Origin of the sequence: Streptomyces sp. SP18BB07 (assembly GCF_036322545.1) — a bacterium.
Lineage (GTDB): Bacteria > Actinomycetota > Actinomycetes > Streptomycetales > Streptomycetaceae > Streptomyces > Streptomyces deccanensis.
In genome coordinates this window covers 1-50995 of sequence record NZ_JAQYWT010000289.1, presented here as the reverse complement: position 1 = coordinate 50995, position 50995 = coordinate 1, and the positions used below count along the sequence as shown (strand labels likewise).

Sequence of the window (50995 nt, the reverse complement as noted above, 5' to 3'; positions counted from 1 at the left end):
GTGGGGGGTGGGGGCCGCTTTCGTCTGCGGGTCCGTTGGGGGTTGTCGGGCAGTTCCCCGCGCCCCTCAAAAAGCGGGGGGGGGGGCCGGGCGTGTTGAGGCTGGGCGCCTGGCCCCGTGATGGGGGCGGGGCACAGCGGAGCGTGCGCCCCCCCACCCCCGCCCCGCCGCGCGGCTCCCCCCCCCCCACCCCCCACGCACCCAGCCCGGCAGCAGTTACGCCGTAGGCCACGCCTCCGCGAGCATCTTCCTCGTGTCGGCCAGGAGCTGCGGCAGGATCCGGGTGTGGCCGACGACCGGCATGAAGTTGGTGTCGCCGCCCCAGCGCGGAACGATGTGCTGGTGGAGGTGGGCGGCGATGCCCGCCCCCGCGACCGAGCCCTGGTTCATGCCGATGTTGAAGCCGTGCGCGCCGGAGGCGGTGCGCAGGGCGGTCATGGACTGCTTGGTCAGCTCGGCCAGCTCGGTGGTCTCCGGCCCGGTGAGGTCCGTGTAGTCCGCGACGTGGCGGTAGGGCACGACCATGAGGTGGCCGCCGTTGTACGGGTAGAGGTTGAGCACCGCGTAGACGTGCTCCCCGCGCCTGATGATCAGGCCGTCCTCATCCGATTTGGCCGGGATCGAGCAGAACGGACAGCCGTCGTCGGCCCCAGGACCGGTCGGCTTGTTCTCGCCCTGGATGTACGCCATCCGATGAGGCGTCCACAGGCGCTGGAACGCGTCCTGCGTCCCCACTCCGATCTGCTGCTCCGGCTCACTCGTCATGCAGTGCAGCATATGGCTTCGCCCGTTCGCGGCGTGTCGCCGGGTGCCGGGGCGGGACGGGCGAGGCCAAGCTGAGGCGATGGACCACGACAGCCTCGCGCTCCGCTGGGAACGCCGTACGGGACGCGTCCTCGCCGGGGCGTCGGCCCTCTTCCTCGCCTCGTACGCGGTGCGGGTACTGGCCCACGATCTCCCCCAGGTCTGGCTCGACCTCTGTCTCGCGGTGACCATGGCGTGCTGGGCGGTCTTCGTCCTCGACTACGGGGTGCGCTGGCGGCTGAGCGGGCTGGGGCCGAGGTTCGTCCGTGTCCACTGGCTGGACACCGTCGTGCTCGTGCTGCCACTGCTGCGGCCCCTGCGCGTGGTGCAGATCCACGACGCGGTGCAGCGCCGCCACGAGCGGCCCCGGCTCTCCCTGCACGCGCGCGTGGCCGTCTACGCGGGTCTGTCCGTCACCCTGCTCGGCTTCACCGGCGCCCTCGCCGTCTACCAGCAGGAACACGCGGCACCGGACGCGACGATCGTGACGTTCGGGGACTCCGTGTGGTGGACCTGCGCGACGCTCGCCACGGTCGGGTACGGGGACGTCACCCCGGTGACCCCGCTGGGCCGGACCATCGCCGTGTTCCTCATGGCCTGCGGTCTCGCCCTGCTCGGCACGGTGACGGGGTCGTTCGGGTCGTGGCTGCTCCAGGTGTTCGCACGGGAGGACGAGCGGAGGCCCCCGGAGAGCTGAACTCTCCGGGGGCCTCGCCCTCACCTCGGTGCGGGTACGCCTCAGATCTGGACGCGGTCCGCCACGACCTGCGCGATCTTCGCGATGGCCTCCTCGACGGGGATGCCGTTCTCCTGCGAGCCGTCGCGGTAGCGGAAGGAGACGGCACCGGCCGCCATGTCCTCGTCGCCCGCGATGACCATGAAGGGCACCTTCGCCTTCTGGGCGTTGCGGATCTTCTTCTGCATACGGTCGGAGGAGGCGTCGACGTCGACGCGGAGGCCCTGCTTCTTCGCCTCGGCCGCGAACTTCTGCAGATACTCCACGTGCGCGTCGCCGATCGGGATGCCGACCGCCTGGACGGGCGCCAGCCACGCCGGGAACGCCCCCGCGTAGTGCTCCAGGAGCACGGCGAAGAAGCGCTCGATCGAGCCGAAGAGCGCGCGGTGGATCATGACCGGGCGCTGCTTGGAGCCGTCGGGGCCGGTGTACTCCAGGTCGAAGCGCTCGGGCAGGTTGAAGTCGAGTTGGACCGTGGACATCTGCCAGGTACGGCCGATCGCGTCCTTGGCCTGGACGGAGATCTTCGGGCCGTAGAACGCGGCGCCGCCCGGGTCCGGCACCAGCGGGAGGCCCTGCTTCTCGGCGACCTGGCGGAGCGTGTCGGTCGCCTCCTCCCACGCCTCGTCGGAGCCGACGAACTTCTCCGGGTCCTTGGTGGACAGCTCCAGGTAGAAGTCGGTGAGGCCGTAGTCACGCAGCAGGTTGAGGACGAAGGTGAGCGTCTTGTCGAGCTCGTCCGCCATCTGCTCGCGGGTGCAGTAGATGTGCGCGTCGTCCTGGGTGAAGCCGCGGGCCCGGGTCAGACCGTGCACGACACCGGACTTCTCGTACCGGTACACCGTCCCGAACTCGAAGAGGCGCAGCGGCAGTTCACGGTACGAGCGGCCGCGCGCGTCGAAGATCAGGTTGTGCATCGGGCAGTTCATGGGCTTGAGGTAGTAGTCCACGCCCTCGTCGAGCTGCATGGGCGGGTACATGCCGTCGGCGTACCAGTCCAGGTGGCCCGAGACCTCGAAGAGCTTCCCCTTCGTGGCGTGCGGGGTGTAGACGAACTCGTAGCCCTCCTCCTCGTGCCGGCGGCGCGAGTAGTCCTCCATGACCCGGCGGATGATGCCGCCCTTGGGGTGGAAGACGGCGAGGCCGGAGCCGATCTCGTCCGGGATGGAGAACAGGTCGAGTTCGTTGCCCAGCTTGCGGTGGTCGCGCTTCTCGGCCTCGGCGAGGAAGTCGAGGTGGGCCTTCAGCTCCTCCTTGGAGGGCCAGGCGGTGCCGTAGATGCGCTGGAGCATCGGGTTCTTCTCGCTGCCGCGCCAGTACGCGGCGGCGTTGCGCATCAGCTTGAACGCGGGGATGTTGCGGGTGGTGGGCAGGTGCGGACCGCGGCAGAGGTCCTTCCAGCACAGGTCACCGGTCTTGGCGTCCAGGTTGTCGTAGATCGTCAGCTCGCCGGCGCCCACCTCGACGTCCGCGCCGTCGTCGGAGGATGCCGCACCCTTGAGGCCGATCAGCTCCAGCTTGTACGGCTCGTTCGCCAGTTCCTCCCGGGCGGCCTCGTCGGTGACGACGCGGCGGGAGAAGCGCTGGCCGCGCTTCTGGATCTCCTGCATCTTCTTCTCGATGGCCTTGAGATCCTCGGGCGTGAACGGCTTCTCCACGTCGAAGTCGTAGTAGAACCCGTCCCGGACCGGCGGGCCGATGCCCAGCTTCGACTCGGGGAACAGTTCCTGTACGGCCTGGGCCATGACGTGCGCGGTGGAGTGGCGCAGGATGTTGAGGCCGTCCTCGGAGGAGATCTCCACGGCCTCGACCGTCTCGCCGTCCTTCACCTCGTACGCGAGGTCCTTCAGCTCGCCGGCCACGCGGGCCGCGACGACGGTCCGCTCGCCGGCGAAGAGGTCGGCGGCCGTAGTGCCCGTCGTCACCACGCGCTCTTCCCGCTCGGAATCGCGTTGGATGATCACACGGACGTCGGACACCGGTCTCTCCTGACTGAAGGGGACCACCTACGGATTTTCGTAGGTGGTCCCCGAATCGTACCGAGCCAGGGGTGCCCTCTGCGAAACGGTTAAGGGCGGACGCGGTCAGTCCCCTCCGCACGCCTCCTCGAAGAAGACCGTGATCTCCGCGGTCTCCTGGAGCGACTTCATCAACCGGTCCCGTTCGGCCTCGTCGACCTGCACGGGTGCGATGCCGTCGGCGTCGGTCAGCCGCCGGAAGCCGCCCCGGCTCTCCAGCCTGCCGTGCACTCGGACCGGCAGGCCGACGAGATGGGCCTGCCCGGCGATCCGGTACGACTCCTCGTCCAGGGTCATCCGGACGTGCGGGACCTCGGCACCGGCGATGACCCGCAGCCGTACCGTGCCCTCGCCGCGCGCCGCCGACCGGCGCATCCGCACCACGGCCCCGGTGATCCGTACGGACATCGGGGGTTCCGCGCGGAGATAGCGGGCCCCGGCCTCGCGCAGCACGGGCAGGTCGCCCGGGGAGAACTCGACGGGGTCGGCCGGTGTCGCACCGCCCTCGGGGACCCCGGCGGCGGGCGCCCAGTCGACGGCGACGCGGGCGCCCTCGGTGCCGCGGACGAGGGTGACGAGGGCCTCGGTCAGCTCGTGGCTGACCCCGGCCTCGACGGCGCCGTCGAAGGCGTCCATGCCGCCGGTGGCGCGCTGGTAGTCGATGGCCTCGCGGGCGGCGTACAGGGCCTGGTGGAGCCGTAAGGCCAAGGGGCGACCGGTGGCGACGGGGACGAAAGCGGTCAGCCGGCGGCCTCCGGGGGCGGCACCGACGAGGACACCGTCGAGCGAGGCGGCGGCGGGCAGGCGGTGGCGGGCGCCGTGGTAGCCGGCCCGTGCCCGGGTGGCCAGGGCTGCCGCGAGGAGCATCTGGCGGGCGGCGGAGCGCAGTTGGTCCTCGACGACCCAGGAGGCGGTGCCGAGCGGGCCGGTGGGGACGTCGCGCCACCAGTGGATCTCGTCGCTGGGCACGGTGAGGGCGATCAGCACGTCCCGTGCGGCGGGCGAACCGCTGCGGGACAGCGCCGTGAGTGCCTCGCCGAGCAGGTCGTCGCTGTCGGGGAAGGCCCGGTTCTCCGGCACCAGCAGACTCATGGCCCGGCCGGCCGGCTCGGGCGGGGTCCAGCGCCCGTACCGTCCGGCGGCTCCGCCGCGCCGCTGCCATCCGTGCCGGCGCAGCAGGGCGCCCAGTACGGCGGGGTCCACCTGCGCGGGGTCGGGCGGCTGGGTCCAGGGGGGTTCGACGGGGTGGGGCCGCGCGGGGCCCGCGGGCTGATTGATGGGGCGGCGCGGGGACACGCCCGCGGTCCGTGGGCGCGAGCCGTCGTCGATGGGGCCCTGGGTCACGGTCTGCCTCCCGTTCCGACCCGCGTCATGATCTCGCAGAGCGCTCGGTCGTCGAAGATGCGCGAGGTCGGTACGCGCACGGTGGTGCGGCGCCGACCGGTGATCGGGTGTCCGGCGAGATTGGTCCAGTAGCAGCAGTGCCGCAGGTCGAGCCGGTCGTGGCCGGCCCGCAGCCACTGCTCCTGCGACCGGGGGACGATCATCACGACCAGGATCTTGTGCACAGAGACGGGAGTACGGGCGAGCTTCGCCAGGTGGTCGTTGTCGAGAGTGAAGGAGAAGGACCGGCCCGGCGGGTTCGGCGCGAGCTGGTAGGTGGCCTTGAGCTGCACCTTGATGGTGACCTCGTCGTCGACGGTGTGACCGGGCGAGCCGTGACTGACGTGCCAGTCGATGCCGTTGTCCGGAAAGGGCTGGGAGAGGGAGCAGCCGGCGGCGGCCGCCACGGCGTGCAGATAGCCCACCTGCAGGGTCTCCATGCAGGCGGTGGTGGCGAGGGAGCCGCGGAACGGTGCCGCGTGCTCGGGCAGCAGCCCGCCCCGCTCGGGCTGCGCTATGGCCATGACCAACAGCCTTCCCCTACAGGTGTTTCCCCGTGCCGAGCCCCTGAACTGCACAGACCCGTACTTCTGTTGTCTCCGTCCGGCGTACGGCGCAAACAGCCCGGGTATCACCAAACTGGCAGAAGACGGGACGTCAGCTGCCGTGGGTGAACGAGGAGTTGTGGACACATGACGTGTTGGTACGAGGGGCCCTTGGCGGCGTTCGACACGGAGACCACGGGCGTGGACGTCGAGACCGACCGGATCGTGTCGGCCGCAGTCGTCGTCCAGGACGCGCCCGGTACCCGTCCCCGGGTGACCCGGTGGCTGGTGAACCCGGGCGTGCCGGTGCCCGCCGCGGCGACGGCGGTGCACGGGCTGACGGACGAGCAGCTGCAGCGCGACGGCCGGTGGCCGGCGCCGGTGATGGAGGAGATAGCCAGGGCGCTGGCCGAGCAGGCGGTGCGGGGCCGTCCGCTGGTGGTCATGAACGCGCCGTTCGATCTGACCCTGCTGGACCGCGAGTTGCGACGGCACCGCGCCTCGTCGCTGGATCGCTATGTCGAGACGACACCGTTGCGGGTCCTCGATCCACGGGTCCTGGACAAGCACCTGGACCGCTACCGCAAGGGCCGGCGCACGCTCACCGATCTATGCGCGCACTACGAGGTGTCCCTGGACGGCGCGCACGACGCGGCGGCCGACGCGCAGGCCGCGATGGACGTCGTACGGGCGGTGGGCCATCGTTTCGCGACCCGGCTGGCCCGCCTCTCCCCCGCCGAACTGCACACGCTGCAGGCCGTGTGGCACGCGGCCCAGGCTCGCGGTCTGCAGGCCTGGTTCGCCCGCAGCGGCACGGAGGAAGCGGTGGACCCGGCGTGGCCGTTGCGCCCGGATCTGCCGGCCGCCGCGGCATGAGAAAGGCCGGTCCGCAGCTGCGGACCGGCCTTTTCCCGGTGGGCGATACTGGGTTCGAACCAGTGACCTCTTCGGTGTGAACGAAGCGCTCTCCCACTGAGCTAATCGCCCGGGAACGGAGTGAACAATACAGGTCCCGGCGGGTCTGGTTCAAACCGCTTCCCCGGCTGCCGTGAGATACGCGAGGAGCCCTCGTCGTCCTGCCCGCATCATCAGCGCGTGGTTGGCGCGGAACACGGGCCGTCCCGGTACGGCGAGCCGTCGCAGCAGGGGCTTGGAGACGTCGACCTCCTGGTCGTAACGGGCGAGTGTGCCGGCCCCGTCGGCGGTGAGCGTCCAGCGGGCCCAGCCGTCCATATCACCGGCCATCTCGATCTCCAGGACGCCGGCCGCCCGGTCGCTGCGTACCTCCCGCGCGGTGAAGACGAGGTCGTACGGGAGGACCGAACGGATCCGGACGGTGCCGGTGGTGTCGTCGATCCGGGTCACCTCGCGGACCTGCGGCCACCAGTGCGGGTAGTCGTCGGCGCGCTGGAGCACGTCGTACACGGCGGTGGGGCGGGCGGGCAGGCTCCAGCGGCTGCGGAAGCGGTAGTGGCACCAGTCCATGGTCGGATTCTGCCTGCACAGGGCCGGTTCACACGGGAAGTGAGTACGTCCTGAGTATCCGCGCTCATGTCGTACGCCGTGACGCGGGCCACACTCCGGTGCATGACGTCCTTTCCGTCCCCTGCCGAGGAGTTGCGGGTCCTCGACGCCGAGCTGCGGCACCTCGACGCCCGCCGCGCCTTCCTGCTGAGCCGCCGTGCATGGCTGGTCAACGCCCTCTACGCCGCCGCGCCCGGGCCCGCGTCCGCCGTGCCGCCCGTACGGCGCCCCGAAGCGACGGCGCCCCGCGTCCAGAACGTGCTGCTGGTCCTCGGGGGCGTTCTGCTGACCGTCGCGGCGATCGCGTTCACGCTGGTCAGCTGGGGGCACCTGGGCATCGCGGGCCGGGCGCTGGTGCTCGGCGCGGTGACGGTGGCCGCGCTCGGCGCCCCCGTGCTTCTCCTCCGGCGCGGCTTGCGTTCGACGGCCGAGGCGGTGGCCGGCCTGGGCCTCGCCCTGACCGTCCTGGACGCCTACGCCCTGCACGAGGTCGCGTTCACCGGCGCGGACGGTACGGGATACGCAGCGGTCGCGGCGGCGGTGCTCGCGACGGTGTGGGCGGCGTACGGGCTGGCCCTCGCCGCGCTGCGGACCGGGGCGGCGGAGTCCGGCGCGACCGTGTCCCGCACCGGCCTTGCCCTGCCGCTCCCCCTGGCCCTGATCGCCGCTCAACTCCCGCTCCTCCTCTGGTCGTTCGCGGTGAACGCGAGCGTGGAGACGGTCACGGCGGTGCTGCTGGTGACAGCGGCCGCCGACACCGCGATCGCGCTCCGGGTGCCCCTCAAGCCGGTACGGATCGTCGCCGTGGTCGGCGCGTCCGGCTGGGGCGCCTGGGGTGTACTGGCGGCCGGGTGGCTCTCGTGGGCCGCCCCCGGCCCGAGCGCCGCCGCCCGTGCGGCGGCGCTCCTCGCCCTCGCGGCGGCGATCGCCCTCACGACCGCCTGGCTCGCCCCGAAGCCCGCCCTGGCCCTCGGCACCGCCCTCACCGGCGGGCTGCTCACGGTGGCCGGCCTCGGCGGTATCGCCCGCGCGGTCCTGCCGGAGGTGTGGACGGTCCCGGCCCATCTCCTCTGCGGGATCGCCCTGTTGACAGCCGTACGGGCACAGGCCCCCGAGCCCGTACGGCGTGGTCTCGTGCACGCCTCCGCCGTCGTCCAGGGCTTCACGCTGGCGACCACGGTGCCGGTGGTGGCGATCGCGCTGCTGGGACCGGTCGGTCTGCTGGAGCGGATCTGGTCCGGCGCACCCGCGGACGCCCGCGCGGCCGTGACGCTCGACGCTCCGTGGCCCCCGAACACGGCGACCGTCCCCCTCGTCCTCGCCGCCGTCGCCGGGGTACTGGCCCTGACCGGACGCACCGCCCCGTGGCGGACCCCGGCCCTGGTCGGCGCCTCGGTCCTCGCCTGGGCGACGGTCCTGGTCCTCCCGGCGGTCCTGGAACTGCCGTACGCGGCGGGGCTGGTGACCCAGGGCCTCCTGATGGTGGCCACAATGACCTTCGCCGGCCTGACACGGTCGGCAGCGCCCGAGCACCCTCAGCCGTCCACGGTCCCCACGGAATCCACGGCATCTACGGCTTCTACGGCTTCTACGGCTTCCAAAGTGTCCGAGCGTCTTCGGTCGCCGCTGCCGCTCACCGGCACCCTCCTGGCCCTGGTCACCTCGGTGAGCCTGGTCCTCCACTCCCTGGCCACCGAACCCGCGACCCTGATCGCCCTCGCGACCTCGACCGTCCTGTTCGCAGCGGCGGCCTGGCGCACCGATCTCGGCGCCCTCGCCGCGCCCGCCTCCCTCGTCCACGCCACGGCCCTGACCTGCGCGATCGGCACGTCCGTCGGCTGGCCGCCGCAGCACACCGCCCTGCTCGTCCTGACCGTCCCGGCGATCGCGGCCCTGGTCGCGGCACGCCTCGCGGACTCACCCATGACGATCCCGGTCGAGGCGACCGGCGCCGCCGCCGGCCTCGTGGCCATCGCTCTCTCAGCCACGCACCCGCCGCTGCTGGCCCTGACTCTCGCGCTCTGCGGAGTGATCGTCACGGGCCGAGCCGTACGCCCGGACCGCCGTCACCTCGGCTATCTGGCGGCCGCGCTCTTCGTGACGGCATCCTGGGTACGGCTGGCCGTCTGGGAGGTCGGCTCACCGGAGGCGTACACCCTGCCGGTGACCCTCCCCGCCCTGGTCGTCGGCCATCTGCGCCGACGCGGGGACCGTACGGCGTCGTCCTGGACAGCGTACGGGCCGGGACTCGCCATCACCCTCGTCCCGAGCCTCGTCGCCGCCTGGGCCGACACCCATTGGCTCCGCCCGCTCCTGCTGGGCACCGCCGCCCTGGCCGTCACCCTGCTGGGCGCCCGCCACCGCCTCCAGGCCCCGCTGCTCCTCGGCGGTGCCACCCTCGCCCTGGTCGCCCTGCACGAACTGGCCCCCTACATCGCCCAGGTCGTGGACGCCCTCCCCCGCTGGGCACCTCCCGCACTCGCCGGCCTGGCCCTGCTCGCCCTGGGCGCCACGTACGAGCATCGGTTGCGCGACGCACGACGAGTGCGGAACCTCCTCGGGAAGCTGAGCTGAGGCGCGCCCCGTCAGGGGCGTGGGGAACTGCGCGAGAGGCCCCACCGGGCCCGCAGTTCCCCCACCAACCCCAGGCACCCCAAATCCCCCGGCACCCCCAGCGAGCGTCACGGCATCTTGTCGCCCACCAACGCCAGATTCTGAATCGCCGCCAACCCGTACAGCGCCGTCGCGTTGGTCGACACCCACGCCGCCTCGCTGCCCGGCACGAGCGCCGTCGGCCCCTCGATCTTCTTCGTGGACCAGTCGGTCGACTCCTTGTAGTCCCAGGTGTCGGCGCTGTTGTAGAACTGCCGCCACGCACGGGCAGCGAGTTTGTCGTCCTTCAAATGCACGGCCGCGTACGCGTCCTGGCGCGAGTGCCCCTGGAAGAGCAGCAGCGTCCCGAAGTTGGAGCCGTAGCGGGCGGCCTGTTCCGCCTTCGTCGCGTTGAAGTAGCGGCAGTAGTCCAGCCACGCCTCCTTGAACTTCGGCATCTCGATCTGGTCGAGGAGTTCCGCGCACATCTCGACCAGGCCGAACATGGCCGACAGGTGCGAGACCCCGACGACGGGCTTGTCCGCGACGGCGAACTTGCCGGTGTCGAGGTCGTAGAGCCCGGTGCCCTGGACGAAGCCGTTGGGCTGGGCCGCGATCGTCTCCATGGTCGACAGCACGCGGGCCTTGGCCTTCTCCCACTTGGGCCCGCGCCGCTCCCACTCGGTCAGCCAGGCCGACACCAGCCCGGACCAGTCGGTGCCGAAGCCGATCGACAGTGCGTTGCGGTCGGGCGTGTAGGGCTCGGTGCGGATCTTGCGGATGGGGTCGAGGACGAGGAACGTCTCGTCGGAGTCGACGTTGGCGTGCATGAGGTCGCCGACGCGTTCGTCGGCGGTGAGGAAGTAGTAGTAGCGGCGGTAGGTGGTGTTGGCGATCCGCTGCTGCTTGGCGCTGTCGGCGTAGTGCTGGACACCGTGGCGGGTGCCCAGGCCCGCCCACTTCCCGAGGTGGTAGACGTCGACCTCGCCGGTGTGGCGGGTCATGGCCTCGGCGAAGCGGAAGATGTCGGCGCGGCCGGAGCGCATGTACGCGAACCAGAGCCACAGGTCGGGCGAGAGCTCGGAGTTGTCCCAGGCGTAGCCGCCGACGTCGTAGCACCACTGGTGGCGGCTGGGGTCGTAGCTGTGCATGATGTCGCCGTAGTCCCAGAAGCCGTACCACCGGCGCATCTCCACCTGGTCCTTGTAGTAGGTGAAGAGGAAGTCGAGGTGGTCCTCGATCTTCGCCTTGGCGGCGGTGGACCGGTCGGGCTCGGAGAACAGCTTGCCGAAGACACCCGCCTTGATGAGCTGCTTGGGCGGGGCGGCGAGCTGCGCGGGTGTGCGGACGGCCTCGACCTGCTTGGCCATGTCCTCGGCGGCGGGCGTGGACTCGTGGGCCCAGAAGAGCAGTTCGCTGGTGCGGGCGATGCCGTAGGGGGTGCCGAACCCGGGCTCGTAGTCCTCGTAGGTGATGTTGAGGCCTTCGAGCTGCTCGGGATAGGTGTCCTGGCCCATGCCGTCGTGGTAGAAGCGCAGGTCCATGGGCTGCGCCTCGGGCGACCAGAGCCAGAGGGTGACCTCGGCGGTGTCGGTGTGGGCATCGCGGATGTCGAGCTGGGCGGGGAACTTCTCCCAGAAGTCCCGCAGGCCGAAGGCGAACCCGCCGGACGCGCCACCGACGTACCCGAAGCCGCTCGCCCTGCGGCCGCCGCCGGCCGGGATCCAGCCGTGGCCCTTCTTGGTGCGCTTGCGGACCCCGAAGCCGTCGGCGGACAGCTGCGAGAGCGTGTAGTCGCCCCACTCGGGGATGTACTGCAGGCGGGTGGTGACGCGCTGGTCCCAGGTGGACGGGTCGGGCAGCTTCTTGCCCTCGAACTGAGCGGTGCGCACGGCCGCGCCGGGGTCGCGCCGCAGTCCGGTGACGCCCTTGACCGCCTCGCGCAGCAGACCGGTGCCTTCGCCGCCGATCCGGATGTGGCGGTCGTACGCGGCGTCGCGCATCGGGACCTTGAAGCGGACGCCGATGCCGCGGATGAAGTCGCCGCTGGCCTTTCCGGGTTCCTGGGTGCCGTCGAAGGTGATGGTGTGCACCATGCGGAACGACTCGGCACCCGCGTAGAAGTAGAGCCGGATCGAGAAGGGCAGCCAACTGCGGCTTCCCTTGCGGTGCTTGCCGTCGATGCGGACGACCGCGCGGACCGGGCCCTCCTGCTCGACCTCGACCTCACCGATGACGCTCTCGAAGCGCTCGTACTTCTCCTCGCCCTGGTCGCCGTCCTCGATCTCCGGCTGGCGCAGCAGCACCAGACGGCCGGTGTGGGCGATCTCGGTGGAGCCGCGCCGCACGGACTTGACCAGCGTGGAGCCGGACTTGCCGATCTTCGCGGTGATCACGCCGGTCGAGACGTCGATGGTGCCGCCGCTCTTGTCGACGGTGACCTTCTTCTCGGGGGCGGTCGGCGTGCCGGCGGCGAGGGTGAGCTTGCCGGAGCCGGCGCCCGCGCCCACCGCGTGCGCGGTCCACTTCACGGAGCCGTCGGGCCAGTAGCCGATCGGCCAGGACTGGACGGGGATGTCCTTGCCGTCCGCGTCCGTCAAAGAAAACGACTGTTCTTTTGCGTAGGCGCCCTTCGGCCACGGCACCCCCACGGTCGAGCCGGGAGCGGCTCCGAGTCCGCCGTCCTCCAGCCAGTCGAGGATCACCGGCTCCGCCTCCGCCGTCTCGGCTCTGGGCGCGGCCTGCGCGTTCGAACTCCCTAGTGCCCAGCTGACCTGCGCTGCGGCTCCTGCGACGGCGGCCGCTTTGAGAAGGGACCTGCGGTCGATGGGGGACATGGCCTTTCCTTTCCGAACGGGAAGTCGTGCGTGCGGGTAGTCAGGGGCATGACAGAGGGAGGTGCGGCGCTCCGAAGAACGCCGACCTGGTGCGTGCGCCGCCGCTGCGATCAGCGGCGGCGCCGGTAGCGCTCCTCCACGGCGAGGGCCGCCGCCGCGACAGCCCCGAGCACCGGGACCGCCAGCGGCGCGACGAACCAGGCGGAGCAGGCCACCACGGCCAGTCCGCCGACGAGCAGAAAGGATCCGACGGGGTCGAGCACGGTCCGCCGCCCGGCCGCGCCCAGCAGGGCCCGCCAGGTGGCCCCGGGCCGCCAGACCGCCGCCGCGCGGAGTCCGGCGACGGCGGCGCCGATCAGCGCGAGGACCCCGATCACGCCGACCAGCGGCCCACCCGGGACACCGGCGCGCACGGCCTGGACATCCACCCAGACCGCCGCCAGCGCCCCCCATCCGGCGAGCCCGACGAGCCAGCCGCCGCGCACCGCCGCCCGGAAGTCGGCCACGAACTCCCGCCAGCCGCCGCCCTCATGGGCCGTACGGCGTCGCAGATGCCGGGAGCCCGCGGCGAAGGCGGCGGGGTAGGTCACCAGCGGCAGCGAGGCCAGCGCGATCCACACGCCGGTGAGCAGACACTCGGCGAACAGCGCGAAACGTTCGGCGAGCAGGGACTCCTCACGGGGCGCGGCCTGCTTCGCACGGTCGTGGGCAGGGGTGCGGGTGCGGAGGAGGGCCATGGTCGGTCACCTCAGCCCTTCAGACCGGACGTGGCCATACCGTCGATCAGATAGCGCTGGAAGGCGAGGAAGAAGGCGAGCACCGGCAGCAGGGCCACCAGCGACATCGCGATCATGCCGCCGTAGTTGGCCACGGCGTCCTGGTCCACGAACATCTTCAGACCGAGCGACACGGTGTACTTGTCGGGCTCGTTCAGATAGATCAACGGCCCCATGAAGTCGTTCCAGGAGTTGATGAAGGTGAAGATCGCGCTGGTGATGAGCGCCGGCCGGGACAGCGGCAGCACGATCGACCAGTAGATCCGGAAGTGCCCGCAGCCGTCGAGCCGGGCGGCCTCGTCGAGCTCCTTGGGCAGGTTCCGCATGAACTGCACCATCAGGAAGACGAAGAACGCCTCCGTGGCCAGGTATTTGGGCAACAGCAGCGGGGTGTAGGTGTTGATCATGTCCATGTTGCGGAACAGCACGTACTGCGGGATCAGCAGGACGTGGTACGGCAACAGGAGCGTGCCGATCATCAGCGTGAAGAGCAGATTGCGGCCCGCGAACTTGATCTTCGAGAAGGCGTACGCGGTCAGCGAGCAGGACACCACGATCCCGAGCACCGAACCGAGCGCGAGCGTGAGCGAGTTGACGAAGAAGGTGGAGATCGGGATGTCGGCAATGCCGTCGGAGAGCCGCGCGTAGTTGGCGATGATCGGGTCACTCGGCAGCAGGTCCAGACTGCCGACGATGTCCTCGCTGCTCTTGAACGAGCCGCCGATGACCCAGATCACCGGATAGAGGATCACGGCGAGGATCGCGAGCGACCCGATGTGCCAGGCGAGGGAGCCGGGCAGCTTGCGCCGCAGGGCGCCCGCCCGCCCGGACGGGGCCGGGGCCGGGGTGATCTCGGTGGCCTGTGCGCTCATCAGGCACCCTCCTCGTAGTGCACCCAGCGCTTCTGGGACCAGAACAGCACCGCCGTCACCAGCGCGACCGCGACCAGCAGCAGCCACGCCATGGCGGAGGCCAGACCCATCCGGCTGTTCTCGAAGCCCTGAACGTAGAGATAACAGGTATAGACCATCGAACCGTCCGCGGGACCACAGGCGTTGCCTCCGGCACCGCCGCCGACGATGTACGCCGAGCTGAAGATCTGGAACGAGTGGATCGTCTCCAGCAGGACGTTGAAGAAGAGGACCGGCGAGATCATCGGCAGGGTGATGTTCCAGAATCGCCGCCACTTGCCGGCCCCGTCGACCTCGGCGGCCTCGTACAGCTCGCGCGGCACCTGCTTGAGGCCGGCGAGGAAGATGACCATGGGTGCGCCGAACTGCCAGACCGTGAGGGCGACCAGGCTGTAGATGATCATTTCCGGGTCGCCGGTCCAGCCGCCGACATTGATGCCGAAGATCTTCTGCGTACGGTCGACGATCGCGTCGTCGGAGAAGATCGCCTTCCAGACGATGGCGATGGAGACGCTGGCCCCGATCAGCGACGGCGCGTAGAAGGCGGCCCGGTAGAAGGCCTGCCCACGCCGCTTCTGGGCCAGGAGCAGCGCCACACCGAGGGCCAGCAGCAGCTTGAGCGGCGTGCCGACGACGACGTACCACAGCGTCACCCGCACCGAGTGACGCCAGCGCGGGTCGGCGAACATCTCGGAGAAGTTGTCCAGGCCGATCCACTTGGGCGCGTCGAACAGGTTGTAGTCGGTGAAGGCGAAGTAGAGCGAGGCGATCATCGGGCCCGCTGTGAGCAGCAGGAACCCGGCGATCCACGGGGACATGAAGAGGTAACCGGCCAGGTTCTCCCGGCGGCCCCGCCGCAGACGTGCGGCGGGGTTCGGAGCGTCGGCCGGACCGTGCCGCGGCTCGGAGCGCTGGTCCTTGGACAGGCCCTCCGTCGCAGGGGCGTGTGTCACGGTGGTTCCCATCAGGTGCCGAGAGCCGTCTTCGACTCGGTGAAGAACTGCTTGACGGCGTCGTCGACCGTGCGGGTGCCGAGACCGAGTTCCTCGGCGATGCGCAGGAAGGCTGCCTCGCAGATGTCGGCGCCGTTCGGGTGCGGAGTGATGGGCTCCAGGACACCCGCCGCGACAAGGGACTCCTCGTACTCGGCGATCGCCTTGTTGACCGGGTCGGTCGGCTTGAACGCGTCGTACTGGGCCTGCGTCGCGGGCACTCCGCGGTCGTAGCCCATGATCTCGGCGACCTCGGGCTCGTGCACCATGAAGTCGATGAACTGCGCGACTTCCTTGGGGTGTTGCGTGCGCTTGGACGCGCTGAGCATGAGGGAGCCGAGGTACTGGCCCGTCTTCTTACCGTCGGTGGTCGGAATGGGGGCCAGACCGTACTCGCTCTTGCCCTCGGAGGTGTAGCGGACGGTGAAGTTGTCCCAGGTGAACTCACCGGCGGCGAGCTCCGCGGCGACCGCGGACTTGGGCTTGATCTGCGCGACCTTCTTGGGGTCGGCGTAGAGGCCCTCCTTGATGCCCTTCTCGGCCTTCGCCCACCAGGACTTCAGGTCCGCCTCGGTGAAGCCCAGCCCGTCCTCGGTGAAGAACGCCTTGCCGTTCTGGCGCAGGTAGAGGTCGTAGAGGTACATCACGCCGTACAGGCCGCTGTCGCCGGCGCGCCCCGCCTTGTTGCGGATCTTCTTCATCGCCGCGTCGAAGTCGTCCCAGGTCCACCCCTGCTCCGGCTTCACACCGGACTTGGTGTAGACGGGCTTGTCGATCACCAGGGCCATCGAATTGGAACCGACCGGGACCCCGAGCAGCTTTCCGTCGACCTCGCCGAACTTCTCCAGGCCGGCTCTGAAGCCGTCGAGGGAGAGGTTGCCCGCCTCGACCTGTGGCTTGAGATCGAGCAGCACATTCTTGGCGTCATATTTCCGCAGAAAACCGATGGCATTCTGGAACACGTCCGGCGGATTTCCACCGGAAGCCTGGGTGTTGAACTTCTTCCAGAAGTCGAGGTACGGCTGGAAGTCCGTCTTCACCTTGATCTTCGGGTACTTCTTCTCGAAAAGCGCGATGGTCTTCTTGATGCGCTCGGCGCGGTCCTCGGCGCCCCACCAGGCGTAACGGATCGTCACCGTCCCGTCCCCCGCGCCACTGTCGCCGCCACAGGCCGTGGCCGTCGCCCCGAGCCCCGCGACGGCCAGTGAGGCTCCGGCCGCCTTGAGGACCGTCCGCCTCTCAACGTTCCTGTTTTGCTGCATGGTTGAGCCTCCCCGCGACGCTGCGTCCCGCGCCATGAATCGTTTCAAGTAAGCGCTTGCTGGCACAAGGTACGGAGACCCTCAGGAGACGTCAATGATTCGGACAGGATTTGATGGAAAGCGGAGTCCGGGCCTTACCGGGCGAGGCGGCCCCGCAGGTGACGGCAGGTCAACTGAAAGCGCAGGTCGGCGAGTTGCGGTCGACGGGCCGAACGCCACCGGGGCCCTCACGCGGCTGACGGACAAGACTGAAAGGAGTCAGCGGAGCGCGGCTCGTCCAACGCCCCCGGACCGCTTCCGGAGCGCGGCGGCCCGACCGCGCACGCGTACCGCAGAGGGACCGAGAAGCGCCGGATCCGGCCAGATGAGAAGAGCGCCCGGGACGTGAACCCAGGTCGCGCACGAGCGCCGACCGCCTCTCCCCGTGCCCCCACCCTCAGGAAGAGGGCCGACCCATCCGGACGGCGCTCCGCACACCCCCGGACCACCACAACGAAAAGCGACCCGGTCCACGTTTCCGTGGACCGGGTCGCCTTCATCCGGTGGGCGATACTGGGTTCGAACCAGTGACCTCTTCGGTGTGAACGAAGCGCTCTCCCACTGAGCTAATCGCCCGGACGCAGGAAGAACATTACCCCATGTCAGGGGGTGCCTCCGACCACACCCGCAATGCCCGGTGACGTCCCTGCGGGGCTCACTGGTTCTTGATGTTCCAGGGCATCTCGAAGCCGAACTTCCAGACATAGAAACCGACGAGGCCGGCCACGATCACCAGGCCGATCGACGTCAGAATGATGTTGCGGCGGCGCACCTTGGGGTCGAGGGCGCGCTGGGTGGCCTCGGTGACCTTCCGCTTGGTCCAGCGGAGCACCAGTTGGGCCCAGACGAATTCGGTCGCCCAGATCGCCATACCGCCGAAGATCACGACCCAGCCGGGGCCGGGCAGCGGAAGCATGATCACGCCCGCGACCACCACCGCCAGACCGACGATGAAGATGGCCACCTGCCAGCTCAGGTGCAGCATCCGGCGCGCTCTGACGAATTCCGGCGCACGAGATCCGAGCGGCGCCTCGTCCTTGGCCACATCGGCCTCACTGTTCGCTACGTTGGTGTCACTCTTCGTTCCGTCGGCCGCCACGGCGACCTCCCCCGTTCCGTAACTCCCCGTATCCATACGGCCAAACCCTACCGGAGGGAAACCGGTCACCGGAATGGTCGTACCTACAGAAGACGGTCTCGGCCGGATGAGCTACGAAAAGCGACGCAAAACTCCCAGAGGGGTTTACAACGGCACCGTAGGTGGCATGTCGATTTCGCCGACGTGCGAATCCCCGAGCGCACACTGAGCGAAAGGCCTTGGCGCTTATGAACACCACGGTCAGCTGCGAGCTGCACCTGCGCCTCGTTGTGTCGAGCGAGTCCTCACTGCCCGTTCCCGCGGGACTGCGGTATGACACGGCCGATCCCTACGCCGTGCACGCCACCTTCCACACCGGAGCTGAGGAAACGGTCGAATGGGTGTTCGCCCGCGACCTCCTCGCCGAGGGCCTGCACCGGCCCACCGGCACCGGTGACGTCCGTGTCTGGCCGTCGCGCAGTCACGGCCAGGGCGTCGTGTGCATCGCCCTGAGCTCCCCGGAGGGCGAAGCCCTCCTCGAAGCCCCGGCGCGGGCCCTGGAGTCCTTCCTGAAGCGCACAGACGCCGCCGTGCCGCCCGGCACGGAACACCGACACTTCGACCTCGATCAGGAGCTCTCGCACATCCTGGCGGAAAGCTAGGGCGCGAGGCCCCCAGAGTCGCCCGGCGCCGTCCACTCGGGGAGACGGCTCGGGCCAAGACAACCGAATACGGCTTCAGGCCGACCCCATCGACGCCGTCGTCGCGGACCTCCGCGCGGCGGCGTCGCCGTGCCGTGGCCGGTCGCGGGGGCCTCGGCGCGTCCCGGGGCCTCGTCCCAGGGTCAACCGGGCCCGGGCACCAATCCGCTCCCTGGCCCGTTCCGGCTGTACAGGGGCGTTCCAGGGATGCTCCAGGACGGTCCACACCGGTCCGCCGCCCCGCCGAGCCATTACCATCGGCCAGCATCGGCGGGCGCCCGCCCGACCCTCGCAGGCCAGGGAGCGAAACGTGCTGATCACCCACGACACCCGGTGTTCCCTAGACGCCGTGGTCGATCTGGTGAACACCGCGCCGGAGAACGACACGGCGACCGACGGGCTCGCGACTGTCGCGGCGCTCGCCGACTTCGTACGAAGGCACGACATCAGCGATGTCGGAGGGCTGTCGGAGTTCGACCTCGCGGCCGTGCGCAGGGTCCGTGGCCGGTTCGCGGAGGTCTTCGCCGCCCCCGACGCCGCGTCGGCCGCCTCGGTCATCAACGAGTTGGTCGCCGCGGCGGGCACCACTCCCCGTCTCACCGATCACGACGGCTACGACTGGCACGTGCACTACTTCGCGCCCGGCGCCTCGCTGACCGACCACCTCTCGGCCGACTGCGGCATGGCACTGGCCTTCTTCGTGGTCGCCGGGGAACAGGAGCGGCTGCGCCGCTGCGAGGCGCCCGACTGCAGACGCGCCTTCGTGGACCTCTCCCGCAACCGCTCGCGCCGCTACTGCGACAGCCGCACCTGCGGAAACCGCCTGCATGTGGCCGCCTACCGGGCACGCCGCAAGGAGGCGGCGGGCTGAGCAAGCCCGCCGACCCGCGGCCCGGGTGGGCGTACGGGGGCTGACGGAGCCCTCGACGGGTGACGTCAGGGGCTCCGTTTACAGCTCACAGCATCAGCAGGTCGTGCAGTGACGCCATGAGCAGCAGGCAGCCGATCACCGCTAGGAAGATCATCAGCGGTGGCTGGGAGAGCGCGAAGAGACAACCTCGTCGCTCCTCTGGCGGGGCGGCGGTGTCGCTCTGTGTTGTGTCCAGCATCTCGCCGCGATGATGACGCAGCGGAGCCCCTCCGCGCGATCAACCCACCCGGAATGACGGAGAGTTCGCCAATATCCACAACGTACGGAGCGAACGTGATCATTTTGGCGTCGCTGCCCGACCTTCTGTGTCGTTTCAGTCCGTGCCCCCTCGAGGCGGCCGGAGGCCGTGCCGGCGCGGTCAGATGCCGTGCTTCTTCAGGATCGCCTCGATGTCGCTGAAGTCGTCCGCGCCGGAGGCGCCGGAACCCGCCGACCGAGGTGCCGCCGCCGGGCGGGCAGCCGGCCGGGCGCCCTGGCCCAGTGAGGGGGCCGAGGCCGTCGGGGCTATCGCCTCGGTGCGGGAGGCCTTGGCCTCCTTGCGCTCCTTGCCGGTGACCCCTCGGCGCCGCTCCACGGCGCGGGTGGTCATGAACAGGAACCAGGCGGCGCCGAGCACACCGAAACCGGCCCACGCGGTCGGGCTGAACGCGGTGTCGGCCACCCACTCGACGACTCCGGTCATCACCAGGCCGAGCGGCACGAGCGAGTAGGCGGCGATTCGGGTCGCCCGGAGGAAGCGCTTCCGATACGCCGTGATCGCGGCGATGCCCAGGCCTGCCGCTGCGACGGCGGCACAGACTGTCTCGGCAATCATCCGGTCCTCCAGGCGGTGCTCGGTCGGGCGTTCGTGTTGCGTCCCTTCCATCCTGCACCGCCACGCGTCCGATATGCCATGGTCCGGGGAGACCTCAGGGAGATCTCCGGGTCGTCTCGGGGTCGGGGCACCGCCGCGGGCCGCACTCGGCCGACGTCCGGCGTGGGCCGGGAAGCTGGGAGACTGATCCCATGAGCGACTCCTCCCCCGTGCCGTCCGCCGTCGTCCTGGACGTCTGGTGCGAACTCCAGTGTCCCGACTGCCGCGACGCCCTCGGCGACATCCGCGCGCTGCGGGCCCGCTACGGCGACCGGCTCGACGTACGTCTGCGGCACTTCCCGTTGGAGAAGCACAAGCACGCCTTCGCCGCCGCGCAGGCCGCCGAGGAGGCCGCGGAGCAGGGACAGGCGTGGCCGTACGTCGAGGCCGTGCTCGGCCGGGTCGAGGAGCTGGGCCGGGCCGGGGAGCCGTTCCTCGTGGAGGCGGCCCGTGAACTCGGTCTGGATGCCGAGGAGTTCGACACGGCGCTGATCGACGGACGGCACATCCTGATCGTCGACGCCGACCAGGCCGAGGGCAAGGCGATCGGTGTGACCGGCACGCCCACGTACGTCATCGGCGGCGAGCGTCTCGACGGCGGCAAGAGCCAGGCGGGGCTGCGCGAGCGGATCGAGGAGATCGCCGACCGCCTGCTGGCCGAGAGCACCTGACCAGCGGGGCCGTCGGCAGCGGCTGTCGGTCGGCGACCACCGGGGCCGTCGGTCGGCTGTCGTGAACCGGCTCGCAGTGCCGCCCCGGAGCCGTCGGGTGAAAGGGGCGACGGCGAGCAGCGGGCGGAGAGGGGTGGAGGGCGAGCCTCGTGCCCCATGAACGTCGCAGACCTCGTGCCCCAGAGAGGTCGCGGACCTCGTGCGCCACGGAAGTCGCGGACCCTCGTGGCCCACGGAGGTCAGAGCAGCGGCTTGGAGAGGTGGTAGGCGGTCGTCTCGTAGCCGAGGGACTCGTAGAGGCATTCGGCCCGGAAGTTACCGGCGAAGACGTTGAGCGCGATGGCGGGCTTCCCGGCCGCGATCGCCTGGGCCTCGGCCAGCAGCATGAGCGTACGGCCGTGTCCCCTGCCCCGGTGGGCGGCGTCCGCCTCCACGTCGTACACGAAGGCCTTGTCGTCGGTCAGCCACAGCCACAGCGCGCCGACTCTCGTGCCCTCGTGCTCCAGCACGCTGCACAGGTTGTTCGCGGAGGCCACTCCCTGCGGGAGGCAGCGCTCGTAGTCCAGCGCGGCCTTCGCGTACGCCTCCGCCTCGGGCATGCCACGGGTGATCCAGTCCTGGGCGTAGCCCTCCAGCCCGGCTTCCTTCCACGGCCCGTACTCGGCCTCGGTCATGGGCCTGCCCCTGCTGCCCTCGGGCAGTTCGGGCGGGGTGGTCCCGAGGGCCTTGCTCATGCCCCGGTTGCGCAGGACATAACCGAGCGCCTGGGCCAGCCGCAGGGCGGGCTCGGCGTCGGCCGGGACGGACACCTCGATGCGCCGGCAGCCCCAGCCGCGGGCCACCTCCTCGGCGGCGAGCGCCGCCACGGTGGCCCGGCCGCGCCGCCGGTCCGGTTCGTCGATCCGCAGGTCCAGGATCCGCGCGGCCGTGGACCCCGGGTCGGGGCGCGTGCCGAGGTGTATCTCGCCGACGGGGCGGCTGTTGACACACACCTGGTAGCGACGCGAGCGCGTCCCGTCGGCGGCGTGCTGAAGCGGCTCGATGGGCCGCAGGGTGGTGGTCATCAGGGGTGTTCTACCCGCTGCAGCGCGTCGAGTCTGCCGAATATCTTCGGCATTCACGGGTCCGGATCGGGTCCGGATCAGGTCCGGATCACGGGGGGCCGGTTCACGGGTCCAGGTCGTCGCCCGACCGCTCGTCGAAGACGCGCATCGCCTTGGCCGTCACCGGGCCCGGGGTGGCCGACAGCTCGCGGGCGTCGACGCGGTGCACCGACTGCACGTCGCGCAGGCTCGACGTCAGGAAGACCTCGTCGGCGTGTTCCAGGACGTCCAGCGGCAGGTCGGTCTCGCGGGCTCCGGTCCACTCGACGACGAGGGCGCGGGTGATACCCGCGAGGCAGCCGGAGGCGACCGGCGGGGTGTGGATCTCGCCGTCGAGGACGACGAAGACGTTGGAGCCCGTGCCCTCGCAGAGCCGGCCCACCGTGTTGGCGAACAGCGCCTCGGTGGCGCCCTGTTCGTGGGCGCGGGCGAGGGCGACGACGTTCTCGGCGTACGAGGTCGTCTTCAGGCCGGTGAGGGCGCCGCGCTCGTTGCGGGTCCAGGGGACGGTGATCGTGGCGGTGGAGTCGGCCCGCCGGGCGGTCTCGCCGAGGGCGACGACGAGGGTCGGGCCGTGGTCGCCGCGGTCGGAGCCGAGCGGGGAGAGGCCGCCGGTGTAGGTGATGCGCAGTCGGCCGAGCGCGACCGGTTCGGCCTCCAGGACGGCGGTGCAGGCGCGGCGCACCTCGTCGAGGTCGGGCTCGGGCAGACCGAGTCCGCGGGCCGAGCGGGTCAACCGGTCGAGGTGGCGGGTCAGCGCGAACGGCCGGCCCCCGACCGCCTTCACGGTCTCGAAGACACCGTCGCCCACGGTCAGTCCGTGGTCGAGGACGGAGACACGGGCGGAGTCGATGTCCTGCAGTCCGCCGTCGAGCCAGATCTTCACGTAAGGGTCCTCCCACTCGCCTCGTACATTCCCGACGCTACCGCGAGCAGCCGGCTGGCCTTCAGCTCGGTTTCGCGCCACTCCGCCTCGGGGTCCGATCCCCAGGTGATGCCCGCACCCGTGCCGAAGCGCAGTTCGCCCGCCACTCGGTCGATCCAGAAGGTGCGGATGCCGACGGCCAGCTCCGCCGTGCCCCGGTCGGCGTCGACCCAGCCGACGCCCCCGCAGTACGGGCCGCGCGGGGCGGTCTCCAGGGCGTCGATGATCCGCAGGGCGCTCGACTTGGGCGCTCCGGTGACGGAACCGGGCGGGAAGGCGGCGGCGAGCAGTTCAGGCCAGCCGGTGCCGTCACGCAGGTCACCTCGCACCAACGACACCAGATGCACCAGCCCCGGATGCTTCTCGACCACGCAGAGGTCGGGGACGGTCACGGTGCCGGTGGCGCAGACCTGCCCGATGTCGTTGCGGACCAGGTCGACGATCATCACGTTCTCGGCGTAGTCCTTCTCCAGGAGGTCCGCCTCGGTGCGTCCGGTGCCCTTGATCGGGCCGGACTCGACGACACGGCCGTCGCGGCGCAGGAAGAGTTCGGGTGAGGCGGTGGCGATCTCGACGCCGTACACCGGGAGGCGAATCGTTCCTGCAAAGGGGGCCGGATTGCCCCGGGCCAGCAGCGCGGTCAGGGCGTCCACGTCGGCGTCCGGCGCGACGGGCGCCGACAGCACGCGGCAGAGGTTCGCCTGGTACACCTCGCCGGCCGCGATGTGCTCCCGGATCCGGCGCACGCCCGCCGTGTACGCGGCGCGGTCGAGCGAGGACGTCCAGTCGTCGGGGCGCGGCCCGCGCCACTCCCCCGGCACCGGGGCCGGCGCGGTTTCGCGACGTACGTCACTGAAGCGCGCGCACACGAGACCGCCCTCGTAGTCCGCGCACACGGCCCAGAAGCCGGAGGAGTCCAGGGCCGCGGCGTCGCTGGTCACATCGGTGAGACCGGTGGCCACGAGGTTGCCGAAGCGGGCGAGCGGAGGGAGGTCGGGCACGCAGTCGAGTCTAGGACGGGTGCCCCGCGGGCGGGCCCGGCCGGGTCCCGGACTGGACGCACCGCAGCACGCTGCACAAACGCGTTTTTGTACTGGCCCCGGAATCCGCTAGAGTTCAACTCGTCGCCGGGACGCGGAAGCGAATCGGAAACGACAAGCGGACGTAGCTCAGTTGGTAGAGCGCAACCTTGCCAAGGTTGAGGTCGCCAGTTCGAACCTGGTCGTCCGCTCGCAGGAACGTGGGGGATCTTCACTGACCCCCGCACTCCTGGTGGAGTGGCCGAGAGGCGAGGCAACGGCCTGCAAAGCCGTCTACACGGGTTCAAATCCCGTCTCCACCTCCAAGGACGATTAGCTCAGCGGGAGAGCGCTTCCCTGACACGGAAGAGGTCACTGGTTCAATCCCAGTATCGTCCACTGAGGCCTGAGGGCTTCCGGAGCCGTACGGCTTCGATCCCGCGCGATTAGCTCAGCGGGAGAGCGCTTCCCTGACACGGAAGAGGTCACTGGTTCAATCCCAGTATCGCGCACGCAAGATCCACAATCCCCGGGCTGTGATCCCGAGGACGATTAGCTCAGCGGGAGAGCGCTTCCCTGACACGGAAGAGGTCACTGGTTCAATCCCAGTATCGTCCACTCGCACCGAGCCCCCGGCCGTCTCGTACGGTCGGGGGCTTCGTCGTGCGGGCGAGGGGCGCGGATACGCCCCGCGCGCCTCAGCTGGAGAACAGCATGTGGCCGAAGCCCCGGTTGTGGTGGCCGTGGTGGCCGCCGTGGTGCCCACCATGGTGACCGCCGTGCGGAGCGCCCCAGGCCGGGGCGTTGTGGCCGCCGCCCGCCGGGTACTGCGGGGCGGCCGGCGGCGGGGGCACGCCGGGGCCGCCCGCCCACTGGCCCTCCAGCCGGGTCAGCGCCTCCAGCTCGCCGTAGTCGAGGAAGATCCCGCGACAGCCGCTGCACTGCTCGATCTGGACGCCATTGCGGTTGTAGGTGTGCATCGGCGCATGGCACTTCGGACACTGCATGTGCATGGTTCGGGTCAACTCCTCGCCGTTCGGTCCTGCTTCGCGTTACGCCAGGACAGACACTGTCCGGCTGCGGTCGGTTGCACCCTACTTCGGGAAAGGCTCCACCAACTCCGGCGGGATGCTTCCCATTCGGTCACAAGCGTCCACAACGGACTGCTGCGCGTCGTCGAGAGGGTGTCCGGAGGCGGTGGACTTCGCGATCGCCAGGGCCGCGGTCTGCACGGTGAGTGCGCGGGCCGGCACGTCCAGTACGGGCCAGGGGTCGCCGTGTGCGGGGAGCGCGGGGCCGTCGGCGCTCCGGTACGCGGTGAGGAAGCGGGTCCAGTCGTCGGGGTGCAGGAGGCCGCAGGCGTACCAGGCAGCCGGGCGGGCGAGGTCCCAGGTGGGGACGCCCACGCCCAGGTCGTCGACGTCGATGAGGCGCCAGGGGCCGGTGGTCGCGGGATGGCGGACCAGTTGGCCGAGGTGCAGATCGCCGTGGCAGAGGGTGGTCGTGTCCGGCATGGGGGCCTCGGACCTGGCCCAGGCGGGGAGGGTGCGCCAGGCGCGGAGTATCGGTGCCGTGGCGGGGTGGTGGGGAGCCGCGGCTTCCAGGCGGGCGACGGCCTGGGCGGCCTTGGCCGGGCCGCGCATGGGGGGCAGGCCCGGGAGTGGGGGCTGCCGGTGGAGACGGGCGAGGAGGGTGGCCGCCTCCTCCCAGGGGGCGGCCTCCGGGGTGTCGGGGTCCACGGGGGTGCCGTACGGCCAGAACGTGACGAGGCGGTCGTGGAGGGGGGTGGGGGTGGTGTCGAGGGGCGCCAGGAGGGTGTCGGGGTGGGAGGCGGCGACGGTCAGGCGGAGGGTCAGGTGGGTGGCGTCCGTGTGGGGGGCGTGCGCCTTGGCGACGGCGTTCGCGTGGCGGACGACCGTGCCGTCGGCGCGTTCCGCGAGGACCGTGTCGGGGTGGGCGCAGAGGGTGGATTCCGGGTGAGCCGTGCCGCGTAGTTTCGCCTTGAGGGCGGGGAGTACGGCGGGGTCCGGGTCGGTGGTGGTGGTCATGGGTCCCCCCGTGTTGGCGTACGGCGCTGGCGTCGAGCCTACGTTTCGGGTGCGCCTTGCCGGGGTCGGCCGGGGGGAGGTTCCGCTGCTCGGCGGTTACGAGGGGCCGCCTGCGCCCATCCGTGCCGCCCCAGCGGCACGATTGCCCGCAGTCAGGGGGAACGAGGGGAGCAGCAGGGTACGGCCGGCGCCTGGTCTGATGAGGGTGATGGCGCGCACGACAACGCCCGCGCAGCTCCCCAGCTGCGCGGGCGTTTATTTGCCGTCCGCCGCACCCCCGTCCCCACGGGGTTTCATGGATGGATGTCCCCGCCCGGACCGCTCTTCCGGGCCTGGGGTCGCCGCTCAGCGCCCCAGCATCACACCCACGGACGACGCCTGTGTGACCACTGCTTCCCAGCCGCCGAAGGCGTACACGAGCAGGGCCGCCAGCGGGAGGACCATCGCGGTCGCCACCAAGGGGTGGCGACGACCCGGACGGCGGTCGGCGGCGAACGTCCTGCGCTCCCGTGTGCGGATCGCGGTCCGCGGTGCCGTGTGGGCCATGGTCCCTCCTCTGACCTTCTCGTCGGTCTTGCGTTGTGGTTGGCAGCGGCGGGTGTCTGACCTCGGGGGACGAGTGCTGCACCCGCCGCTTGACCTCAAATCTAGGCGCGCGGCCCCTCCGGGTCGTCATGCCCTCGTACCGATTGCCGGGCCTCCCCGAGGATGAGCGGTGACCTGCGATGTACTCCCCAGGGTGGAGACGGGGTCCTAGGTCTCGGGGTCTTCCCGGAAGGGACGTCCGGTCTGCCCCCTGTTGTCACTCGGTCGTCACGCCGACCGCTCCGAGCCGTCCTCGCGGGGCACCGGCTGTTCGACCAGGGCCAGGACCCTGTTCGCCATGAACCTGGCCGTTCGTACCACCGTTCCATTGCGGGTGACTTCGCTCACTTCCACTACACCTCGGCGTACCGCTGTCTCCACCCGGCGGCCCGCCCTGCTCGCGATCACCTCGTAGGTGCGCGTCGTGTCCCCGGCGTCGACGACTATCTCCACACGGTCACCCTTCACGGGTTCAATCCCCCTTCTCTGGCGGGTGGTTGGGATCACAGGCAGCCCAACACCGGCCCGAACTCCTGTTCCCTGACCACCCTTCAAGTTTCCCACCCGGCACTGACAATCGATCGGGTCGTGAGGGCGCGGCCTCTGCGCACGCCCGGCCGTGGAAACGTAAGCTGTGGCTCGTCAGACGGAACGGGCAGCGGGGATGAACATGGCGATGATGCGCCTGAGGCGCGAGGACCCGCGCGTCGTCGGCTCGTTCAGGATCCACAGACGGCTCGGCGCGGGCGGGATGGGCGTCGTCTACCTGGGCTCCGACCGGCGGGGACAGCGTGTCGCGCTCAAGGTGATCCGGCCGGATCTGGCGGAGGACCAGGAGTTCCGGTCGCGGTTCGCGCGTGAGGTGTCGGCGGCGCGGCGGATCAGGGGCGGGTGCACGGCCCGGCTGGTCGCCGCCGATCTGGAGGCGGACCGTCCGTGGTTCGCCACGCAGTACGTGCCGGGGCCCTCGCTGCACGACAAGATCGCCGAGGAGGGACCCATGTCGGCCGCCGACGTGGCCGCCGTCGGTGCCGCCCTCTCCGAGGGGCTCGTGGCCGTGCACGAGGCCGGGGTCGTACACCGGGACCTGAAGCCGTCCAACATCCTGCTGTCCCCGAAGGGGCCGCGGATCATCGACTTCGGCATCGCCTGGGCGACCGGGGCCTCCACCCTGACCCATGTCGGCACCGCCGTGGGGTCGCCCGGGTTCCTCGCGCCCGAGCAGGTGCGTGGCGCCGCGGTCACACCGGCCACGGACGTCTTCTCCCTCGGGGCCACGCTCGCCTACGCGGCGACCGCCGACTCGCCCTTCGGACAAGGCAGTTCGGAGGTCATGCTCTACCGGGTGGTGCACGAGGAGCCGCAGCTGCGCGGGGTGCCCGACGCTCTGGCCCCCCTGGTGCGCGCCTGTCTGGCGAAGGACCCGGACGAGCGGCCCAGCACGCTGCAACTGTCGCTGCGGCTCAAGGAGATCGCCGCCCGTGAGGCGCAGGGGCTGGCCGATGTACGGCCGCCCGCGCCGCGCGGTGATCCGGACCGGCCCTCCGGGCGGCTCGCGGAGCAGTACGTCGAGCAGCGCACGTTGCGGCAGCCGCCGGAGACCCGTCGGGCGCAGCCCGGTGCGGCGGGAACGCCGTTGCCCCGGACCGGGGGCGGATCCCGGACCGGTGGGGGCGGCGCTTCGCGGACCGGGGGCGGTTCCCGGCCGGGGGCGCGGCCCGCGCCCGCCCGCAACACCTCGGGGTCCGGGAAGCGGCCCGCTCCGCGCAGTGGGGCGGGGCGGTCAGGGCACAGGACCAACGGGACCGGGCGGCGGCCCGCCAATCCTCGGTTGCTGCGGCAGCGGATCTTCGTGTTCGTCGTGGTGACCTTGCTGGCCGCGCTCGGGATCGCCACGGCGCAGGGGTGTCAGGGGCCGCCGCGGGGGCTCGGCGGGGACGGCCTTCGGCCGGAGCGGGCGGTTGTGGAGTTGCGCGGCGACTGACGGTCAGTCAGTCGGCGACGGCGCCACGAGCGACACCGACAGGGCTCGGGACCACTTCCCAGTTGTTCGCTGCGGGTTGTGGAGGGCTCGTCGCGCAGTTCCCCGCGCCCCTTACGGGGCTCCCCGGCTTACGGGGCCGGGCGGCCCGTTGCCACCGCGTAGAAGGCGACCGCCGCCGCCGCGCCCACGTTGAGGGAGTCGACTCCGTGGGCCATGGGGATGCGGACCCATTCGTCGGCGGACATCAGGGCCTTGGTGGAGAGGCCGTCGCCCTCGGCACCGAGCATGAGGGCCACCCGGTCCATACGGTGCGGGGCGGCCTCGTCGAGGGACTTCGCCTTCTCGTCCGGGGTGAGGGCGAGCAGGGTGAAGCCCGCGTCGCGGACCGCGTCGAGGCCCTTGGGCCAGGTGTCGAGACGGGCGTACGGGACGGAGAAGACCGCGCCCATGGAGACCTTGACGCTACGGCGGTAGAGCGGGTCGGCGCAGTCCGGGGAGAGCAGGACCGCGTCCATGCCGAGGGCGGCGGCCGAGCGGAAGATCGCGCCGATGTTGGTGTGGTCGTTGACCGACTCCATGATCACGACCCGGCGGGCGACCGCCAGGAGCTGGTCGGCCGTCGGCAGGGGCCTGCGCTGCATGGAGGCGAGGGCGCCCCGGTGGACGTGGTAGCCGGTGACCTGTTCGGCGAGTTCGGGGCTGACCGCGTAGACGGGGGCCGGGAGTTCGTCGATGACGTCGCGCATGACGTCGACCCACTTCGCCGAGAGCAGCATCGAGCGCATCTCGTAGCCGGCTTCCTTGGCCCGTCTGATGACCTTCTCGCCCTCGGCGATGAAGAGGCCCTCGGCGGGTTCGCGCCTGCGGCGCAGCTCCACGTCGGTCAGGCCGGTGTAGTCGCGCAGGCGCGGGTCGTCGGGGTCCTCAACGGTGATGAGATCGGCCACAGGGTGATACTGCCTTGTCCTGGGTGTGGTGCCAACGGCTTGGGACGGGTTGGGTTACCGGTGGTTACGGTTCCGCTCCGCTACGGTCCGGGGGGCGTCCCCCGGGAGTCACGCGTCCGTCCCGGGCCCCACCTTCACGACCTCGCCGATGACGATGACCGCCGGCGGCTTGACCTCCCGCGTCCGCACGGTCTCGGCGACCGTGGCGAGCGTCGCGTCGACCCGGCGCTGGGCGGCCGTGGTGCCCTCCTGGATCAGGGCGACCGGGGTGTCCGGGGACTTGCCGTTCGCCACCAGGGTCTCGGCGATCCGGCCGATCTTGTCGACGCCCATGAGGATCACGAGGGTGCCGGTGAGGCGGGCGAGGGCGGGCCAGTCCACCAGGGAGCGCTCGTCGTCGGGGGCCACATGGCCGCTGACCACGGTGAACTCGTGGGCGACGCCCCGGTGGGTGACCGGGATACCGGCCGCGCTCGGCACGGAGATCGAGCTGGAGATGCCGGGGACGACCGTGCAGGGGATGCCGGCCTCGGCGAGGGCCTGGAGCTCCTCCATGCCGCGACCGAAGACGTACGGGTCACCGCCCTTGAGGCGGACGACCGACTTGCCCTGCTTGGCGTGCTCGATCAGCGCGTTGTTGATGGCCTCCTGCGCCATGAAACGGCCGTACGGGATCTTCGCGGCGTCGATCACCTCGACGTGCGGCGGGAGTTCGGCGAGGAGGTCGCGGGGGCCGAGGCGGTCGGCGATGACGACGTCGGCCTCGGCGAGGAGTCGACGGCCCCGCACGGTGATGAGGTCCGGGTCACCGGGGCCACCGCCGACCAGGGAGACGCCGGGGGTGCGGGTGCGGTGGTGGGGGGCGACGAGGGTGCCGTCGCGCAGGCCCTCGACGACCGCGTCGCGGATGGCGGCGGTGTGGCGGGGGTCGCGGCCCTCGGCGCGGGCGGTGAGGACGGCGACCGTGACGCCCTCGCTGTGGCCGGTCGCCGGGGTCCAGGCGGTGGCCTCCTCGGCGCTGTCGGAGCGCACGCACCAGATGCGGTGGCGCTCCGCCTCGGCGGACGCGCGGGCGTTCGCCTCCGGGTCGCCGGTGGCGATCAGGACGTACCAGGCCTCGGCCAGGTCGCCCTCCGCGTAGCGGCGCTTCTCCCAGGTCAGCTCGCCCGCGTCCACCATCGCCTCCACGGACGGGGTCGCCGACGGGGAGACGAGGACGATGTCGGCGCCGGCCGCGATGAGGGCGGGGAGGCGGCGTTGGGCGACCTGGCCGCCGCCGATGACGACCACTCGGCGGCCGGCGAGGCGGAGGCCTACGGGGTAGGCGGGGTGTTCGGCCATGAGGGTGCGGCTCCTCTTGCGGCGGCGGTGCGGTGGGGGCGCTGCGGCTTTGGAGCGGCCCTGACGTGGAATTTTAGGCTGCGGGTCCGGTGGGTGGCTGAGGTGGGTGCGGTTCCTTTCCCCAGCCCCACCCCTTCCCGAAACCGGGGCGCTCCCCCCGGGCCCCCGAACGTGCGGGCGGGTGGGCCGGGGGGCGGGTGGGCACAGCCTGAGCCGGGGCGGAGAAGAACCCGGTGTCCCCTCCCCCTGCTTGCTTCTCCTACTTCTCGGTTACCCCCGCCGAGTCGAACGTCGCCACCTCGTGCATCGCTCTGGCCGCGCTCTGGACGACCGGGAGGGCGAGGAGGGCGCCGGTGCCCTCGCCGAGGCGGAGGTCGAGGTCGACCAGCGGGCGCAGGCCCAGCTTCTGGAGGGCGGCGACGTGGCCCGGTTCGGCGCTGCGGTGGCCCGCGATGCACGCGGCGAGGACCTCGGGGGCGATGGCGCGGGCCACCAGGGCTGCGGCGCCGGCGCTGACGCCGTCGAGGATCACCGGCGTACGGAGGGAGGCCCCGCCGAGGAGGAGGCCGACGATGGCGGCGTGTTCGAAGCCGCCGATGGCCGCCAGGACGCCGATGGGGTCGGCGGGGTCCGGCTGGTGGAGTTCGATGGCCCGGCGGACGACCTCGGTCTTGCGGGCAAGGGTCTCGTCGTTGATGCCGGTGCCCCGGCCGGTGACCTCGGCGGGGTCCGCGCCGGTGAAGACGGCGATCAGGGCGGCCGAGGCCGTGGTGTTGGCGATGCCCATCTCGCCCGTGAGCAGGGCCTTGTTACCGGCCGCCACCAGGTCGCGGGCGGTCTCGATACCCACCTCGATGGCCTGCTTGGCCTCCTCGCGGGTCATCGCGGGGCCGGTGGTCATGTCGGACGTACCGGCGCGGACCTTGCGCGGCAGCAGCCCGGGGGTGGCCGGGAGGTCGCTCGCCACGCCCACGTCGACGACGCAGACCTCGGCGCCCACCTGGGCGGCGAAGGCGTTGCAGACCGCTCCCCCGCCGAGGAAGTTGGCGACCATCTGGGCCGTCACCTCCTGCGGCCAGGGGGTGACGCCCTGGGCGTGGACACCGTGGTCACCGGCGAAGATCGCGACGGCCGCAGGTTCCGGGATCGGCGGCGGGCACTGGCGGGACAGCCCGGACAGCTGGGCGGAGATGATCTCCAGCATGCCGAGCGCGCCGGCCGGCTTGGTCATGCGCTTCTGCCGCTCCCACGCCTCGCCGAGCGCCTTGGCGTCCAGCGGGCGGATCCCGGCGACCGTCTCGGCGAGCAGGTCGTGCGGCTCGGCGCCGGGCAGGGCGCGGCGGCCGTACGTCTCCTCGTGGACGACCCAGGACAGCGGGCGGCGCTTGGCCCAGCCCGCCTGCATCAGCTCGGGCTCCTCCGGGAACTCGTCGACGTATCCCACGCACAGGTACGCCACGACCTCCAGGTGTTCGGGCAGGCCGAGGGTGCGGACCATCTCGCGCTCGTCGAAGAAGCTGACCCAGCCGACGCCGAGGCCCTCGGCGCGTGCGGCGAGCCAGAGGTTCTCGACCGCGAGGGCGGAGGAGTAGGGGGCCATCTGGGGCTGGGTGTGGCGGCCCAGGGTGTGGCGGCCGCCGCGGGTCGGGTCGGCGGTGACGACGATGTTCACCGGGGTGTCGAGGATGGCCTCGATCTTCAGTTCCTTGAACTGCTTCGCCCGGCCCTTCGGCAGCGACTTCGCGTACGCCTCGCGCTGGCGCTGGGCCAGTTCGTGCATCGTGCGGCGCGTCTCGGCCGAGCGGATGACCACGAAGTCCCAGGGCTGCGAGTGGCCGACGGAGGGTGCCGTGTGGGCGGCCTCCAGGACGCGCAGCAGCACGTCGTGCGGGATCGGGTCGTCGCGGAAGCCGTTGCGGATGTCGCGGCGCTCGCGCATGACCTTCAGGACGGCCTCGCGCTCGGCGTCGTCGTAGGGGGGCGCGGCCGGGCCCGCGGGCCTCCGTACGTCGTCCCTCACGTCTTCGGGTGCTTCGTCCACCGGGGCCGTGCTCTCTTCGGCTGCTGATTCCACTGCTTCTGTTTCCGGCACCGCCGTCTCGCCGTCCTCCTGGTCGGCGGCCCTGGTGTCGAGGTCCTCGGCGTTCTGGACGACGTCCGGGTGGGCGTCGGCCGCCGCCGCGAGCGGCTGCGGTACGACGATCGTCTCGGCCTCGGAGTCACGAGGGGCGGGAACCATGATCACGTGCTCGCCCTCCGCCTCCGTCAGGCCTTCGGCCGCGTCCGTCTGCCCCTCGGCCGCCGGGAACTCGGCGGGGGCGGGCGTCGACCCGTCCACGGGGAGCGCCGAAACCACCATCCCCTGGGGCGGGGTCGGGGCCGACTGTGCGGCGGTCGGCATGGGGCCGTCGGTGGGCACGGGCCGGCTCGCCGGCTGCTCGGCGTCACCCTCGGGGGCGGGCGCGGGCTCCTGGGAGGTCACCGCGAGGGGCTGGGCGTCGGCGTCGGGCTCGGCCGGGGTCTGGATGACGGCGCCCTGTGGGGCGTCGACCTGGGCGGCCGGGGCCGCCGGGGCGTCTGCGGCGAGGGGCTCGGCTGCCGAGGGGTCCACGGGGGCCGCGTCCACAGGGGCCGGGTCGGCCGTGGGGGCGGCCTGGCCGGCGGGAGTCGGGGACTCGCCCGTCAACTCGTCGGCGGGGGCGGGCTCTTGGGCGTTCGCTCCGTCGGTCGGCTGGGCTGCCGCGCCAGCATCCGTGGCCCCGGGCTCGACGATGGCGTCGGGGGTGAGGGGCTGGGAGGGCTCCGGCTGCGAGGGGGTCCCGGTGGCCTGTGCCGCCGCGACCTGGTCCTGCTCCTGAGCGGGGTCCTGAGGGGTCTCGTCCTGGCCGTGCGCCTGGGTCACCGTGTCCGCGACAGGTGCGTCCGGCTCGGAGGCCTGCGGGTCCTGGACCGTGGGGTGTTGCCCCGGCTGGTCGGTCTCCGTCGGCTGGACGCCCTCGGCAAGGGCCTCGGGCATGGGCTGAGCGGTCTCCGCCGCGAGGGCCTCCGCGGTCGGAGCCTCGGCCGCCTCCGCTTCCGCCCGCTGGGGCTCCTCGGCGGCCGGGGTTTCCGACGGCTGGGGGCCCTGCGCGGGCACGGTGTCCGGGGCGGGTGCCGGTGGGACCTCGACGGTCTGCTCGGTCGGGGACGCGGTGGCGGTCTCCTCGTTCGGCGCGGCGGTCGCGGTCTGCGGGTCCGGTACGTCGGCGGAGGCCTGCTCATCGGCCACGGTGGACGGCGTCTGCTGCTCGGCAACGGCGGGGGCCTGCTCGGCGCCCTCTGCGGCAGTGGGCGGCACCAGGTCGGCCTGCGCGGAGGCGGCCCCGGTCAGGGCGTCGGGCTGCGCCGGTACGGCAACCTCGGCAACCTCGGCGGGCTGGACGGGTGCGGCGGCGTCGAGTGGGGTGGCGGTCCCCGCCTCCTGCCCGACCTGGGGGACGTCCTGCGCCTCGGTGGTGGACTGAGCCGCGATCGGCTCGGGGTCCTGGGCTGCCGGGGGGAAGGGCGTCGTGTCCGGTGCCTGCGCGGCCTCGGCGGGCGCCGCTGCCGCTTCAGGGGCCGGGGATGCCTGGGTGGGGTCCTGGGCCTCGGCGGGCTGGTCCACGGCAGCCGCGGCGGCCGGCGCTGGCTGCGGTACCCCGGCGTCCGGAGCCTGGGCGGCCTCCTCGGCGGCAACGGCCCCGGTCCCGGCCGTCTCCGGTGCCGTGGGCTCCGTAGCGGCGGACTCGGGGGCCGGGACGGCGGACTCGGGGGCCGGGAGCTGATCGGTGACCGGCGCTTCGGCGGCCGCCTGGACCTGAGCGGCCTCGACGGCAACCGGCGCCTCGGTCGGCTGCGGGGCCTCGACGGGCTGCGGGGCCTCGGCCTCGACAGCGGCCGGCGTCTGGGCTGTCTGCGGGACCTCGGCGGTCGCGGCCTCGACCTCGGCGGCGGGCGCTTCGGCCGCCTCCGGGAGCTGCTCCTCCACGGCACCGGGCGCATCCGCGACCTCCGGGGCCTGGAAATGCGCCGCGACCGGGGTCCCGACCGCGTCCGGGGCGCGGAACTGCGCGACCGCGGCCTCCTGGGCCAGGGCGTAGGCGGCGTCCTGCGCCTGGTGGAGGGCCTCGAGGTCCTGGATCTCCTCCGGGGCCTCCGCGGTCTGCGGAGCCTGCGCCGCCAGGGATGCCTCGGCCACGGCCACGGCGAGGTGGGCCTCCTGCGGAGCGACCGTTTCTGCAGCCGCTCCCCCTGCGTCGACTCCCGGCGCGGGAGCGGCCTGGGCCGGGGCTCCGACCCACTGGGACACGGGCTGCGGAGGTACGTCGAGGTACTCCGGACCGGTGGTGGACGGACCGGGGTGGCGTGCGGCACCGGGCGGTACGGGGGCGCCGGCCGGGCCCCGGTCGGCGAGGGAGCGGACCGGGCTGGCGGAGGCGTCGGGCGTCGGCGGGCCGAGGTGCAGCGGGCGGCGGGCCACCGGCGGCTGCGGGACGGGCGTCGCGACGGGGGTGCGGACGGCGCTGAGGTCGTGCGAGCCGCTGTCGCGGCCGGACATCTCGTGCGGGCCCGGCTCGTGGACGACGGGCTCGTGGACGACCTGGACGACGGGCTCGGGGGCGGGCGGCGGCATCTCGTTGCCCCACGCGCCCTGGGCGCCCGGCAGCAGAAGGTCCTCGTCCTCGGCGGCGGTCTCGGAGAGGTAGGTGTACGCACCCGGCGCAGGGACGCCCGGCTGCTCCACCATGCCTGCGCTCTCCGGCTGTCCCTCGCCCGGGACCTGGCCGGTGTCGGTCATGCGTACCCCTCGCCCATCGGTTAGTGCCTCCATGCCAGCTGGCCCGGGAACGGCGCACCTACCGCCCCACTGCTGTGGAGAACGAGCGTGCGTGCCCAGCGGCACGTGACGACCCGCCTGCATGTCGACAAAGCCATTGAAGGGCCATTGTCGCGGTCGTCCCCCCGTCGCGACAGCTTGATCCGCGACGGTCCGCTGTGGACTGCGCCACGTTGCGCGTCCTCCCCGTTCCGCCGTACCACACACGCTCTCAAAACGGGCGCGTTTTTAGGACATTGACCGACGAAGTGCCGGGTGTCGAAGTGCGGTACGACGGTCGGCCAGCCTACCGCGCCGGTACGACAACCGGATCACAGGGAACGATCGGGCAGGGTCCCGCTGAGCAGGAACGCGACACTCCGCTCCCTCTCCGTCCAAGCCCTTGTATCGAGTTCGACGGACTGGACGAACTCGCAGCGGACCTCGTACCCGTGCTCGGTCAGGTCGCGTCCTATGCGCTCGGCGGCGGGGCGGGTGATCGCGTGCGTGACGATGCGCTGCGGGCGGCGGTCGGCGACGGCGGAGACCACCGCCGCTCCCCCGCCGCCGATGCGGACGACATCGGGTTCGGGGAGGTTCTCCAGGACGTGCGGGGCGGCGCCGTGGACCACGTGGAGCTGGACGCCGAAGCGGCGGGCGGCGAGGGTCGTACGGCCGCACGCCTCGGGGTCGCGGTCGACGGCTATGACGGCGGCGCCGGAGCGTGCCGCCTCCGTGGCGAAGGCACCGCTGCCCGAGCCGATGTCCCACACCAGGTCGCCCACCCGGGGCCCGAGGCGGGCCAGTTGGGAGGAGCGCAGCAGTTCGGCCTCGCCCTCGCCCATGACGGCGCCGTAGACACCGGAGGGCAGCGCCCAGCCGCGCGGGCCGGTGCCCGGGTCGCGGCCTGCGAGCCAGCCGCCGCCCTCGGCGGCGGTGGCGGGCCCGCCGATGGCGATGACGAGGTTGGGGTCGCGCCAGGTGCGGTCGACGGCCTTGTCGGAGCTGAGGACGGTGACCCTCTCGCGTTCCGTGCCGAGTTCCTCGCAGACCACGAAGGTGCGGTGAACTCCTTCGAGGAGGAGGCCGAGTTCGGCGGGGCCGGCGCCCGGTGAGGTGAGGACGGCGACCTTGGCGTGGGCGCGGCACACGTTGACCGCGCGGCGCAGCGTACGGCGGTGGGCGACGACCACCTGGGCGTCGTCCCAGGGCATGCCCGCGCGGGCGAAGGCGGCGGCCACGGAGGAGACACCGGGGACGACCTCGACCTCCAGGCCGAACTCGGGGGCCCGGAGGGTGCGGACGACGCCGAAGAAGCCCGGGTCGCCGTCGGCGAGGACGACGGCGGTGCCCCGGTGGCCTGCGATGCGGCGGGCGGCGAGGGCGACACTGCCGAGGCGGATGCGTTCGGCGGCCGGGGGCACCTCGGGCAGGGCGAGGTGGTGGGCCGCGCCGGCCACCAGGGTGGCGGCGGCGAGGGCGGAGCGCGCCGCGGCGGTCAGGGGGGAGCCGTCCCAGCCGATCACCGTGACCCGGTCGGCCATCGTCGTCAGTCTCCAGAGGGTCTTCGCAGGTCGTCGGATCGCCCGCTCGGGGTCCCGTGAGAGTACCTGGTGACGGGGTGGGACCCGGCGGCCGGGCGGCGGCCTCCGCGTGCCCGTGGGTTGTTCAGTTCCAGTCCGAGTAGGAGCCGAAACCACCGCTGTCGGCCAGTTCCTCGCTGACCCCCTCGATGTCCTCGGGGAGCAGGCTCCAGACGATGAAGTCCGTGCGGATCTCGGTCCAGCCGTCCTCGGCGGTGCGGGCCCTCGCTATGCAGGCGTTGCGCAGTACGCCCTCGCTGATACAGCCGATCTTCTGCGCGACCTGCTGGGAGGCGGTGTTGTCGGCGGCGGTGCGCAGCTCGATACGTTCGAACTTCTGCTCGCGGAACAGCCATTGGGCGGTCGCGAGGGCCGCTTCGGAGGCGTAGCCCTCGCCCCGCGCCCAGGGGGCGACGACGTACGACAGTTCCGTGGCTCTCACGTGCCAGTCGGTCCTGGTCAGTTGGATGACGCCGACCAGTCGCTGGGTGAGGAACTCGGTGACCGCGAGGTCGAGGCCGCGTCCGGAGGTGCGTTCGGTGGGCGCGTACTCGGTGATCCAGGTACGCGCCTCACGTTCGGTGAACGGTTGCGGGACGTCGGTCCACGCCATCACCTGTTCGTCGTTCATCATCTCGGTGAACGCCTGGATGTCGTCCTCGTCGAACGGGCGCAGAACCAACCGATCCGTGCTGATGGAGATGTCGGGAAAGGTGCTCGTCATGCGCCGCTCCGTAACCTTCGAAAACTTTGAGGGCCTGCTGAACTGCCCAGCATGCAGCATGAAAGCACTGAATCGCACCACAGGGGTCCACTCCCTGTGAGGAAGCGGACCCCATGCGTGGCGATACGCCGTATACGTACGGTCGGAATATGTACGGATCGGAAGGCGGTCAGCAGACGGATCGGAAGGCGGTCAGAAGGACGGGATGACGGAGCCATTGCTCCACTTGTCCTCGATGAACTTCCTGACCTCGTCCGAGGTGAGGAGCTTGGCGAGCTTCTTGACGCGCGGGTCGTCCTCGTTGCCCTCCTTGACGGCGAGGAAGTTGCCGTTCGGGTTGTCCTTGGCGGGCTCGACGGCGAGGGCGTCGTCGGCGGGCGACAGGTCGGCCTCCAGCGCGTAGTTGCCGTTGATCACCGCGGCGTCGACGTCGTCCAGGGAGCGCGGGGTCTGGGCCGCCTCCAGCTCCTTGAACTTGAGCTTCTTCGGGTTCTCGGTGATGTCGGCAGGGGTCGCGTCGGTGCCGACGCCGTCCTTGAGCGTGATGATCCCGGCGGAGTCCAGGAGCTTGAGGGCGCGTGCCTCGTTGACCGTGTCGTTCGGGACGGCGACGGTCGCGCCGCTCTTTAGGTCGTCCTTGCTCTTGACCTTGTTCGAGTAGAGGCCGAGCGGCTCCAGGTGCACGGTGACGACGGGCACGATGTGGGTGCCCTGCTTCTTGTTGAAGTCGTCGAGGTACGGCTGGTTCTGGAAGTAGTTGGCGTCCACGGAGCCGTCCTCGGTCGCCGTGTTCGGCAGGACGTAGTCGGTGAACTCCTTGACCTCCAGGTCGAGGCCCGCGTCCTTCGCCAGGTTGTCCTTGACGTAGTTGAGGATCTCGGCGTGCGGGGTGGGGCTGGCGGCGACGACCAGCGGGCCGCTCGTGTCGGACGCGCTGTCGGTCTTGTCCGCGCCGCAGGCGGTGAGCCCGAGGGTGAGGGCTCCGGCGGCGAGGACGGCGGTGGTGAGCTTGGCGGTGTTACGCACGAAAAGTGCCTTTCCTTTTGGGTGGAGCGGTCCCGTCTTGGGTGGGACGGGAAATCTGGGTGGCCGAGAGCGGTCAGGCCTTGGTGGCCTCGGGCGCGGTGGACTCGGCCTTGGCCCTCAACAGCCGGAGCGCCGGTGCGGGACCGGAGCGGCCGCCGCGTCGGTGCAGGGCGCGGGCCGCGTAGTCGCCGGCGAACTGGATGGCGGAGATGACGACGGCGAGGACCGCCACGGTGATCCACATCAGTTCGGTCTCGAAGCGCTGGTAGCCGTAGCGGATGGCGATGTCGCCGAGGCCGCCCGCTCCCACGGTGCCGGCCATGGCCGAGTAGCCGATGAGGGCGACGACGGTGGTCGTGGCGGAGGAGATCAGCGAGGGCAGGGACTCGGGGACGAGGACGCTGCGGACGACGGTCCAGGTGTTGCCGCCCATGGCCTGCACGGCCTCGACCAGCCCGTGGTCCACTTCGCGGACGGCCGTCTCGACGAGGCGCGCGAAGAACGGGATGGCGCCGATCGCGAGCGGCACGATGGCGGCCTCACGGCCGATGGTCGAGCCGGTGACCCAGCGGGTGAAGCCCATCAGCGCGACCATCAGGATGATGAAGGGCATCGAGCGGGCGATGTTCACGATCTGCCCGACGACCCTGTTGGCGAGGACGTTCTGCAGCAGGCCGCCCCGGTCCGTGAGGACGAGCAGGAGGCCGAGCGGGAGGCCGCCGACGACGGCGATGAGGGTGGACCAGCCGACCATGTAGAGGGTGTCCCAACACGCCTGCTCCAGCAGGGGCCGCATCTCCGACCAGGTCACTTGGCACCTTCCTTCACCGGAGTGGACGACGGCGTGGACGCCGGTGTGGACGTCGGCGCGGACGTCCCGGCGTCCCGGCCGACCACGTCGATCTGGAGGCCCTGTTCGCGCAGGAAGCCGACGGGGACCACGTTGTCCTCGTAGCGGCCGGGCAGTTCGATGCGCATCCGGCCGACCTGGAGGCCGCCGACGGTGTCGATCGCCGCGCCGAGGATCGAGATGTCGATGTTGTACGTGCGGGACAGCTGGGAGATGACCGGCTGCGTGGCGGCCTCGCCCTGGAAGGTGACGTCGAGGACGGTGCGGTCGTCGCCGGTGGCCTCACCGCCCACCGGGAAGAGCGCGGCGGCCAGTTCGGAGCCCGGGGTGGCGAGCAGTTCGCTGACCGTGCCGGACTCGACGAGGCGCCCCTTCTCCATGAGGGCGGCGGAGTCGCAGACGCTCTTCACGACGTCCATCTCGTGCGTGATGAGCAGGACGGTCAGGCCCAGCTGCCGGTTCAGGTCGCGCAGCAGCGTCAGGATCGAGCGGGTGGTCTCCGGGTCGAGGGCGCTGGTGGCCTCGTCGGAGAGGAGCACCTTCGGGTCGCCGGCGAGTGCGCGGGCGATGCCGACGCGCTGCTTCTGGCCGCCGGAGAGCTGGGCCGGGTAGGCCTTGGCCTTGTCGGCGAGGCCCACGAGGTCGAGCAGTTCCAGGGCCTTGCGGGAGCGCTCCTGGCCGGACCTGCCGAGGATTTCGAGCGGCAGCTCGACATTGTCCTGGACGGTGCGGGAGGAGAGCAGGTTGAAGTGCTGGAAGACCATGCCGATCCGGCTGCGCGCCTGCCGGAGCTGCCGGCCGGCGCGGGGCCCGCGGCCGGCCAGGGCGGTGAGGTCCTGGCCCGCCACGGTCACGGTTCCGGAGGTGGGGCGTTCGAGCAGGTTCACGCAGCGGATGAGCGAGGACTTGCCGGCGCCGGACTGGCCGATCACGCCGTACACCTCGCCCTCGCGTACATGCAGATCGACGCCGTCGAGGGCGGTGACCTCGCGGCCGCGACCTCGGTAGACCTTCGTCAGGCCCGATGTGGTGATCACTGGATTTCCGTCACTGTCGAGTGCGCGGGCGTGGGTGTGCCCGGACACGGGTGCAAGCGGTCAGGGACGCGACACGGTTCTCGCGGTGGCGAGGGAACCGGAGGAGAACTTGTGCGCGGGGAGGCTCGGTCCGTCACGCGCGGCGGCGTGCGGGGCCTTCTAGAAGGCGCACATTCGACACATACAACGAGCACCGGGCGTCATCGTCGCCTCGGTCGCAAGGGTGCGGCAGCTCGTCGTGGTCATGAGATCAGTAAATCAGATGTATGCAGCAGGCGAGAGAGGGCTGTCCGTATGGCGGACGCGCTTGAGACACATATCCGCAGGTACAGCAGGGTGCCGTCCACCCTGTGGGCATCCAGCGCTGTGGCCAAGGCCACGATTCCGGGCCCGAGGGTTCCCCGGCCCGGGGTCGGGAGCGGCAGGGAATTACGCCGTAATAGGGTCACGGCATGCTTGTTGCCCTGACGGTGACGACCGCCGTCGCCGCGCTTCTGCTCGCCGCGTGGTGCGGCTGGGCCGCGTATCGCGATCAGCCGACCAAGGACTGGCACTTCATCGGCATGGCCGTGGTGTCGGTGCTGGCCCTCGTCCAGCTGGTCGTCGGGATCGTGCAGCTGGCCCGCGGGGAGAAGGCGGAGCAGGGGACCACGATCTTCGTCTCCTACCTCCTCGGGGCGTTCGCCTGCGTCCCGGTGACCGGGTTCATGTCACTGGCCGAGCGCACCCGATGGGGCAGTGTGACCGTCGCGGCCGGCGGTGTGGTCCTCGCCGTGCTGCAGGTGCGGCTCTACGACATCTGGGGAGGCTGAGATGACCGCCACGGACGACCGGCCTCGGGACGGGAAGCGGACGCGACTCATCAGCGGGCCGGGGATGCTGCTGGTGTGGCTGTACGGCGTGATGGTCGTCGGGGCCGTCTCGCGGTCCGCCGTGCAGATCTCGACGGAGTTCGAGCACGCGCCGCTCGCGTACTCGCTGTCCGCGCTCGCCGGTGTCGTGTACGGGTTCATCACGTACTCGCTGGTGCGGGGCGGGGAGTTCGCCCGGCAGGCGGCCCTGCTGTGCTGCGCGGCCGAGCTGTTGGGTGTGCTGGTCGTGGGCACCTGGACGCTGGTCGAACCGTCCGCCTTCCCGGACGCGACCGTGTGGTCCGACTTCGGCATGGGGTACCTGTTCATCCCCGTGCTGCTACCGATCACCGCGATGTACTGGCTGAGGAAAGGCGCGCGGCAGGGGGAGGCCGCCTGAGGACGGTCAGGCGGCTGCCGGTTCGCCGTGGCCGGTCACGCAGTTCCTCGCGCCCCTTTCGGGGCGCCCCCTGTCACGCGGTCGTCGCGTACGCCTCCGCCGGCTTCTCCAGCACCACCATGGGTACGCCGTCCTGGCCCTGACTCGTGCCGACCGTCTCGTACCCGACGCGGCGGTACAACCGGAGGTTGCCCTCGCTGCGGTGGCCCGTGCTGAGGCGGAACCTGGTGGCGCCGTGCTCCGCGGCGAGTGCCGACTCGGCGGCGCGCAGGAGCCTGGCGCCGATGCCGTGCCCCTGGAGACGCGGGTGGACGCAGAGTTTTCCGATGGCGGCGGTGCCGTCGGCGTCGAGGGCGCCGCGCACGGAACCGACCACCTCGTCCCCCAGCCTGGCCACGAACACGCAGTCCGAGGAGACCTCCGCGCGGACGGAGTCGAGGCTCTGGACGAGCGGATCGATGCGGTAGTTGCCGTACAGTGCCGCCTCGCTCTGGAAGCACAGGTACTGCAGCTTGAAGATCTGCTCGGCGTCCTGCTCGGTCGCCACCGAGATGGTCACGCTCATGCCCATGTGTGCACGCCTCCCGCTCACCTGCTCACCCGATGTCCCTCACTCCTATCCCCGTGGTTCGCGCGCCGCAACCTCCGCCGTCAGCAATCGGCGAAGACATCCCAGACATCGGGAACGTTCCGGACCGAGGCTGCCCTGTGAGATACCCAACTCACCCGCGATCTCACGGTAGGTGAGGTCCTGCGGGGACAACAGGGCGGCGAGCAGCCGGGGGCAGCGGCCGGGCAGTCGGCGCACGGCCGCGTACAGCGCGCGGCGGCGGGCGGCCGTGAGGGCCTGCTGCTCGGGGCCGGGTGCGCGGTCGTCGGCGGGCTCGGCGGCGTAGGGCTGTTCGAGGCGGGCCTTGCGGCGGCTGAGGCGGGCCTCGAAGCGGACGGCGCTGCGCAGCCAGCTCTCGGGGTCCTCGGGTGGGCCGTCGGTGTCGAGCCGTTCCAAAAGGCGCAGCCAGACCGCCTGTTCCAGGTCCCCCGCCTCGGCCCCGGCCGCGTACGCCTCCGCCGAGACCTCCGCGACCAGCAGGGGGCGGAGGCCGACGAGCATGTCGTGTGTCATATGCCCCGGGACGCCGCCGCCCCGGCAGGGGTTGCCGGGGCGGAGCGGAGTCACCCCAATCGGGGCTCGGGGCTCAACCGTTGACGTTCGAACCCACGTGTCGTTCGTCAGTGGCCGACGAAGTCCGCGTGGGCCAGCAGACCGGTGTCCGGGTTGTCGGTGAAGATGCCGTCGATGCCGGTGTCGAAGTACACCTTGAACGCGCCGAAGGCGTCGCCGTAGGCGTTGGCGTCCGTGCCCTTGCGGAAGTTCGCGGGCAGGAAGCTGTTCTCGTTGCGCATGGTGTAGGGGTGCAGGATCAGGCCCTTGGCGTGCGCGTCGGCGACGAGGGTGGTCGGCGTGGTGAGGTTGCCGCCCGAGTCGCGCGGGATGATCAGGTCCAGCGTGGGGCCGATGCCGTTGGCGTACGAGGCGATCCAGGCGAGTCCGGCCGGCTTGACCAGGTCGGCGACGGTGCGCGAATCGCCGGCCTCGACGAAGTCCCAGGGGCGGGTGGCGGCGCCGGACAGCAGGACGACGAGCGGGCTGTCCACCAGACGGTTCAGGCGCTGGATGCTGCTGGGCTCGAAGGACTGCAGGAAGACCGGCGAGTTCTTCTTGTGCCGGTCGTACTTGCGCAGCAGCTTGGCGAGCGGCTCCTCGAGGCCCAGGCCCAGCTTGCGGAAGTAGGTGGGGTGCTTGGTCTCGACGTGCAGCCAGATGCGCCTGCCCCGCTTCCTGCCCTCCTTGTCGGCCCAGCGCAGCACCTCCTCGAAGGAGGGGATCTCCCAGCGGCCGTCGTAGAGGGTGTTCTCCTGACGGTTGCCCGGGATGCGCTCCTTGGCGCGCAGCGTCTTCAGCTCGGCGAGGGTGAAGTCCTCGGTGAACCAGCCGGTGTAGGTGACGCCGTCGACGACGTTGGTGGTCTTCCGGCCGGCGAACTCGGGGTGGGCCGCGACGTCGGTCGTGCCGGTGATGTCGTTCTCGTGACGGCATACGAGGTGACCGTCCTTGGTGGGCACGAGGTCCTGCTCGATGACGTGCGCGCCCATGTCGAGGGCGAGCTGGTACGAGCCGAGTGTGTGCTCCGGGCGGTAACCGCTGGCGCCTCGGTGCGCGATGATCGTCGGCACCGGCAGGCTCCGGTAGCCGCCGCCCGAGTGGCCGACCGCCCTGGCGTCCGTCGTCGCCTCGTCTGCTCTCGCCGCGGCCGGCAGTCCGAGGACCGCTCCGCCCGCGCCGAGCACCGCGGCACCGAGCAGCGCCCGTCGGCCCGTTCCGCGGCCCTGTTCGTTCGCGTCCTTCGGGTCCTGCGACTGCCGCGACTCCTGCGTCCCCATGACCGGCTCCTCCACCGTGATGCCCTGCACCTGTCAAAGCGGGACGATCGTAGGTGTCCCGAGGTGACCGTTGGGAGACCTGGGACCGAACACGCGGAAGACGCCTTGTGTCGCACGGGAGGCGGAATTTGACGGAGTGTCGGTTCGGTGACGCGATGTCCGTCACATGACGCGCCGCGTGACAACCCGCCATCAGCGCGTCACCGCAGGTAAAACAGCGTCAACAGTTGGTTTCCACTCGGTGAACCCGACGTGCGCCGCCCCATGGGGCGGGAGTATCGTCCTCACCTGCACAGACTTGTACCGGAACGCTTGACATGGGAGGGCCCGTTGTCCCGCTTCGCGCTCATCAAGGCAGTGCTCGGACCGATCATGCGCCTGATGTTCCGCCCTCGGGTGGAAGGCGCGGAGCACATTCCGGGGGACGGTCCGGTGATCCTCGCCGGCAACCATCTGACCTTCATCGACTCGATGGTCCTGCCGCTGGTCTGCGACCGGCAGGTCTTCTTCATCGGCAAGGACGAGTACGTCACCGGCAAGGGGATCAAGGGCCGTCTGATGGCCTGGTTCTTCACCGGGGTCGGCATGATCCCCGTCGACCGCGACGGCGGCCGGGGCGGGGTCGCCGCCCTGATGACCGGGCGGCGGATCCTGGACGAGGGCAAGGTGTTCGGCATCTACCCCGAGGGGACGCGGTCGCCCGACGGCCGGCTGTACCGGGGGCGGACCGGGATCGCCCGGCTGACGCTGATGACCGGGGCGCCGGTCGTGCCGTTCGCGATGATCGGGACGGACAAGATCCAGCCGGGCGGTGCGGGGGTGCCCCGGCCGGGGCGGGTCACCGTGCGGTTCGGTGAGGCGATGGAGTTCTCCCGGTACGAGGGGATGGATCGGGACCGGTATGTGCTGCGGGCGGTGACCGATTCCGTGATGGCCGAGGTCATGCGGTTGTCGGGGCAGGAGTATGTGGACATGTACGCGTCCAAGGCCAAGGAAGCGGCGTAGCTCCGCGGCGCCGCTCCGCTGGGGGTGCCGGGTTCGGTTGTTTGTCGGGTACGGGTCGGTGGGGGCTGGTCGCGCAGTTCCCCGCGCCCCTGGGCCCCCTGCCCTGAGCGGGGTTGGGTGTAGGTCGGTGGGGGCTGGGCGCGCAGTTCCCCGCGCCCCTGGCCTTGCTGTCCCTAGGCGGCGCTTTTTAGGTGCTGGTCGCGCAGCATGAACCAGGCCGCCACCGCCGTGGCCAGGAGGACTACCGCGCCCACGCCCGCCGCTATGGTGAGGCCGTCTACGAAGGCCTCCCTCGCGGAGGACAGCAGGGCCTGGGCCGTGTCCGGCGGCATTCGCCCCGCCGCGTCGACCGCGCCGCCCAGTGACTCGTACGCCCCTTCCGGAGTGCCCGCGGGCGCCGCGAAGTCGCGGTAGACGCCCGTCACGATCGAGCCCAGGACCGCGATGCCCAGGGCCGCGCCCAGCTCGTAGGCCGTTTCCGAGACCGCCGAGGCCGAACCCGCCTGTTCCTTGGGGACGCTGGAGAGGATGACGTCGGCGGTGACGGTGAAGGAGAAGCCGACGCCGATGCCGACGACCAGCAGGGCGACGCCGATCAGCGGGTAGCCGGTGGAGCGGTCGACCAGGGTGAGCAGGGCGAGGGCCACGCCGATGGCCGCGAGACCCCCCGTCACCACGGAACGGACCGAGAAGCGGCGGGCCGCGGCTCCGGCCACCAGGCCCGCGGCCACCGCTCCGATCGCCGCCGGAAGCTCGGCGAGACCCGCCTCCAACGGGCCCCGGTCCTGGACCAGTTGCAGGAACTGGGAGAGGAAGAAGACCAGACCGGAAAGGCCGAGAATGGTCAGCAGGTCGGCGAGGACGGCTCCGGAGAAGCCCCGGTCGCGGAACAGCCGCATGTCCAGCAGCGGGTGCGGCAGCGTGAGCTGACGGCGCACGAAGAAGAACAGCCCGGCGACGCCGAGGAGGCCGGCGGTGAGCGCGTTGCCGTCGACGCCGTGGGTGGCGGTCTCCTTCACCGCGTACACGACACCGATCATGCCGATCAGCGACAGGCCGACGCTGGGCATGTCCCATGGGCCCGGGTTCGGGTGGCGGGACTCGGGGAGCAGCTTGATGCCGACGAGGACCAGGACGGCCATCACGGGCAGGTTGATGAGGAAGACCGAGCCCCACCAGAAGTGTTCGAGCAGGAAACCGCCGACGACCGGCCCGACGGCCGTACCGGCGGAGGCCGTGGCGCCCCAGACGCCGATGGCCAGGCTGCGTTCGCGCGGGTCGTGGAAGAGGTTGCGGATCAGGGCGAGGGTGGCGGGCATCAGGGTCGCGCCCGCGACACCGAGCAGCGCCCGCGCGACGATCATCATCTCGGGCGTCGTCGCGTAGGCGTTGAGCACGGATATCGCGCCGAACGCCGTGGCGCCGATCAGCAGCAGCTTCTTGCGGCCGATGCGGTCGCCGAGGCTGCCGGCCGAGACGAGCAGGCCCGCGATGACGAACGAGTAGATGTCGCCGATCCACAGAAGCTGGGTGCCCGAGGGCGCCAGGTCCTCACTGATGTAGGGGGTCGCGAGACCGAGGACGGTCGCGTCGACGGCCACCAGCAGCACGGCGAGCACCAGGACGGCGAGCGCGAGCCAGCGGCCCGGCCTCTTCTCCGCCTCGACGGTGCGGGCCGGCCGCAGGGTGCTGGTCATGATTCCTCTCTCGGGTCTTCGGGGTGGCTGGGGGGTTCGGGGTGGCGCAGGGCGCCGCCGAGCAGCAGCTCGGTGATCATGAAGGTGAAGTCGTTGGGGGCCACACGGCCTTCCGAGACCGCCCAGGCGCCGGAGGCCAGCAGGCCGTAGAGCGCCTCGGTGAGCCAGGCCGGGGTGAGGTCGATACGGAACTCGCCCGCCGCCTGGCCGCGTTTGAACAGGGTCGCGATGGCGGCGTCGATCCGGGCCCAGCCCTCGTGCTGCCCCTCGCCCTCGAACAGCTGGTTCTCGGTGTAGAGGAAGGCGAGCAGGCCCGCGGCTGGCTCGATCTCGCGCACCAGCCGGCGTACGGCGTCGCGCGCCGGGCCCTCGGCCGGGCGGGCCGCGGCCAGCGCGGCCTCGCACTCCTCGATGCCGAGCGCCTCCAGCGCCCGCACGAGCGCGTCGCGCCCGGCGAAGTGGCGGTGCAGCGTGGCCCGGCTGATCCCGGCGGCCTTGGCGACCTCGTCCATGGTCGCGGTGGACTTGCGGGTCAGCAGGGCGGCTGCGCTGCGCAGCACGTGTTCACGATCGACAGCCATGAGACAACCATAGCCCACATGAGACATCTCTGTCTCACCGAGGGCATGGGGGTCTCATGGCTGTGGGTTCAGCGGCTCCTTCCGCTGGTCGCGGGTTCCCTCCGTGCGCTCAGTGCCAGGGCAGGCTGCCGCGCTTCTCCCAGTACGTCCGCGGGTCCTCGGCGAGGTCCACGAGGCGGGTCAGCTCGTCGTCGTCGAGGTCGACGACCGCCGCGTGCAGGTTGGAGGCGAGCTGGCTGGTGGTGGCGGCGCCGGAGAGGACGACTCCGGCCCACGGCTGGCGCAGGACCACCGCGAGGGCGACCGCGTCGCAGCCGAGGCCCGTCCGTTCGGCGACGGCCCTGAGCGCGTCCGGGGCGTGCGGGCCGGCCAGCCGGCCGTTGGCCATGCCCTCCTTGACGATCACGGTGAGACCGGCGTCGTGCGCCTCGGCGAGTGCGGGGGCGGCGGAGGTCTCCAGCGCGTTGTACGTCGACTGGACGGTACGGAAGAGGGGTTCGCCGTCGACGGTCACGGTGAGGGCGGTGCGGATGGCGTCCGCCTGGGCCGGGCCGCTCGTGGAGAAGCCGACGGTGACGCCCTGGGCGGCCGCCTCCGCCAGCCTGGCGTGGAGTTCCTTGTCGGTGAGGGCCGGACTGTCCGGGGTCACCGAGTGGATCTGATAGAGGTCGAGCCGGTCGCCGAGCAGCTCGGCCGTCTCGGCGCGCTGCCGCTCGTACGTCGGGAGGCTGTGGTCCTTGACCTCGTGCTTCTCGGCGTCGGTGGTCCAGTCGGCGGTGTAGGTGTAGCCCCACTTGCTGCCGATGACCACGTCGTCGAGGCCGGGGCGGGTGCGGAGCCAGTCGGCGAGGAACTCCTCGGAGCGGCCGTAGGAGCGGGCCGCGTCGAAGTAGCGGACGCCCTGGGCGTAGGCGGCGTCGAGGAGTTCGTGGGTGCGGGTGCGGAGGGCTTCGACGGTGCGGGTCTCTCCGAGGTCGGCGTCGCGGCCGAGGGTGATGTAGCCGGGGCGGGCGACTGCGGCCAGACCGAAGCCGATGTGGCAGGTGGGGGTGGTCGCTGCGGCCAGTCGGGCGAAGGGCATCGCGAGCTCCGTTCGGGTCGGCTCCTTGCGGTTCCTGAGCCAACGTAACCCGTGATGACCTGTGTTGTGTTGTGGGGTGGGGTGAGTGGCGGGGGAGGGGCGGGGGGGCGGGGCTCCCGGGGGGGGATTCTCGCCCCCGCCGCCCCTACCCGTCCCTCCCCCACTCTCGGCTTCGCTCGAGCGGGAGGTGACCCCACCAAGGGGCTGCGCCCCTGCGACCCCCAAGCGTCCGTCCGGTGGGGCTTCTCGCGCAGTTCCCCGCGCCCCTGGAAAAAGCGGGGCTGCGCCCCGGCTTTTCCAGGAAGCGGGTGGGTCAGTTCTTCTTGGCGTTTGCCCAGGCGTGCTGGGCCGTCACGTCTTGCTTGATGTCCGCCAGTTGGGTCGCGACCGCGCTCGGGGCCGTGCCTCCTCGGCCGTTGCGGGAGGCCAGGGCGCCCGGGACGTTCAGGACGGTGCGGACCTCGGGGGTGAGGTGGGAGGAGATCTTGGCGAACTGGTCGTCCGTCAGGTCGTTCAGTTCCTTGTCCTCGGCCTCGGCGGCCTTGACGCACTCGCCGGCGACCTCGTGGGCGACCCGGAAGGGGACGCCCTGCTTGACGAGCCACTCGGCGACGTCGGTGGCGAGGGAGAAGCCGGCCGGGGCCAGTTCCTCCATGCGCTCGCGGTGGACGGTGAGGGTGGCCATCATGCCGGTGAACGCGGGGAGGAGGACCTCCAGCTGGTCGATCGAGTCGAAGACCGGCTCCTTGTCCTCCTGGAGGTCGCGGTTGTAGGCCAACGGGAGGGCCTTCAACGTCGCCATCAGGCCCGTGAGGTTGCCGATCAGGCGACCGGACTTGCCCCGCGCCAACTCCGCGATGTCCGGGTTCTTCTTCTGCGGCATGATCGACGAGCCCGTCGAGAACGCGTCGTGGAGGGTCACGAAGGAGAACTCCTTCGTGTTCCAGATGATGACCTCCTCGGCGATGCGGGAGAGGTTCACACCGATCATCGCGGTGACGAAGGCGAACTCGGCCACGAAGTCACGGGACGCGGTGCCGTCGATGGAGTTCGCCGAGCTGCCGTGCTCGAAGCCGAGGTCCTTGGCGACCGCCTCAGGGTCCAGGCCGAGGGAGGAACCGGCCAGGGCGCCCGAGCCGTACGGGGAGACGGCGGTGCGCTCGTCCCACTGGCGCAGCCGCTCGGCGTCCCGGGAGAGGGACTGGACGTGGGCGAGGACGTGGTGGGCGAAGAGGACCGGCTGGGCGTGCTGGAGGTGGGTGCGGCCGGGCATGGCCACGTCCGGGTGGGCCTCCGCCAGGCCGATCAGCGCGTCCTGGAGGTCGGCGATCAGACCGCCGATCGTGCGGGCGTGGTCCCGCAGGTACATCCGGAAGAGGGTCGCGACCTGGTCGTTCCGGGACCGGCCGGCGCGCAGCTTGCCGCCCAGGTCCGGGCCGAGGCGCTCCAGCAGACCGCGTTCCAGGGCGGTGTGCACGTCCTCGTCGGCGACGGTGCCGACGAACGCGCCCGACGCCACGTCCGCCTCGAGCTGGTCCAGGCCGGCGATCATCCGGGACAGCTCGTCCTCGGTGAGCAGGCCCGCCTTGTGCAGCACGCGCGCGTGGGCGCGGGAGCCCGCGATGTCGTACGGGGCCAGCCGCCAGTCGAAGTGGACGGACGCGGACAGCTTCGCCAGGGCCTCGGCGGGACCGTCGGCGAAACGGGCGCCCCAGAGCCGTACGTCACCGCTGTTGCTGCTCACTCGCGTTGCTCCTAGATCTCCGCTTACTGCGTTCACTGCCATGCATGAGTATGCAGAACTCTGCATGAATCGTCAATCTGAGAGAAGTTTGAGAGACGCCGAGAAACCTTTGAACAAACGAAACCGCTTTCACGTAACTCACACCGGACGCAGGCGCCGCGTTCGTAAACCCGACCACACCCGACCCGAGTGAGGCATCCGCATGTCCAGGGCTCTTCCGAAGTACAACAAGCGTCGCGTAGGGATCATCGGCGGCGCCGCCGCGGTCGTGCTCTCCGGAGCGGTCATCGCGGGTTCCGCCCTCGCCGGCGAGGGTGCCAACAACGAGGACGCCGCGGGCAACGCCTCCCCCGGCACCATCACCTGCCCGGCCGTCGAAGGCAGCCTCCCGGCGATCCCGGCCTCCGCGCAGGCCGAGGTCGACCGCAACCTCGCGCTCCTGGACACGCAGATCCAGGAAGCCAACCAGCGCCTGATCGACACCGTCGGCCAGGGCGGTGCCAACTTCGTCAACAACGCCATCCTCGGCCCGCTG

The 50995-nt window shown here is 71.2% G+C and carries 45 protein-coding genes, 7 tRNA genes and 1 pseudogene; 16 read left to right on the top strand and 37 right to left on the bottom strand.

Translation table 11 applies throughout. The annotated features are described in order from the left end of the window. Positions 1–216: 216 nt before the first annotated feature. A complete protein-coding gene (locus PUR53_RS16260; protein ID WP_329901438.1) occupies positions 217–777 on the bottom strand; it encodes an HIT family protein in 561 nt (186 codons plus the stop codon). A gap of 67 nt (positions 778–844) precedes the next feature. On the opposite strand from PUR53_RS16260, the gene PUR53_RS16255 reads away from it, so the two are divergent. Continuing rightward, positions 845–1501 (top strand): potassium channel family protein, encoded by a 657-nt coding sequence (locus tag PUR53_RS16255; RefSeq protein ID WP_329901439.1) that lies wholly within the window; start codon positions 845–847, stop codon positions 1499–1501. Between the two features lie 41 nt (positions 1502–1542). On the opposite strand, the gene thrS is transcribed toward PUR53_RS16255, so the two are convergent. From thrS to PUR53_RS16240, 3 genes are all read right to left on the bottom strand, one after another. After that, on the bottom strand, positions 1543–3519 hold the full coding sequence (thrS, locus tag PUR53_RS16250) for a threonine--tRNA ligase (RefSeq protein WP_329908687.1): 1977 nt from the start codon (positions 3517–3519) through the stop codon (positions 1543–1545). Positions 3520–3624: 105 nt separating this feature from the next. Further along, complete coding sequence (locus tag PUR53_RS16245) at positions 3625–4854, bottom strand: hypothetical protein (protein WP_443080311.1); 1230 nt, start codon at positions 4852–4854, stop codon at positions 3625–3627. Positions 4855–4898: 44 nt separating this feature from the next. Beyond that, positions 4899–5465: a DUF4365 domain-containing protein gene (locus tag PUR53_RS16240; RefSeq protein ID WP_329908685.1), complete on the bottom strand. Its 567-nt coding sequence runs from the start codon at positions 5463–5465 to the stop codon at positions 4899–4901. A 168-nt stretch (positions 5466–5633) separates the two neighbouring features. Here PUR53_RS16240 and PUR53_RS16235 point away from each other — a divergent pair, with 168 nt between their 5' ends. After that, positions 5634–6362, top strand: coding sequence for a 3'-5' exonuclease (locus tag PUR53_RS16235; RefSeq protein WP_329901441.1), 729 nt, complete (start codon positions 5634–5636; stop codon positions 6360–6362). Positions 6363–6401: 39 nt separating this feature from the next. Here PUR53_RS16235 and PUR53_RS16230 read toward each other — a convergent pair. Both PUR53_RS16230 and PUR53_RS16225 read right to left on the bottom strand, forming a co-directional pair. Continuing rightward, a tRNA-Val gene (locus tag PUR53_RS16230) sits at positions 6402–6473 on the bottom strand. A 39-nt stretch (positions 6474–6512) separates the two neighbouring features. Further along, a complete protein-coding gene (locus PUR53_RS16225; RefSeq protein ID WP_329901442.1) occupies positions 6513–6971 on the bottom strand; it encodes an SRPBCC family protein in 459 nt (152 codons plus the stop codon). A 102-nt stretch (positions 6972–7073) separates the two neighbouring features. On the opposite strand from PUR53_RS16225, the gene PUR53_RS16220 reads away from it, so the two are divergent. Beyond that, the gene (locus PUR53_RS16220) at positions 7074–9584 is read left to right on the top strand and encodes an SCO7613 C-terminal domain-containing membrane protein (protein WP_443080310.1); all 2511 of its coding nucleotides are present in this window, start codon (positions 7074–7076) and stop codon (positions 9582–9584) included. Between the two features lie 107 nt (positions 9585–9691). On the opposite strand, the gene PUR53_RS16215 is transcribed toward PUR53_RS16220, so the two are convergent. The 7 genes from PUR53_RS16215 to PUR53_RS16185 all read right to left on the bottom strand — a co-directional run bounded on the left by PUR53_RS16215 (position 9692) and on the right by PUR53_RS16185 (position 17554). Continuing rightward, complete coding sequence (locus PUR53_RS16215) at positions 9692–12439, bottom strand: exo-rhamnogalacturonan lyase family protein (protein WP_329908683.1); 2748 nt, start codon at positions 12437–12439, stop codon at positions 9692–9694. Between the two features lie 110 nt (positions 12440–12549). Next, positions 12550–13176, bottom strand: a complete 627-nt coding sequence (locus tag PUR53_RS16210; protein ID WP_329908682.1) for a hypothetical protein — start codon at positions 13174–13176, stop codon at positions 12550–12552. An 11-nt stretch (positions 13177–13187) separates the two neighbouring features. Continuing rightward, positions 13188–14087 (bottom strand): carbohydrate ABC transporter permease, encoded by a 900-nt coding sequence (locus PUR53_RS16205; protein WP_329901446.1) that lies wholly within the window; start codon positions 14085–14087, stop codon positions 13188–13190. Then, complete coding sequence (locus PUR53_RS16200) at positions 14087–15091, bottom strand: carbohydrate ABC transporter permease (RefSeq protein ID WP_329901447.1); 1005 nt, start codon at positions 15089–15091, stop codon at positions 14087–14089. The genes PUR53_RS16205 and PUR53_RS16200 overlap by 1 nt, the downstream gene beginning before the upstream one ends. Beyond that, positions 15091–16380 carry an ABC transporter substrate-binding protein gene (locus PUR53_RS16195; protein WP_329901448.1) on the bottom strand — a complete coding sequence of 430 codons (1290 nt, stop codon included), beginning with the start codon at positions 16378–16380 and terminating at the stop codon, positions 15091–15093. Before PUR53_RS16195 ends, PUR53_RS16200 begins: the two co-directional genes overlap by 1 nt. Positions 16381–16923: 543 nt before the next feature. Next, a tRNA-Val gene (locus PUR53_RS16190) sits at positions 16924–16995 on the bottom strand. 79 nt (positions 16996–17074) lie between these two features. Continuing rightward, entirely contained in the window at positions 17075–17554 is a 480-nt protein-coding gene (locus PUR53_RS16185; protein ID WP_329901477.1) for a TIGR02611 family protein, read from the bottom strand. Positions 17555–17745: 191 nt separating this feature from the next. On the opposite strand from PUR53_RS16185, the gene PUR53_RS16180 reads away from it, so the two are divergent. Both PUR53_RS16180 and PUR53_RS16175 read left to right on the top strand, forming a co-directional pair. Further along, on the top strand, positions 17746–18159 hold the full coding sequence (locus tag PUR53_RS16180) for an SsgA family sporulation/cell division regulator (protein ID WP_004002642.1): 414 nt from the start codon (positions 17746–17748) through the stop codon (positions 18157–18159). A gap of 349 nt (positions 18160–18508) precedes the next feature. Beyond that, a complete protein-coding gene (locus PUR53_RS16175; RefSeq protein ID WP_329901449.1) occupies positions 18509–19069 on the top strand; it encodes a CGNR zinc finger domain-containing protein in 561 nt (186 codons plus the stop codon). An 85-nt stretch (positions 19070–19154) separates the two neighbouring features. Here the strand turns inward: PUR53_RS16175 and PUR53_RS16170 are convergent, their stop codons facing one another. Beyond that, entirely contained in the window at positions 19155–19307 is a 153-nt protein-coding gene (locus PUR53_RS16170; protein ID WP_189785967.1) for a hypothetical protein, read from the bottom strand. Positions 19308–19487: 180 nt separating this feature from the next. After that, positions 19488–19943 (bottom strand): hypothetical protein, encoded by a 456-nt coding sequence (locus PUR53_RS16165; RefSeq protein ID WP_329901450.1) that lies wholly within the window; start codon positions 19941–19943, stop codon positions 19488–19490. Positions 19944–20134: 191 nt separating this feature from the next. Between PUR53_RS16165 and PUR53_RS16160 the strand changes: the two genes are divergently transcribed. Beyond that, positions 20135–20653 carry a DsbA family protein gene (locus PUR53_RS16160; protein WP_329901451.1) on the top strand — a complete coding sequence of 173 codons (519 nt, stop codon included), beginning with the start codon at positions 20135–20137 and terminating at the stop codon, positions 20651–20653. A 239-nt stretch (positions 20654–20892) separates the two neighbouring features. Here PUR53_RS16160 and PUR53_RS16155 read toward each other — a convergent pair whose 3' ends face one another. From PUR53_RS16155 to PUR53_RS16145, 3 genes are all read right to left on the bottom strand, one after another. Continuing rightward, positions 20893–21717, bottom strand: coding sequence for a GNAT family N-acetyltransferase (locus PUR53_RS16155; RefSeq protein ID WP_329908681.1), 825 nt, complete (start codon positions 21715–21717; stop codon positions 20893–20895). Between the two features lie 103 nt (positions 21718–21820). Beyond that, a complete protein-coding gene (locus PUR53_RS16150; RefSeq protein ID WP_329901453.1) occupies positions 21821–22642 on the bottom strand; it encodes an aminotransferase class IV in 822 nt (273 codons plus the stop codon). Then, positions 22639–23682 carry a chorismate-binding protein gene (locus PUR53_RS16145; protein ID WP_329908680.1) on the bottom strand — a complete coding sequence of 348 codons (1044 nt, stop codon included), beginning with the start codon at positions 23680–23682 and terminating at the stop codon, positions 22639–22641. The genes PUR53_RS16150 and PUR53_RS16145 overlap by 4 nt, the downstream gene beginning before the upstream one ends. Before the next feature lie 157 nt (positions 23683–23839). Here PUR53_RS16145 and PUR53_RS16140 point away from each other — a divergent pair. The 5 genes from PUR53_RS16140 to PUR53_RS16120 all read left to right on the top strand — a co-directional run bounded on the left by PUR53_RS16140 (position 23840) and on the right by PUR53_RS16120 (position 24318). Then, positions 23840–23912: transfer RNA gene (locus PUR53_RS16140), tRNA-Gly, on the top strand. Positions 23913–23952: 40 nt separating this feature from the next. Continuing rightward, a tRNA-Cys gene (locus PUR53_RS16135) sits at positions 23953–24026 on the top strand. 1 nt (position 24027) lies between these two features. Then, positions 24028–24099 (top strand) — tRNA-Val (locus PUR53_RS16130). A gap of 41 nt (positions 24100–24140) precedes the next feature. Further along, positions 24141–24212, top strand: a tRNA-Val gene (locus PUR53_RS16125). Positions 24213–24246: 34 nt separating this feature from the next. Then, a tRNA-Val gene (locus tag PUR53_RS16120) sits at positions 24247–24318 on the top strand. Positions 24319–24398: 80 nt separating this feature from the next. Here the strand turns inward: PUR53_RS16120 and PUR53_RS16115 are convergent. From PUR53_RS16115 to PUR53_RS16100, 4 genes are all read right to left on the bottom strand, one after another. Beyond that, positions 24399–24707, bottom strand: coding sequence for a TFIIB-type zinc ribbon-containing protein (locus PUR53_RS16115; protein ID WP_329901478.1), 309 nt, complete (start codon positions 24705–24707; stop codon positions 24399–24401). A gap of 87 nt (positions 24708–24794) precedes the next feature. Then, entirely contained in the window at positions 24795–25748 is a 954-nt protein-coding gene (locus PUR53_RS16110; protein WP_329908679.1) for a phosphotransferase family protein, read from the bottom strand. A 345-nt stretch (positions 25749–26093) separates the two neighbouring features. Next, entirely contained in the window at positions 26094–26294 is a 201-nt protein-coding gene (locus PUR53_RS16105) for a hypothetical protein (protein ID WP_329901456.1), read from the bottom strand. A gap of 267 nt (positions 26295–26561) precedes the next feature. Next, complete coding sequence (locus tag PUR53_RS16100; RefSeq protein WP_329901457.1) at positions 26562–26801, bottom strand: hypothetical protein; 240 nt, start codon at positions 26799–26801, stop codon at positions 26562–26564. Between the two features lie 196 nt (positions 26802–26997). Here PUR53_RS16100 and PUR53_RS16095 point away from each other — a divergent pair, with 196 nt between their 5' ends. Then, entirely contained in the window at positions 26998–28317 is a 1320-nt protein-coding gene (locus PUR53_RS16095; protein ID WP_329908688.1) for a serine/threonine-protein kinase, read from the top strand. Positions 28318–28445: 128 nt separating this feature from the next. On the opposite strand, the gene PUR53_RS16090 is transcribed toward PUR53_RS16095, so the two are convergent. From PUR53_RS16090 to PUR53_RS16055, 8 genes are all read right to left on the bottom strand, one after another. Then, the gene (locus PUR53_RS16090; protein ID WP_329901458.1) at positions 28446–29264 is read right to left on the bottom strand and encodes a TrmH family RNA methyltransferase; all 819 of its coding nucleotides are present in this window, start codon (positions 29262–29264) and stop codon (positions 28446–28448) included. A gap of 108 nt (positions 29265–29372) precedes the next feature. Then, entirely contained in the window at positions 29373–30605 is a 1233-nt protein-coding gene (gene cobA, locus PUR53_RS16085) for a uroporphyrinogen-III C-methyltransferase (protein ID WP_329908678.1), read from the bottom strand. A gap of 259 nt (positions 30606–30864) precedes the next feature. Further along, positions 30865–35421 carry a nicotinate-nucleotide--dimethylbenzimidazole phosphoribosyltransferase gene (gene cobT, locus PUR53_RS16080; RefSeq protein ID WP_329908677.1) on the bottom strand — a complete coding sequence of 1519 codons (4557 nt, stop codon included), beginning with the start codon at positions 35419–35421 and terminating at the stop codon, positions 30865–30867. A 350-nt stretch (positions 35422–35771) separates the two neighbouring features. Beyond that, on the bottom strand, positions 35772–36983 hold the full coding sequence (cbiE, locus tag PUR53_RS16075) for a precorrin-6y C5,15-methyltransferase (decarboxylating) subunit CbiE (RefSeq protein WP_329908676.1): 1212 nt from the start codon (positions 36981–36983) through the stop codon (positions 35772–35774). Between the two features lie 124 nt (positions 36984–37107). Next, positions 37108–37746: a GNAT family N-acetyltransferase gene (locus PUR53_RS16070; protein WP_239752502.1), complete on the bottom strand. Its 639-nt coding sequence runs from the start codon at positions 37744–37746 to the stop codon at positions 37108–37110. A 192-nt stretch (positions 37747–37938) separates the two neighbouring features. Then, positions 37939–38772 carry a MetQ/NlpA family ABC transporter substrate-binding protein gene (locus PUR53_RS16065; RefSeq protein ID WP_329901462.1) on the bottom strand — a complete coding sequence of 278 codons (834 nt, stop codon included), beginning with the start codon at positions 38770–38772 and terminating at the stop codon, positions 37939–37941. Between the two features lie 73 nt (positions 38773–38845). Next, a complete protein-coding gene (locus PUR53_RS16060; protein ID WP_329908675.1) occupies positions 38846–39583 on the bottom strand; it encodes a methionine ABC transporter permease in 738 nt (245 codons plus the stop codon). Next, positions 39580–40659 carry a methionine ABC transporter ATP-binding protein gene (locus PUR53_RS16055; RefSeq protein WP_329908674.1) on the bottom strand — a complete coding sequence of 360 codons (1080 nt, stop codon included), beginning with the start codon at positions 40657–40659 and terminating at the stop codon, positions 39580–39582. Before PUR53_RS16055 ends, PUR53_RS16060 begins: the two co-directional genes overlap by 4 nt. A 452-nt stretch (positions 40660–41111) precedes the next feature. Between PUR53_RS16055 and PUR53_RS16050 the strand changes: the two genes are divergently transcribed. Then, a complete protein-coding gene (locus PUR53_RS16050; protein ID WP_239752506.1) occupies positions 41112–41471 on the top strand; it encodes a hypothetical protein in 360 nt (119 codons plus the stop codon). A 1-nt stretch (position 41472) separates the two neighbouring features. Further along, entirely contained in the window at positions 41473–41910 is a 438-nt protein-coding gene (locus tag PUR53_RS16045; protein ID WP_329901465.1) for a hypothetical protein, read from the top strand. A 73-nt stretch (positions 41911–41983) separates the two neighbouring features. Here PUR53_RS16045 and PUR53_RS16040 read toward each other — a convergent pair whose 3' ends face one another. From PUR53_RS16040 to PUR53_RS16030, 3 genes are all read right to left on the bottom strand, one after another. Further along, positions 41984–42481, bottom strand: a complete 498-nt coding sequence (locus PUR53_RS16040; protein WP_329901466.1) for a GNAT family N-acetyltransferase — start codon at positions 42479–42481, stop codon at positions 41984–41986. Between the two features lie 45 nt (positions 42482–42526). Beyond that, positions 42527–43033: an RNA polymerase sigma factor gene (locus PUR53_RS16035; RefSeq protein WP_329908673.1), complete on the bottom strand. Its 507-nt coding sequence runs from the start codon at positions 43031–43033 to the stop codon at positions 42527–42529. A gap of 107 nt (positions 43034–43140) precedes the next feature. Further along, entirely contained in the window at positions 43141–44352 is a 1212-nt protein-coding gene (locus PUR53_RS16030; protein WP_329908672.1) for a glycerophosphodiester phosphodiesterase, read from the bottom strand. Positions 44353–44682: 330 nt separating this feature from the next. On the opposite strand from PUR53_RS16030, the gene PUR53_RS16025 reads away from it, so the two are divergent. Further along, on the top strand, positions 44683–45357 hold the full coding sequence (locus tag PUR53_RS16025; protein ID WP_239752511.1) for a lysophospholipid acyltransferase family protein: 675 nt from the start codon (positions 44683–44685) through the stop codon (positions 45355–45357). A gap of 173 nt (positions 45358–45530) precedes the next feature. Here the strand turns inward: PUR53_RS16025 and PUR53_RS16020 are convergent, their stop codons facing one another. The 4 genes from PUR53_RS16020 to argH form a co-directional block, all read right to left on the bottom strand. After that, positions 45531–47054, bottom strand: coding sequence for an MFS transporter (locus tag PUR53_RS16020; protein WP_329908671.1), 1524 nt, complete (start codon positions 47052–47054; stop codon positions 45531–45533). Then, positions 47051–47635, bottom strand: a complete 585-nt coding sequence (locus PUR53_RS16015; protein ID WP_329901470.1) for a TetR/AcrR family transcriptional regulator — start codon at positions 47633–47635, stop codon at positions 47051–47053. Before PUR53_RS16015 ends, PUR53_RS16020 begins: the two co-directional genes overlap by 4 nt. A 109-nt stretch (positions 47636–47744) precedes the next feature. Then, positions 47745–48716, bottom strand: coding sequence for an aldo/keto reductase (locus PUR53_RS16010; protein WP_329901471.1), 972 nt, complete (start codon positions 48714–48716; stop codon positions 47745–47747). Between the two features lie 313 nt (positions 48717–49029). After that, positions 49030–50460, bottom strand: a complete 1431-nt coding sequence (gene argH / locus PUR53_RS16005; RefSeq protein ID WP_329897939.1) for an argininosuccinate lyase — start codon at positions 50458–50460, stop codon at positions 49030–49032. Between the two features lie 202 nt (positions 50461–50662). Between argH and PUR53_RS16000 the strand changes: the two are divergent. Continuing rightward, positions 50663–50995, top strand: a pseudogene (locus tag PUR53_RS16000) (hypothetical protein); the annotation flags it as partial.

What these genes read in the sequence shown, in the direction of transcription:
- PUR53_RS16225 (WP_329901442.1), bottom strand. Translation starts at nt 6,971, where the DNA reads ATGGACTGGTGCCACTACCGCTTCCGCAGCCGCTGGAGCCTGCCCGCC.
- PUR53_RS16180 (WP_004002642.1), top strand. Translation starts at nt 17,746, where the DNA reads ATGAACACCACGGTCAGCTGCGAGCTGCACCTGCGCCTCGTTGTGTCG.
- cobA (WP_329908678.1), bottom strand. Translation starts at nt 30,605, where the DNA reads ATGGCCGAACACCCCGCCTACCCCGTAGGCCTCCGCCTCGCCGGCCGC.
- PUR53_RS16185 (WP_329901477.1), bottom strand. Translation starts at nt 17,554, where the DNA reads ATGGATACGGGGAGTTACGGAACGGGGGAGGTCGCCGTGGCGGCCGAC.
- PUR53_RS16010 (WP_329901471.1), bottom strand. Translation starts at nt 48,716, where the DNA reads ATGCCCTTCGCCCGACTGGCCGCAGCGACCACCCCCACCTGCCACATC.
- PUR53_RS16070 (WP_239752502.1), bottom strand. Translation starts at nt 37,746, where the DNA reads ATGACGAGCACCTTTCCCGACATCTCCATCAGCACGGATCGGTTGGTT.
- PUR53_RS16045 (WP_329901465.1), top strand. Translation starts at nt 41,473, where the DNA reads ATGACCGCCACGGACGACCGGCCTCGGGACGGGAAGCGGACGCGACTC.
- PUR53_RS16210 (WP_329908682.1), bottom strand. Translation starts at nt 13,176, where the DNA reads ATGGCCCTCCTCCGCACCCGCACCCCTGCCCACGACCGTGCGAAGCAG.
- PUR53_RS16110 (WP_329908679.1), bottom strand. Translation starts at nt 25,748, where the DNA reads ATGACCACCACCACCGACCCGGACCCCGCCGTACTCCCCGCCCTCAAG.
- PUR53_RS16255 (WP_329901439.1), top strand. Translation starts at nt 845, where the DNA reads ATGGACCACGACAGCCTCGCGCTCCGCTGGGAACGCCGTACGGGACGC.
- cbiE (WP_329908676.1), bottom strand. Translation starts at nt 36,983, where the DNA reads ATGGCCGACCGGGTCACGGTGATCGGCTGGGACGGCTCCCCCCTGACC.
- PUR53_RS16155 (WP_329908681.1), bottom strand. Translation starts at nt 21,717, where the DNA reads ATGACCACCACCCTGCGGCCCATCGAGCCGCTTCAGCACGCCGCCGAC.
- PUR53_RS16165 (WP_329901450.1), bottom strand. Translation starts at nt 19,943, where the DNA reads ATGATTGCCGAGACAGTCTGTGCCGCCGTCGCAGCGGCAGGCCTGGGC.
- PUR53_RS16235 (WP_329901441.1), top strand. Translation starts at nt 5,634, where the DNA reads ATGACGTGTTGGTACGAGGGGCCCTTGGCGGCGTTCGACACGGAGACC.
- PUR53_RS16095 (WP_329908688.1), top strand. Translation starts at nt 26,998, where the DNA reads ATGAACATGGCGATGATGCGCCTGAGGCGCGAGGACCCGCGCGTCGTC.
- PUR53_RS16040 (WP_329901466.1), bottom strand. Translation starts at nt 42,481, where the DNA reads ATGGGCATGAGCGTGACCATCTCGGTGGCGACCGAGCAGGACGCCGAG.
- PUR53_RS16260 (WP_329901438.1), bottom strand. Translation starts at nt 777, where the DNA reads ATGCTGCACTGCATGACGAGTGAGCCGGAGCAGCAGATCGGAGTGGGG.
- PUR53_RS16170 (WP_189785967.1), bottom strand. Translation starts at nt 19,307, where the DNA reads ATGCTGGACACAACACAGAGCGACACCGCCGCCCCGCCAGAGGAGCGA.
- PUR53_RS16105 (WP_329901456.1), bottom strand. Translation starts at nt 26,294, where the DNA reads ATGGCCCACACGGCACCGCGGACCGCGATCCGCACACGGGAGCGCAGG.
- PUR53_RS16020 (WP_329908671.1), bottom strand. Translation starts at nt 47,054, where the DNA reads ATGACCAGCACCCTGCGGCCGGCCCGCACCGTCGAGGCGGAGAAGAGG.
- PUR53_RS16050 (WP_239752506.1), top strand. Translation starts at nt 41,112, where the DNA reads ATGCTTGTTGCCCTGACGGTGACGACCGCCGTCGCCGCGCTTCTGCTC.
- PUR53_RS16200 (WP_329901447.1), bottom strand. Translation starts at nt 15,091, where the DNA reads ATGGGAACCACCGTGACACACGCCCCTGCGACGGAGGGCCTGTCCAAG.
- PUR53_RS16030 (WP_329908672.1), bottom strand. Translation starts at nt 44,352, where the DNA reads ATGGGGACGCAGGAGTCGCGGCAGTCGCAGGACCCGAAGGACGCGAAC.
- PUR53_RS16220 (WP_443080310.1), top strand. Translation starts at nt 7,074, where the DNA reads ATGACGTCCTTTCCGTCCCCTGCCGAGGAGTTGCGGGTCCTCGACGCC.
- PUR53_RS16240 (WP_329908685.1), bottom strand. Translation starts at nt 5,465, where the DNA reads ATGGCCATAGCGCAGCCCGAGCGGGGCGGGCTGCTGCCCGAGCACGCG.
- PUR53_RS16215 (WP_329908683.1), bottom strand. Translation starts at nt 12,439, where the DNA reads ATGTCCCCCATCGACCGCAGGTCCCTTCTCAAAGCGGCCGCCGTCGCA.
- PUR53_RS16195 (WP_329901448.1), bottom strand. Translation starts at nt 16,380, where the DNA reads ATGCAGCAAAACAGGAACGTTGAGAGGCGGACGGTCCTCAAGGCGGCC.
- PUR53_RS16015 (WP_329901470.1), bottom strand. Translation starts at nt 47,635, where the DNA reads ATGGCTGTCGATCGTGAACACGTGCTGCGCAGCGCAGCCGCCCTGCTG.
- PUR53_RS16160 (WP_329901451.1), top strand. Translation starts at nt 20,135, where the DNA reads ATGAGCGACTCCTCCCCCGTGCCGTCCGCCGTCGTCCTGGACGTCTGG.
- PUR53_RS16205 (WP_329901446.1), bottom strand. Translation starts at nt 14,087, where the DNA reads ATGAGCGCACAGGCCACCGAGATCACCCCGGCCCCGGCCCCGTCCGGG.
- PUR53_RS16115 (WP_329901478.1), bottom strand. Translation starts at nt 24,707, where the DNA reads ATGCAGTGTCCGAAGTGCCATGCGCCGATGCACACCTACAACCGCAAT.
- PUR53_RS16035 (WP_329908673.1), bottom strand. Translation starts at nt 43,033, where the DNA reads ATGACACACGACATGCTCGTCGGCCTCCGCCCCCTGCTGGTCGCGGAG.
- cobT (WP_329908677.1), bottom strand. Translation starts at nt 35,421, where the DNA reads ATGACCGACACCGGCCAGGTCCCGGGCGAGGGACAGCCGGAGAGCGCA.